Source organism: Nesterenkonia sp. K-15-9-6 (assembly GCF_052656005.1).
Genome location: NZ_JBQYEY010000026.1, coordinates 1 through 48,692, shown reverse-complemented (window position 1 = coordinate 48,692; position 48,692 = coordinate 1). Strand labels below are relative to the sequence as shown.

Annotated in this window: 35 protein-coding genes and 1 tRNA gene; 30 read left to right on the top strand and 6 right to left on the bottom strand. The window is 68.8% G+C overall.

Annotated elements, in window-relative coordinates:
- Positions 1–84: 84 nt before the first annotated feature.
- Positions 85–3,963 carry a multifunctional oxoglutarate decarboxylase/oxoglutarate dehydrogenase thiamine pyrophosphate-binding subunit/dihydrolipoyllysine-residue succinyltransferase subunit gene (locus SD455_RS13880; RefSeq protein WP_311023838.1) on the bottom strand — a complete coding sequence of 1,293 codons (3,879 nt, stop codon included), beginning with the start codon at positions 3,961–3,963 and terminating at the stop codon, positions 85–87.
- 311 nt (positions 3,964–4,274) lie between these two features.
- Between SD455_RS13880 and SD455_RS13875 the strand changes: the two genes are divergently transcribed.
- The 6 genes from SD455_RS13875 (at position 4,275) to SD455_RS13850 (ending at position 11,575) form a co-directional block, all read left to right on the top strand.
- Entirely contained in the window at positions 4,275–5,780 is a 1,506-nt protein-coding gene (locus SD455_RS13875; RefSeq protein WP_085437125.1) for a GMP reductase, read from the top strand.
- Between the two features lie 250 nt (positions 5,781–6,030).
- Entirely contained in the window at positions 6,031–7,437 is a 1,407-nt protein-coding gene (locus SD455_RS13870; RefSeq protein ID WP_070161739.1) for a hemolysin family protein, read from the top strand.
- A complete protein-coding gene (locus SD455_RS13865; protein ID WP_445508468.1) occupies positions 7,434–8,510 on the top strand; it encodes a hemolysin family protein in 1,077 nt (358 codons plus the stop codon). Before SD455_RS13870 ends, SD455_RS13865 begins: the two co-directional genes overlap by 4 nt.
- Positions 8,511–8,653: 143 nt before the next feature.
- Positions 8,654–9,658, top strand: a complete 1,005-nt coding sequence (locus SD455_RS13860) for a metal ABC transporter solute-binding protein, Zn/Mn family (protein WP_445508467.1) — start codon at positions 8,654–8,656, stop codon at positions 9,656–9,658.
- Positions 9,651–10,634 (top strand): metal ABC transporter ATP-binding protein, encoded by a 984-nt coding sequence (locus SD455_RS13855; protein WP_237089925.1) that lies wholly within the window; start codon positions 9,651–9,653, stop codon positions 10,632–10,634. Before SD455_RS13860 ends, SD455_RS13855 begins: the two co-directional genes overlap by 8 nt.
- A complete protein-coding gene (locus SD455_RS13850) occupies positions 10,631–11,575 on the top strand; it encodes a metal ABC transporter permease (protein ID WP_139827572.1) in 945 nt (314 codons plus the stop codon). The genes SD455_RS13855 and SD455_RS13850 overlap by 4 nt, the downstream gene beginning before the upstream one ends.
- A gap of 37 nt (positions 11,576–11,612) precedes the next feature.
- On the opposite strand, the gene SD455_RS13845 is transcribed toward SD455_RS13850, so the two are convergent.
- Entirely contained in the window at positions 11,613–12,056 is a 444-nt protein-coding gene (locus SD455_RS13845; RefSeq protein ID WP_070161734.1) for a Fur family transcriptional regulator, read from the bottom strand.
- Between the two features lie 184 nt (positions 12,057–12,240).
- Between SD455_RS13845 and SD455_RS13840 the strand changes: the two genes are divergently transcribed.
- The 15 genes from SD455_RS13840 (at position 12,241) to mmsB (ending at position 30,153) form a co-directional block, all read left to right on the top strand.
- Complete coding sequence (locus tag SD455_RS13840; protein ID WP_070161732.1) at positions 12,241–13,482, top strand: extracellular solute-binding protein; 1,242 nt, start codon at positions 12,241–12,243, stop codon at positions 13,480–13,482.
- Positions 13,479–14,432 (top strand): ABC transporter permease subunit, encoded by a 954-nt coding sequence (locus SD455_RS13835; protein WP_083277707.1) that lies wholly within the window; start codon positions 13,479–13,481, stop codon positions 14,430–14,432. Before SD455_RS13840 ends, SD455_RS13835 begins: the two co-directional genes overlap by 4 nt.
- Positions 14,425–15,396, top strand: a complete 972-nt coding sequence (locus tag SD455_RS13830; protein WP_445508466.1) for a carbohydrate ABC transporter permease — start codon at positions 14,425–14,427, stop codon at positions 15,394–15,396. Before SD455_RS13835 ends, SD455_RS13830 begins: the two co-directional genes overlap by 8 nt.
- Before the next feature lie 35 nt (positions 15,397–15,431).
- The gene (locus SD455_RS13825; RefSeq protein WP_070161730.1) at positions 15,432–15,965 is read left to right on the top strand and encodes a hypothetical protein; all 534 of its coding nucleotides are present in this window, start codon (positions 15,432–15,434) and stop codon (positions 15,963–15,965) included.
- A complete protein-coding gene (locus SD455_RS13820) occupies positions 15,962–17,554 on the top strand; it encodes an alpha-N-arabinofuranosidase (protein WP_445508465.1) in 1,593 nt (530 codons plus the stop codon). The genes SD455_RS13825 and SD455_RS13820 overlap by 4 nt, the downstream gene beginning before the upstream one ends.
- Before the next feature lie 239 nt (positions 17,555–17,793).
- Complete coding sequence (locus tag SD455_RS13815) at positions 17,794–19,116, top strand: ABC transporter substrate-binding protein (RefSeq protein WP_070161774.1); 1,323 nt, start codon at positions 17,794–17,796, stop codon at positions 19,114–19,116.
- A gap of 109 nt (positions 19,117–19,225) precedes the next feature.
- Positions 19,226–20,326, top strand: a complete 1,101-nt coding sequence (locus SD455_RS13810) for a LacI family DNA-binding transcriptional regulator (RefSeq protein WP_083277706.1) — start codon at positions 19,226–19,228, stop codon at positions 20,324–20,326.
- The gene (locus tag SD455_RS13805) at positions 20,323–20,751 is read left to right on the top strand and encodes an HIT family protein (RefSeq protein ID WP_070161728.1); all 429 of its coding nucleotides are present in this window, start codon (positions 20,323–20,325) and stop codon (positions 20,749–20,751) included. The genes SD455_RS13810 and SD455_RS13805 overlap by 4 nt, the downstream gene beginning before the upstream one ends.
- A gap of 11 nt (positions 20,752–20,762) precedes the next feature.
- A complete protein-coding gene (locus SD455_RS13800) occupies positions 20,763–21,854 on the top strand; it encodes a LacI family DNA-binding transcriptional regulator (RefSeq protein WP_445508464.1) in 1,092 nt (363 codons plus the stop codon).
- A 180-nt stretch (positions 21,855–22,034) separates the two neighbouring features.
- A complete protein-coding gene (gene araB, locus SD455_RS13795) occupies positions 22,035–23,759 on the top strand; it encodes a ribulokinase (protein WP_311023862.1) in 1,725 nt (574 codons plus the stop codon).
- On the top strand, positions 23,756–24,493 hold the full coding sequence (locus SD455_RS13790) for an L-ribulose-5-phosphate 4-epimerase (protein WP_070161726.1): 738 nt from the start codon (positions 23,756–23,758) through the stop codon (positions 24,491–24,493). The genes araB and SD455_RS13790 overlap by 4 nt, the downstream gene beginning before the upstream one ends.
- A gap of 61 nt (positions 24,494–24,554) precedes the next feature.
- Entirely contained in the window at positions 24,555–26,063 is a 1,509-nt protein-coding gene (gene araA, locus SD455_RS13785) for an L-arabinose isomerase (protein WP_070161724.1), read from the top strand.
- Positions 26,064–26,134: 71 nt separating this feature from the next.
- Positions 26,135–27,289: a multiple monosaccharide ABC transporter substrate-binding protein gene (gene chvE, locus SD455_RS13780; protein WP_085437120.1), complete on the top strand. Its 1,155-nt coding sequence runs from the start codon at positions 26,135–26,137 to the stop codon at positions 27,287–27,289.
- A gap of 126 nt (positions 27,290–27,415) precedes the next feature.
- Positions 27,416–28,975 (top strand): multiple monosaccharide ABC transporter ATP-binding protein, encoded by a 1,560-nt coding sequence (gene mmsA, locus SD455_RS13775; RefSeq protein WP_070161722.1) that lies wholly within the window; start codon positions 27,416–27,418, stop codon positions 28,973–28,975.
- Positions 28,972–30,153 carry a multiple monosaccharide ABC transporter permease gene (gene mmsB, locus SD455_RS13770; RefSeq protein WP_311023869.1) on the top strand — a complete coding sequence of 394 codons (1,182 nt, stop codon included), beginning with the start codon at positions 28,972–28,974 and terminating at the stop codon, positions 30,151–30,153. The genes mmsA and mmsB overlap by 4 nt, the downstream gene beginning before the upstream one ends.
- Before the next feature lie 43 nt (positions 30,154–30,196).
- On the opposite strand, the gene hrpA is transcribed toward mmsB, so the two are convergent.
- Positions 30,197–34,345 (bottom strand): ATP-dependent RNA helicase HrpA, encoded by a 4,149-nt coding sequence (gene hrpA, locus SD455_RS13765; RefSeq protein WP_445508463.1) that lies wholly within the window; start codon positions 34,343–34,345, stop codon positions 30,197–30,199.
- 280 nt (positions 34,346–34,625) lie between these two features.
- Between hrpA and SD455_RS13760 the strand changes: the two genes are divergently transcribed.
- The 3 genes from SD455_RS13760 (at position 34,626) to SD455_RS13750 (ending at position 37,575) form a co-directional block, all read left to right on the top strand.
- A complete protein-coding gene (locus tag SD455_RS13760; protein WP_445508462.1) occupies positions 34,626–35,603 on the top strand; it encodes an ABC transporter substrate-binding protein in 978 nt (325 codons plus the stop codon).
- Between the two features lie 225 nt (positions 35,604–35,828).
- Positions 35,829–35,912, top strand: a tRNA-Leu gene (locus tag SD455_RS13755).
- Positions 35,913–36,150: 238 nt separating this feature from the next.
- A complete protein-coding gene (locus tag SD455_RS13750; RefSeq protein WP_445508461.1) occupies positions 36,151–37,575 on the top strand; it encodes an endo-1,4-beta-xylanase in 1,425 nt (474 codons plus the stop codon).
- A gap of 158 nt (positions 37,576–37,733) precedes the next feature.
- On the opposite strand, the gene SD455_RS13745 is transcribed toward SD455_RS13750, so the two are convergent.
- The gene (locus SD455_RS13745) at positions 37,734–38,423 is read right to left on the bottom strand and encodes a lysophospholipid acyltransferase family protein (protein WP_070161718.1); all 690 of its coding nucleotides are present in this window, start codon (positions 38,421–38,423) and stop codon (positions 37,734–37,736) included.
- Positions 38,424–38,545: 122 nt separating this feature from the next.
- Here SD455_RS13745 and SD455_RS13740 point away from each other — a divergent pair, with 122 nt between their 5' ends.
- The 4 genes from SD455_RS13740 (at position 38,546) to SD455_RS13725 (ending at position 43,226) form a co-directional block, all read left to right on the top strand.
- Positions 38,546–39,337: an alpha/beta hydrolase gene (locus tag SD455_RS13740; RefSeq protein ID WP_085437117.1), complete on the top strand. Its 792-nt coding sequence runs from the start codon at positions 38,546–38,548 to the stop codon at positions 39,335–39,337.
- Positions 39,334–39,699 carry a hypothetical protein gene (locus tag SD455_RS13735; protein ID WP_070161713.1) on the top strand — a complete coding sequence of 122 codons (366 nt, stop codon included), beginning with the start codon at positions 39,334–39,336 and terminating at the stop codon, positions 39,697–39,699. Before SD455_RS13740 ends, SD455_RS13735 begins: the two co-directional genes overlap by 4 nt.
- Before the next feature lie 180 nt (positions 39,700–39,879).
- On the top strand, positions 39,880–41,703 hold the full coding sequence (locus SD455_RS13730; protein ID WP_445508460.1) for an AMP-dependent synthetase/ligase: 1,824 nt from the start codon (positions 39,880–39,882) through the stop codon (positions 41,701–41,703).
- Positions 41,704–41,834: 131 nt separating this feature from the next.
- Positions 41,835–43,226 carry a class II 3-deoxy-7-phosphoheptulonate synthase gene (locus SD455_RS13725; RefSeq protein ID WP_445508469.1) on the top strand — a complete coding sequence of 464 codons (1,392 nt, stop codon included), beginning with the start codon at positions 41,835–41,837 and terminating at the stop codon, positions 43,224–43,226.
- Positions 43,227–43,283: 57 nt separating this feature from the next.
- Here the strand turns inward: SD455_RS13725 and SD455_RS13720 are convergent, their stop codons facing one another.
- Complete coding sequence (locus SD455_RS13720) at positions 43,284–44,996, bottom strand: protein kinase domain-containing protein (RefSeq protein WP_445508459.1); 1,713 nt, start codon at positions 44,994–44,996, stop codon at positions 43,284–43,286.
- A 31-nt stretch (positions 44,997–45,027) separates the two neighbouring features.
- Entirely contained in the window at positions 45,028–46,131 is a 1,104-nt protein-coding gene (locus SD455_RS13715; RefSeq protein WP_139827571.1) for a polyprenyl synthetase family protein, read from the bottom strand.
- Positions 46,132–46,346: 215 nt separating this feature from the next.
- On the opposite strand from SD455_RS13715, the gene dinB reads away from it, so the two are divergent.
- Positions 46,347–47,603, top strand: a complete 1,257-nt coding sequence (gene dinB, locus SD455_RS13710; RefSeq protein WP_445508458.1) for a DNA polymerase IV — start codon at positions 46,347–46,349, stop codon at positions 47,601–47,603.
- A 307-nt stretch (positions 47,604–47,910) separates the two neighbouring features.
- Complete coding sequence (locus SD455_RS13705; RefSeq protein WP_085437113.1) at positions 47,911–48,318, top strand: DUF3040 domain-containing protein; 408 nt, start codon at positions 47,911–47,913, stop codon at positions 48,316–48,318.
- Positions 48,319–48,692: the final 374 nt, after the last annotated feature.

Genomic DNA, 48,692 nt, shown 5'->3' with positions numbered 1-48,692 from the left:
CCATCTTGAGTCGGCCGGTCGGGGTCAGTGTGGAGTTCGGGTGCACCGCGGTAGCGTGGGTCGTCGTTCAGCGGCGATCGTCGTTCACAGGTCCAGGTGCGGGAAGGCCTGGGCGAGCAGCGTCTCCAGCTCCTTGGCGTGACGCCGGGCCTGACCGACGGACGTGGCCGCGGACTCCCCGCGGGAGACCAGCTGAAGCTCCTGGTCGAGCAGCGGCACCAGGCTGAGCCCCAGGAAGGGCCAGGGACCCTGGTTGACGGGCTCGTCCTGCGCGTAGATGAACTCGGCGTCGGCGGGGTAGGAGTCCAGCTCCTCGCGCAGCTGGTCCACCGGCAGGGGGTAGAGCTGCTCGAGCCGCACGATCGCCGTCGTCTGGTCGTCGTGCTTGGCCCGCGTGGCCACGAGGTCGTAGTACAGCCTCCCCGAGGTGATCAGCACGCGCTTGACCTGGGACTTGTCGACGCCGTCGTCTCCGATGACCTCACGGAAGGTGCCGGTGGTGAAGTCCTCGACGGAGTTCGCGGCGGCCTTGAGACGCAGCAGCTGCTTGGGGGAGAACACCACCAGCGGCCGGCGGGGCCGTGCCACCGCCTGACGGCGCAGCAGGTGGAAGTAGTTCGCACCGGTGGAGGGCATGACCACGGTCATGTTGTCCTCCGCGCACAGCTGCAGGAAGCGCTCCGGCCGACCGGAGGAGTGGTCCGGGCCCTGGCCCTCATAGCCGTGCGGCAGCAGCATCACGACCGAGGAGCGCTGGCCCCACTTCTGCTCGGCGGTGGCGATGAACTCGTCGATCACCGTCTGCGCGCCGTTGACGAAGTCGCCGAACTGGGCCTCCCACAGCACCAGGGCCTGGGGGTTCTCCACCGAGTAGCCGTACTCGAAGCCCAGGGCCGCATACTCGGAGAGCAGCGAGTCGTAGATGAAGAACCGCGCCTGGTCCTCGGTCAGGTTCTTCAGCGGGTACCACTCGTCGCCGTTGACCCGGTCGTGGAACACCGCGTGCCGCTGGACGAAGGTCCCGCGCCGTGAGTCCTGACCGGCCATGCGGACCTCGATGCCCTCCATCAGCAGCGAGCCGAAGGCCGCGATCTCGGCGAAGCCCCAGTCGATGCCGCCTTCGCGGGCCATCTTCGCCCGCTTCTCCAGCAGGGACTTCAGCTTCGGGTGGGCGGTGAAGCCGTCCGGGATGTTGGTGTGCACCTCGCCGATGTGTGCCAGCGACTCCTCGGAGACCGCGGTGTCGTCCGCAGCCCGGATCGGGGTGTCCTCCTCCAGCTCCGAGGCCGTCGGGGCGACGATGTCGCCGCCGCCGCTGGGCACGCTGACGGTCGAGACCGGCTGGGTCTGAGCCGCGTGGGTCTCGGTGAAGACACGCTCCAGGCGCTGGCGGAAGTCCTGCAGAGCCTGGTCCGCCTCGTCCTGGGTGATGTCGCCACGACCGACCAGATTCTCCGTGTAGAGCCGACGGGTCGACCGCTTGGCCTCGATGAGGTTGTACATCTTCGGCTGGGTCATCGCCGGGTCGTCGCCCTCGTTGTGGCCACGGCGGCGGTAGCAGACGAGGTCGATCACGACGTCCTTGTTGAACCGCTGCCGGTACTGGAAGGCCAGCGAGGCCACACGCGCGACCGACTCCGGGTCATCCCCGTTGACATGGAAGATCGGGGCCTGGATGGCCTTGGCCATGTCCGTGCAGTAGGTCATCGAACGGCCCGACTGCGGCGCGGTGGTGAAGCCGACCTGGTTGTTGACCACCACGTGGACGGTGCCGCCGGTGCGGTAGCCGCGCAGCTGGGACAGGTTCAGCGTCTCGGCGACCACGCCCTGCCCGGCGAACGCGGCGTCGCCGTGCACCAGCAGCGGCAGCACCGAGAAGGAGCTCAGGCCATCGGGCCCTCTGTCCAGGCGGTCCTGCTGGGCACGCACGATGCCTTCGAGCACCGGGTTGACCGCCTCCAGGTGGGAGGGGTTCGCAGCCAGGTAGACGCTGGTCGAATTGCCACGGTCAGAGGTGAACGAGCCGCGCGTGCCGAGGTGGTATTTCACGTCGCCCGAACCGATGCCCGCCTCGCGGCCCTCGAACTCGCGGAAGATCTGCGCGTACGTCTTGCCCGCGATGTTGGCGAGGACGTTGAGACGACCTCGGTGCGCCATGCCGATGGCCACCTCGTCGAGTCCCTCGTCGGCGGCTTCGGAGAGGATCACGTCCATCAGCGGGATCAGCGACTCGCCGCCCTCCAGGGAGAAACGCTTCTGCCCGACGAACTTCGTCTGCAGGAAGGTCTCGAAGGCCTCGGCGGCGTTGAGGCGTCCCAGGATGCGGAACTGCTCGTCACGCGACGGCTTCGAGTAGGGGTGCTCGATCTCGTCCTGGAACCACTGGCGTTCCTCCGGAGACTGGATGTGCATGTACTCGATGCCCGTGTTGCGGCAGTAGGTGTCCCGCAGCACGCCGAGGATGTTGCGCAGCGGCAGCATCTGCTTGCCGCCGAACCCTCCTGTGGGCCAGTCGCGGTCCAGGTCCCACAGGGTCAGGCCGTGAGACTCGATCTCGAGGTCCGGGTGCTCCCGCATCCGGTACTCCAGCGGGTCCACCGAGGCCATGAGGTGGCCGCGCACCCGGTAGGCGTGGATCAGCTGCTGGATCCGGGCGACCTTGTTGATCTGGTCCTCAGGGTTGACCTGGATGTCAGCCGACCAGCGGACGGGACGGTACGGGATGCGCAGCGCCTCGAAGATCTCGTCGTAGAAGCCGTCCTCGCCCAGGAGCAGCTGGTGGATGGTCTTCAGGAACTCGCCGGAGCCGGCGCCCTGGATCACCCGGTGGTCATACGTGGAGGTCAGCGTGATGACCTTGGAGACGGCGAGCTTGTTCAGCGTCTTCTCAGAGGCGCCCTGAAACTCGGCCGGGTACTCGAGGGCACCGACGCCGACGATGCAGGCCTGCCCCTGGGAGAGCCGGGGCACGGAGTGCACGGTGCCGATGCCGCCGGGGTTGGTCAGGGAGACCGTGGTGCCGGCGTAGTCGTCGGGCGTGAGCTTGTTGTCCCGGGCGCGCTTGACGACGTCGTCGTAGGCCGCCCAGAAGTCGGTGAAGCTCATGTCCTCGGCGCCCTTGATGTTGGGCACCACCAGGGCGCGCGTGCCGTCGGGCCGGGGCATGTCGATCGCGAGCCCGAAGTTCACATGCGCGGGCTGCACGGCGGCGGGCTTGCCGTCCTTGACGGTGTAGGTGACGTTCATCGACGGGTGGGCGCGCAGCGCCTTGACCATGGCGTAGCCGATGATGTGGGTGAAGGAGACCTTGCCGCCCCGGGTGCGCTTGAGGTGGTTGTTGATGACCACGCGGTTGTCGATCAGCAACTTCGCGGGCACGGCCCGCACCGTGGTCGCCGTCGGCACGGACAGGGAGGCGTCCATGTTGGCGGCGATGGCCTTGGACATCCCCTTCAGGACGGTGACCTCGTCCTGCTTCGTCTCCTTCGGCGCCTCGTCGCCCCGCGAGTCGGAGGGCTCGGAGGGGATGGGAGTGGTGCCGGAGTCCTTGGACTTCTTGGTGGTGGGCTGCTTGGGCGCCACGGGGCGGGTGCCGGTGGGGGACTTCTCCGTGGCGGGCTTCTGCTGGTGCTCCGGCTCGGCGGGCGTGGCCGTCATCGGGGTGCTCTCCTGCCGGGAGTCCTGCTGGTTCGTCGCAGCGGCCCGACGTTCGGCTGCGGTGCCGTTGCCGGAGCCGCCGGCCGGGGTCGACGAGGCGGAGGAGGCGGGGGCGGAGCTTCCGGAGGCGCCGTTGCCTGCCTGAGCGTCTTCGGCGGGGGACTCGCCCTCGAGTCGACGGAAGATGTCAGCCCACTTGCGGTCCACGGAGTCCGGGTCCGCCTTGTACTTGTCGTATATGTCGGCGACCAACCATTCGTTTCCGGGGAACTCCTCCGCGAGACGGCTGGACGTTAGCTCTGGCACTGTGGATACGCCTCTTCCATATGTGTTGTGTCGGTTCGCCGCACCGTGCGCGTGCATGTCCGGCCGAGATGCTCGGCAGGCGGTGCGATATTCCCACCAGGAGGGTCACGACGACGGCGTCCTCGCCGTCCGCCGGGCTCTCGCCCCGGCTGGCCGGAGACCCTCTCGGTCACCTCGTCCCAGCATAGTGACTTTCCTGACGGAGCCGCCACCGTGCGCGGTATCGTGTCTGATGCCGTGCGACACGTCCTCAGAGGGGCGGTGTCCCCGCGGCGCGAGCGCGAGACCCCGAAGGGCGGACGACCACCCCCATGAAGTTCCTCAACGAGCCCACCACCGACCTGACGTACGCCGACGTCTTCCTCGTCCCCTCCCGGTCCGAGGCGATGTCGCGGATGGAGGTGGACATCTCTGCCGACGACGGCACCGGATCGACCATTCCGCTGGTCGCGGCGAACATGACGGCGGTGACCGGCCGGCGCATGGTCGAGACGATGGCGCGCCGCGGCGGACTCGGAGTGCTGCCTCAGGACATCCCGCTGGAGGTGATCCGGCAGGTCACCGAATGGGTGAAGTCCTGCCACCCGGTCTTCGAGACGCCGCTGAAGGTCGGCCCCCAGGACACGATCCTCGACGTGCTGCACCTGTTGGACAAGCGGAACCATCGTTCGGTCTGCGTGGTGGACGAGGACCTGCGCCTGGCGGGGATCGTCACCGCCGAGGACGGCGAGGGACGTGACCGCTTCTCCTCCGTCGGTTCGGTGATGCGCATGCCGCAGGTGCGGTTCACCACGGCCGAGCTGGGGCTTCAGGATCAGGCCGGCGCCCAGGACGCCGAGGCTCTGGACGCCGGGCTCCGGCAGGCCTTCCTGGCCATGGACGAGCTCGGCTGCGACTACGCGCCGGTGACCACCTCCGACGGCACCCTGGCCGGCGTGCTGACGCCGCGCGGTGCGCTGCGCTCCACCCTCTTCGCCCCCAACCTGGACTCGGCGGGACGGCTGAAGGTCGCCGCCGCCGTCGGGATCAACGGGGATGTCGCGGGGCGGGCGGAGTCGCTGCTCGACGCCGGTGTGGACGTGCTGGTGGTCGACACCGCCCACGGCCACCAGCGCAAGATGTTCGAGGCGCTGCGGGCCGTCCGCGCCGTGGTGGACTCCCACGCCGAGGGCGGTCTTACGGTCCCCGTGGTCGCGGGCAATGTGGTGACCCCTGAGGGGGTGCGCGACCTGGTCGCCGCCGGCGCGGACATCGTCAAGGTCGGGGTGGGGCCCGGGGCGATGTGCACCACCCGCATGATGACGGCCGTGGGGCGGCCGCAGTTCTCCGCGGTGCTCGAATGTGCGGCCGCGGCCCGCGAGCTGGGACGGCACATCTGGGCGGACGGCGGTGTGCGGCACCCGCGGGACATCGCACTGGCGCTGGCCGCCGGTGCCTCGCAGGTCATGGTCGGCTCCTGGTTCGCCGGGACGTTCGAGAGCCCCGGTGATCTCATCGCCGAAGCCGACGGGCGCCGGTACAAGGAGAGCTACGGCATGGCCTCCGCCCGGGCCGTCCAGCATCGCACCGCCGGTGAGGACGCCTTCTCCCGTGCTCGGAAGAGTCTCTTCGAGGAGGGGATCTCCACCTCGAAGATGTACCTGGACCCGCAGCGGCCGGGTGTGGAGGACCTGCTGGACTCGATCACCGCCGGGGTGCGTTCGTCGATGACCTATGCGGGCGCCCGGGATCTGCCGCGCTTCCGCGAGCAGGCGGTCGCAGGTGTGCAGTCGGCGGCAGGCTACGAGGAGGGCAAGCCGGTCCCCACGACGTGGTGATCCGGGCGGCGGAGGCGCAGCGCCGGGGGACGCAGTGGTGCGGCCCCGGCGTCCCGCGCTACACTGCGAAGTCTTATGGAGTGTCGACAACCGGGCTCGCGCCTGATTCTCACTGTTCCTGCTCGCCTTCCGGTCCCGTCCACCGGTTGCAGGGCCTCGGCCCGCAGCCGTTCCGGACCACCCCGCTTCCCCGACCGTGCTCCGGCGTCCGTATGCCGGTCCGCGGAGTCGCGGAGGTGCAGCTGACCCCGTGGAATGGATTCTCCTGGGCGTCGGACTCCTGCTCATCCTGGGCACCGGATTCTTCGTCGCCGTCGAATTCTCCCTCGTAGCCCTCGACCAGCCGACGGTCCAGCGCGCCATCGACGACGGCGATCGCCGGGCGGTGCCGCTGATGCGCTGCCTGAAGTCGCTGTCCACCCAGCTGTCGAGCTGTCAGCTGGGCATCACGCTCACCACGCTGCTGACCGGGTATGTGGCCGAACCTGCCCTCGGGGTGCTCCTCGCCGGTCCGTTGGACATGCTGGGCGTGCCCGACCAGGCGGTCGGCGCCGTCTCGCTGACGATCGCCATGGCGATCGCGACGCTGGTGACCATGCTCCTGGGCGAGCTGGTCCCGAAGAACCTCGCCATCGCCGAGGCCTTCGCGATCGGGCGTGCGCTGGCCCGCCCGCAGCTGGTCTTCACCGCGATCTTCCGCCCGCTGATCGTGGTGCTCAACGGATTCTCCAACCAGGTCCTCCACCGCTTCGGCCTGGAGGTCAAGGAGGAGCTCTCGGGCGCCCGCACCCCGGAGGAGCTGTCCTCGATGGTGCGCCGCTCCGCCATGCTGGGCACCCTCGACGAGGGCACCGCGGCCTATCTGGACCGGACCCTGCGGTTCTCGGAGCGCACAGCCGCGGACGTGATGTCGCCGCGGCCGCGTATGGTGACCGTGGACGCAGAGGCCCCGCTGACCGAGCTCATCGATGTCGCCCGGCGCACCGGCTACTCCCGGTTCCCCGTGCTGGGGGAGTCCGTGGACGACGTCCGTGGCATCGCCCATCTGAAGAAGGCCGTGGCCGTGCCGCGTGACAAGCGCGCCGGGTTGGTGGCCGCGACCGTGATGACCGAGATCACGCGGATCCCTGAGACCATCCATCTGGACTCGCTGCTCTCGGTGCTCCGGGAGGCTCCGCTGCAGGTCGCCGTCGTCGTCGACGAGTACGGGGGCACGGCAGGCGTCGTCACCCTGGAGGACCTGATCGAGGAGATCGTCGGTGAGGTCGCCGACGAGCATGACCGGCTCACGCCCGGAGTGCTCCAGGCCGCTGACGGAGACTGGTACTTCCCGGGGCTGCTCCGCCCCGATGAGATCAACCCCCAGATCCTCGAGCTGGACATCCCTGAGGACCCGGCCTACGAGACCGCTGCGGGTTTCATGCTCGACCGCCTGGGCCGCGTGGCGGGCGTGGGTGACGAGACCGAGGTCGAAGGCGGCAGGCTCGTCGTCGCGGGGGTCGACGGGCGCCGGATCGACAGGATCCGTTTCGTCCCCGATCCCGAGGCCCGTCGGATAGCCGCCGAGGCCGCCGCTGAGCGTGCCCGGCGGGCAGCGGCGGAGCGTGCGGAGCACATGCGCGCCGCCGCCGACCGGAACGGAGGTGACCCGCGATGATCTCCGACGTGATGGGGATCGTCTGGCTGGTCCTCCTGCTTGCGGGCAATGCCTTCTTCGTCGCCGGCGAGTTTGCGGTGATGAGCGCTCGACGCAGCCAGATCGAACCGAAGGCGGGGGGCGGTTCCACGGCCGCGCGGACCGCTCTCTATGCCATGGAGCACGTCTCGCAGATGTTGGCGATCGCTCAGCTGGGCATCACGGTCTGCTCGCTGCTGATCCTGCAGGTCTCCGAGCCCGCCATCCATCATCTGCTGACCGAGCCGCTGATGTGGCTGGGCCTGAACCCGACGGCGGCCTCCGTGGCGGCCTTCCTGGTGGCGCTGGTGATCGTCTCCTTCCTCCATGTGACGCTGGGGGAGATGGTGCCGAAGAACTTCGCCGTCTCCGTGGCGGACCGCGCGGTGCTCATGCTGGCGCCTCCGATGGTCGTCCTCTATCGGATGCTCAAGCCGGTGATCGTCCTGCTCAACGTCTCGGCGAATCTCGTGCTGCGTCTGTTCGGTGTAACCCCCCGTGACGAGGTCGTCTCGACGTTCACGCTGGAGGAGATGCAGTCGATAGTGGCCGAGTCGACCCGCGGGGGGACGGTCCATGACGACGCCGGCGTCATCGCCGGTGCCCTGGTCTTCGGCGACTACACGGCGGAGTCTGTGATGGTTCCTGTCGAGGATGTGGTCACCGTGCCGGCCGACGTCACACCGAAGCAGGTGGAGAAGGCGGTGGGACGCACGGGCTTCTCGCGCTTCGTCGTCGTCGACGGGGGCGGTGAGATGACCGGGTACGTCCACCTCAAGGACGTGATGAGCCTGCCCGAGTCCCAGGTGGGGGAGCCCATGCCGGTGACGGCGGTCCGATCGCTGGGCAACATGGCCCCGGCGGACGAGATCGAGGACTGTCTGGCCCAGATGCAGCGCACGGGCTCACACCTGGCCCGTGTCATCGACGCCGGCGGCGAGACGCGGGGTGTGCTCTTCCTGGAGGACGTCCTGGAGGTGCTGGTGGGGGAGATCCACGACGCCACCCAGTCTCGGGATTCACGCCGCCGGCACCGGGTCGGCGAGGACGGCTGAGGGCGTGCGGGCGGACCACAGAGGACGGCACTCACTGCGCAGATGAGATTTGTTCTCAACATCGAGCAGGCGTACGCTGTAGTGCGCCGCGGGCATGCAGCTGTCCGCCGGTCGACCCACCCTCCGAGATAGAGAGTCCGACCATGACCCTGAGCCGTTCTGCAGACTCCGCGCCCGCCGTGACCGTCGCTGGCCGAGCGTCCGGACTGACGCGCGTCGGCACCCTGCGTGCCGCCGGGCTGCTGACGGCGGTGACCCTGACCCTGACTGCTTGTGGGGGCGGCGGCGAGACTGCCGACGACGTCAGCTCCAGCGACGGTGAGGACACGGGCCTGGTCATCATCGCCTCCACCGACGTCTACTCGGATCTGGCGGAGAAGGTCGTCGGCGACACGGCCGAGGTGGACGCCATGGTGGACAACCCGGCGATGGATCCGCACTCCTATGAGGCCACTCCGCAGGACCGCCTGAGCATCGAGAAGGCCGATGTGATCATCGCCAACGGCGGAGGCTACGACCCCTTCATCACCCGGCTGGCCTCCTCAGCGGGCAAGGACGACCTCGTCTACCAGGTCATCGACGGGGAGAACCATCACGCCCACGAGTGGACGGGCAGCTATGAGAACGAGCACGTCTGGTACGACCTGTCCCTGATGGCCGAGGTCGTCCGCGACTTCGGCGAACACATGAGCGACCTCGCCCCGGAGAACGCCGACCTCTACGGGGAGAATGCTGAGTCGACCGCGCAGCAGCTCGAGGAGCTGGATGAGCGCAACCGCGCCCTCGGCGCCGACGGGCTCGGCTTTCTGGCCACAGAGCCCGTCTCGCAGTTCCTGCTGCTCGACGCCGGCTTCGACGATCTCACCGAGGAGCAGTTCCTGGCGGCGGTGGAGCACGGCGACGACGTCGCACCGCGCATCTATCAGGACGCGCTCGACACGGCCACCGGTGATGACATCGACATGCTCGCCTACAACGAGCAGACGGAGACCAACCAGTCTCTGCAGATCCGCCAGGCCGCTGAGGATGCCGGGGTCCCGGTGGTCGAGTTCTCCGAGACCCTCCCTGACGACATCGACGACTACCTCGAGTGGATGGAGCACAACATCGACCAGGTCGAGGAGATCGTGGAGGCAGCCGGTGAGTGATCGCGCCGGTGCCTCGGCGGCGCTGTCCCTCGACGGCGCCGGCATCGCCTTCCATGGCCGCACGCTGTGGGAGGGGCTCGACCTGGACCTGTCCCCGGGGGAGTTCCTCGCCGTGCTCGGTCCCAACGGGGCCGGCAAGTCCACGCTGTTGAAGGTCCTCCTGGGCCTCCAGCGGCTCAGCGCCGGCGACGTCCGTGTGGCCGGCCGTGCCGTGCGCCGCGGCAGCAGCGACGTCGGCTACATCCCTCAGCAGCACGCTCTGCCGGCGGAGACGCCGTTGCGCGCTCGCGACCTCGTCGCACTCGGGCTGGACGGGCACCGTTTCGGCTTCCGGATGCGCCCCCGCGCCCAACGCCGCCGGGTCGACGGGCTTCTCGAGGAGGTCGGCGCCACCGAGTATGCCGACATGCCGGTCGGGCTCCTCTCCGGGGGCGAGCAGCAGCGCCTGCGCGCCGCCCAGGCCCTGGCCTCCGATCCCGCTGTGCTGCTGTGCGACGAGCCCCTGCACTCCCTGGACCTCCATCATCAGCAGGCCATCACCGACCTCATCCAACGTCAGGCCACGGAGCGTGGCGCCGCCGTCGTCTTCGTCACCCATGAGATCAATCCGGTCGTCGAGCATGTGGACCGGGTGCTCTACATCGCTCGCGGCAGACATCGGATCGGCCCGACCCGTGATGTGATGCGCTCCGAGGTGCTCAGCGAGCTCTACGACGCACCCATCGACGTGATCGAGCATCGAGGGCGTCTGGTGGTGATGTCCCATCATCTCGAAGGCCACCACTGCGCGCCCGGTCACAGTGCCGACCCGAGCGCCGCTCACGGCGGGGAGCCCGGCGGCCTGGCGCCGGAGGACCCGCGGGTCGGCGTCGGGCCCCACATCCACGACGACGACCACGAGACCCATCAGCATGCCGCCCCGCATGACGTCGCCGAGCGTGCGACGCCCGGCCGCAGGACAGGAGCCGCCCGATGATCGAGCAGATCTCCTCCTCGTTCAGCACCGACGGCTATTGGGAGCTGTTCGGCCTGGTCCGCAACTCCGTCATCACCGCTGCGGTCCTCGGCCTGATGGGCGGGGTCATCGGCGTGCTGATCATGCTGCGTCGCACAGCCCTGGTGGTGCATGGGATCGCGGAGATCTCCTTCGCGGGCGCGGCGCTGTTCCTGCTCATGGGCCTGGACGTCGTGCTCGGCTCGGCCATCGGCGCGGTGGGCGTTGCGCTGCTGATCGGCGTGCTGAGCCTCAAGGACAAGGACACCAGTGCGGTGACCGGTGTGCTGATGCCCTTCGGCCTGGGGCTGGGCATCCTGTTCCTGTCGCTGTATCAGGGTCGTTCCGCCAACCGCTTCGGCCTGCTCACGGGGCAGATCGTCGGCGTGGACGATATGCAGACCCGCACGCTGGTGATCGGTGCCCTGGTGATCACCGCGGTGGTCGCCCTCCTCTGGCGGCCTCTGCTCTTCTCCTCGATCGACCCTCAGCTCGCCCAGGCGCGGGGGGTGCCCGTCAATGCCCTGTCGCTCGTGTTCATGGTGCTGCTGGGCGGGGCAGTGGCGATGTCCGTCCAGGTCGTGGGCGCCCTGCTGGTGCTCTCCCTGCTGGTGGTCCCTGCCGCGGCGGCCCTGAAGGTCACCGCACGCCCGGGGATGGCGGTGGCGCTGTCGATGGTCTTCGCCCTGATCTCCGCCGTCGGAGGCATCATGCTGGCCCTGACCGGCCAGATTCCGATCAGCCCCTACATCACCACGATCTCATTCATGATCTACCTGGTGTGTCTGTTCATCGGTCGGGGGCGACGTCTGCGCCGGCAGGAGCAGGCGGCCCGGGTCATGGCTGGGCCTGGGGGTGGCGGACCGGCCGGAGTCGGTGTCGCAGGCGAGGAGCCTTCGCCGACGGTTCCCGCACGCGCCTGACGGAGGCCGGGCCGGCGCAGGCCCGGCCGGGGCCGCCTCAGGCGTTCTCGCCCTGCTCTGCCTGCCTGGCCGCGCAGGCCTCACAGAGGCCGAAGATCTCCAGGGTGTGCCGCACGTCGGTGAACCGGTGCTGCCTCGCCAGCGTCTCCGTCCATTCCTCGATGTCGGGCGCCTCGAACTCCACTGCCAGCCCGCAGCCGCGGCAGACCAGATGATGGTGGTGCTCGTCGCGGGCGCAGAGCCGATACACCGCTTCGGTGTCGTCCGGGCGCAGGACGTCCACCAGGCCCTCCTCCTGATGGGCCTGCAGGATCCGATAGACGGTGGCCAGAGAGACCTTCTCGCCGCGGTCCTCGAGGATGCGGTGCAGGTCCTGCGCGCTGACGAAGTCCTCGAGCGAGTTCAGTGCGGCCCAGACGGCCCGCTTCTGGCGGGTGGAGCGCCCCCGCACAGGGGGCGTCGTCGCGTTCTCAGCAGTCACAGGTCTCGTCCTCGCTCGGGTGAGGTGGGCTCCGGCATCCCTCCAGCGTAACAGCGGCTCACGGGGCGTCCGGGTGGCGCCGGGCCGACGAGCTGACTCCCTCGCACCCTTGACTCCGGCATGTGACCTCCACTACTTTATCGATAAATCATTGTGGTCTGCACAACACGTCGGAGGGAAGCTCATGAGACGACGATCCCGCCTGGCCGGACTCGCCGCCGCAGCCCTGGTGCTGCCGCTGGCGGCCTGCGGCGAGGGAGAAGGCGAGGAGCCGCTCCAGTTCTGGAACCTGCTCAGCGGGGACGACGGTCGCTTCATGCAGCAGATCGTCGCCGACTACAACGCCACGGACCCGGAGATTCCGGTCTCCTTCCAACCCGCGCCGCGGGACGACATGTACATGCGGATGTACTCGGTGGCCCGGGCTGGTGCTGACATCCCCGATGTCGTGCTCGTCCACAATCTGGCCATTGCGGAGCTGGCGAGCAACGAGATCCTCACGCCGATCGAGCCGCTCCTGGAGATGGAGTCCGGGCTCACCGCGGAGAACTACCTGGAGCCGGCCTGGCAGGCGGGGGAGTATGACGGGGCGCAATGGGCGGTGCCGTTGGACCTCCATGGCCTGGTCACGTATTACAACGATGAACTCCTGGAGGACCTGGATCTCGAGCACATCCTCGATGACGATCTCGTCACGGTCGAGGAGATCATGGATCTCGAGGGCCAGCTCCCTGAAGGGGTGTACGCGACGACGACCTTCTTCGCCCCCCTGCTGGTCTACAACTGGCAGTACAACATCGGCGAGGGCGTCGGGGACGGCGCCGAGGACATCGACTTCTCTGCGGAGCCCTATGTGCAGGCCCTCGAAGCCATCCAGGGCATGCAGGAGGCCGGGCTGATGGCCCCGGAGGACGCCGACTCCGCCCAGGTATTCCGCAGCGGACGTGCGCTCTTCCACCCCTCCGGGACCTGGGAGATCAGCGGCCACGACGACGTCGAGGGCTTCAGCTGGGACCTGACGCACAGCATGCAGATCGATCCGGAGAACGCCGTGAACCACTTCGAGTCCCATGCCTTCGTCCAGATGGCCGACGACGACCGCGATCCCGAGCGGGATCGAGCAGTCGCGGACTTCCTGGAGTTCGTCCGCACCCATTCGCTGGGCTGGGCCGAGGCGGGGCAGATCGTGGCCAGTCGGGACACGTTCGACAGCGAGGCCTACCAGGATCACCCCCAGTCCTTCTTCACCCGTCCGGAGAACGAGGAGCTGCTGGTCACGGACAACTTCGAGTACGCCCCCTACGTCGGGGAGGCGATCTGGGACGAGACGCCGAACGTGGCCTTCGGACGGCACAGCATCGAGCAGGCCGTCGAGCGGATGAACGAGACCACCCGGGCCCGCATCGAGATGGTGGAGGCACCATGACCACGACCACGACTGCACGAGCGCAGCGCGGCGGCGACCGCCGCGCGACCCGGCCGCCGAGCCGTCTCCCGCAGGGCCTGCGGGCCTGGTTCCGCGCGATTCCCTTCATGGGGCCTCACCTGGTCCTCTTCGCCGTCTTCGGGCTGTTCCCGGCCTGCTTCGGCATCTACGTGGCCTTCACGCAGTGGAACCTCATCGGGGATCCGCAGTGGGTCGGCCTGGACAACTTCCGGGTGCTCTTCGACACCGACCACGCCTTCCACCGCATCTTCATGAACGGCCTGTGGAACACGATCCTCTTCGTGGTCGTGGGCGTTCCGCTGCTGATCGCTGTGCCCCTGGTGCTGGCTGTCATGCTGTCCCGCAAGGACCTGCGGGGAGCCAATGTCTTCCAGGGCATCTTCTTCGTGCCCGGCCTGATCGCGGTCTCCGCCGCGGCGATCGCCTGGAACCTGGTGTTCAACCGCGAGTTCGGGCCGATCAACCACTATCTGGGCACGGACATCAGCTTCACGACGACTCAGCCCTGGGCCTGGACGACGATCTTCGTGCTCACCGTCTGGGCCGGCATCGGGGGCAACCTCATCATCTATCGCTCGGCGATCTCCGCCGTGCCCCAGGAGCTCTATGAAGTGGCCTCCATCGACGGCGCCGGGGCGGTGCGCTCCTTCTTCAACGTCACGCTGCCCTCGATCCGGCTGCCGCTGCTCTACACCACGGTGATGACCACCACCGTCTCCTTCAACGTCTTCGCCCAGCCGCTGATGCTCACAAACGGCGGTCCCGCCGACAGCACCACGGTGCTGATGATGGAGGTCCGCGACCTGGCCTTCGGCGGCGGTCCCTCGATCGCGGGCGTCGCCTCCGCCATGGCCGTGCTCCTCGGGCTGGTGCTCATGGCGATCTCCGCGATCCAGTTCTTCATCATGTACAGGAGGACCGATGTCTGACACGGCCGTCATCCAGACCGACCAGCGGGCGCCCGGACGTGGCGGCGCCGATGGCGTGCCCGGGCAGCCGCACCCGGTGACGGGGCGTCCTCGGCCGGGGAAGGGCTCGACCCTCGGCAGCCCCATGCGCTCCAAGCTGGCCCTGACCATCACCTACGTGGTGCTGCTGGCGCTGGCCCTCATCTGGCTCCTGCCGGTGGTCTTCGCCCTGTCCACCTCCTTCAAATCGCCCACCGAGTTCGCCTTCGAGTCCTTCCGGCTGCTGCCGGCCCAATGGGTGGCCGACAACTACGTCTCGCTGCTCAACGATGTGGCCGGGTACCCGGTGCTGCGGTGGTTCTGGAACTCCATGTTCATCTCCACCATGCATGCGCTGCTGACCGTCGTGGTGGTGTCCATCGCCGGCTACGGATACTCCCGTCTGGACTTCCCGGGCAAGGACGTCCTGTTCTTCACGCTGCTGGCCATCTCGCTGTTCCCGGTCATCGCGAACCTCATTCCCCTCTACGAGATCGTGTCCCGACTGGGATGGGTGAACTCTCCGTGGGCGATGATCGTCCCCGGCCTGGCGGGAGTGGCGAACATCTTCCTGGTGCGGGCCTTCCTCGCCGGGATCCCCAAGGAGATGGACGACGCCGCGCGCATCGACGGTGCCGGCGACTTCCAGATCTTCTTCCGGATCGTGCTGCCCATGATCCGGCCGATCCTCATCGTCATCTTCCTGTTCGCCTTCACCGGCTCCTGGAACGACTTCCTCTGGCCGTTGATCGTGTTCAACGACGTGGACCAGATGCCCATCACGGCCGGGCTCCAGCTGCTGCAGAACATGCTGGCCGAGTACGACCGAACAGGGCAGCTCATGGCCTCGGCGGTGATGGCGATGATTCCGACCCTGATCCTCTTCCTGGTGGCCCAGAGGTACTTCGTCAGCTCGCTGAGCATGTCCTCCGGGATCAAGGGGTGAGCGCCATGGGCCTGCTCCGCCGCTCTAGGCCTCCGGTGACGGACGCAGCGGGTGCGCCGTGCGATCCCTCGGACGGGCCCGCGGCGCATGAGGCACCTGTCCGTGGTGAACGTCCGCCGCGCCGCCGCGCAGAGCGGGCGCTGCTGGCCGTCGCCGCCGGATGGAACGGGCTGTTGGCCGTGCTGACGCTGTTTCCGTATCAGTATTGGTTCGCCTCCAGCGGCTACCAGGGGCTGGAGGACGCCGAGGCCCTCGGCTCGGCCTCCATGGTCACCGAGGTGGCCGCCGTCGTGCGCACCTACGGCATCGCCGTGCTCCTCGGGGCGCTGCTGACCGCCGTCGTCGCCTGGCGGTTGAAGCTCCAGCACAGCCGCGCGGTCACCTGGTGGCTGATCGCCTGTGTGGTCGGGACATTCCTGACCCGGGATGTGGTCAGCGTGCTGCTGTTCAGCGTCTGCCTGGCCGTCTACCTCTCGAGGTCCCGGGCGCTGCGACTCCACGCCCAGGCTCAGCGGCAGGCGGACGTGACCGCCTCCCACCCACTCACCCCCGACCAAGGAGACCGATGACCTCCCCCGTGACCTCTCCCGCGACCACTGCGGCGGGACCTGCCGACGTATCCGCACCCGACCCTGTGCCGGCCCCCGCCCTGACGGCTGTTGTCGACGTCGACGTCCCAGGCCCCACCATCAGCCGCCATGTCTACGGGCACTTCGCCGAACATCTGGGCAGGTGCATCTACGACGGGTTCTGGGTGGGGGAGGACTCGGAGATCGAGAACATCGGCGGCATCCGCGCCGATGTGGTGGAGGCGCTGCGCGCCATCGCGATCCCGAATCTGCGGTGGCCCGGTGGATGCTTCGCCGACGAATACCACTGGACCGATGGGATCGGCCCCCGTCGTGAGCGCCCGCGGATGGTCAACACTCACTGGGGTGACGTGGAGGAGAACAACCACTTCGGCACTCATGAGTTCATGGCGCTGTGTGAACTCCTCGGCACCGAGCCCTACATCTCCGGCAACGTCGGCTCGGGGACCGTGAAGGAGACCAGCGACTGGGTCGAGTACCTGACCCGCGCCGGGGACTCGCCGATGGCCCGACTCCGGGGTGAGAACGGGCGTCAGGAGCCCTGGAACGTGACCTTCTTCGGCATCGGCAACGAGCCCTGGGGCTGCGGAGGAAACCTCACCGCGGACCAGTTCAGCACCCTGGCCCGGCAGCATGCCACCTATGCCCGGGACCACGGGAAGGACCGTCTGTATCGGGTGGCCGCCGGGGGCAACGAGGCTGACTATGCCTGGACCGAGGTGCTCATGAAGCAGCTCGCGAGCGGGCTGGGAGACCCCGCACCGCGGGACCTGTACCAAGCGATCTCCTTCCACTACTACACGATGTCCGGCTCCTGGATGGACAAGGGCTCGGCCACGGAGTTCACAGACCGGGAGTATTGGGCGACGATGGCCCGCGCCCACCGGGTGGGGGAGCTGATCGCCGGCCATGCCGCTGTGATGGACGCCTATGACCCGACGAAGAAGGTCGGGCTCGCCCTGGACGAGTGGGGGACGTGGTGGAACGTCGAGCCCGGCACGAATCCCGGCTTCCTGCACCAGCAGAACACGCTGCGCGACGCGCTCGTGGCGGCAGTCCACTTCGAGGCCTTCCACTCTCACGCCGATCGTCTGCGGTTGGCCAACATCGCCCAGACGGTCAACGTGCTGCAGTCGATGGTGCTCACCGACGGGCACCGGCTGGTGCTCACCCCGACCTATCACGCCTTCGCGATGGACGTGGGTCATCATGACGCCGCCCATCTGCCCGTGCGTCCGGTCGGGGACGTCGCGCAGCGAGAAGCGGACGGGCGGGTCGTGCCCACGGTCACCGCCACGGCTTCCACGAAGGCAGGAGCCGTGACGGTGACCGCTGCGAACCTTGATCCTGATGCCGGTGCGACGGTGGAGCTGCGGCTCCGGGGCCATGGGCCGCTGGAGCTCAGCCAGGCGTCGGTCCTGACCGCAGGAGACCCTCGGGAGCACAACACGGCCGAGGAGCCGGAGCGGGTGGCGCCCGTGCCCTTCGAGGGGGCGACCTGGTCGGGAAGCACGCTGCGTCTGGAGCTTCCTCCCACCTCCTATGTGAGTCTTCGTCTGGTCGGCTGAGGCCCGGGTCCGATGAGCCGAGGCGGCGGATCTCTGGATCGAGGGATCCGCGTCGACCCCTTGACGCGGTGAAACGATTCAAATACTGTCACGATAAACCTGTGATGCACACCACAGGAGCTCGGGCCCTCCTGGCGGGGAAGGCCGCTGCAGGAGGCCCGGGCCGAGACCAGACGCACCGCATGAGCGGTCCGCGCCGTCCGCACGGTCGGCGTCGGGACATCGAAGGGGAGAAGCACATGACCACCAGGAACTCTGCCATCGACACCGGCCCATCGGCGCCTCGGCCCCGCTGGACGCGCCTCGCCGCCGTCGGCTGCGCCGGCGTCATCGCCCTCACCGCCTGCGGGGGCGACGGTGGGGCAGCCTCGGGGGAGGGCGGCGACGTCACGCTGCGGTTCGCCTGGTGGGGCGCAGAGCACCGCAACGCCCTCACCGAGGAGATCGTCGCACTCTACGAGGAGCAGAACCCGCATGTGACGATCTCCACCGAGTACTCGGACTGGGAGGGGTACTGGGATCAGCTGGCCACGCAGACTGCCGGAGGAGGCGCGCCCGACGTCATCCAGATGGACGACACCTACCTGCGTGAATATGCCGACCGCGGTGCGCTGCTGCCGATGGACGACCTCGACACCTCCGGGTTCGAGCAGGACGTGGTCGACAACGGCACCACCGAGGACGGCCTGATGGGCATCACCACCGGGATCAACACGATGGCAGTCCTGGCCAACCCGGACCTCTTCGAGGATGCGGGGCTGGAGATCCCCGACGACACGACGTGGACCTGGGAGGACTACGCCGACCTCACCTCCGAGCTCAATGAGACGCTCGGTGACGGCTACTGGGGTGATGGTGGCGTCCCGCAGACGGTGGACCTGCAGATCTGGCTGAGGCAGCAGGGCAAGAACCTGACCACCGACGACGGAGAGCTCGGCTTCACCGTCGAAGACGCAGAGGAGTACCTCGAGTTCCAGCAGGAGCTCGTGGAACGGGGATCTTACCCGCCGGCCTCGATCATGCAGGAGGAGTCCAATGCTGCCCCGGGGGAGTCGATCTTCGAGCAGAGCGAGCAGGCCGTCGGTCGGTGGTGGAGCAACATGGTCCCGGGACTCTCGGATCTCGCCGGCGTCGACTTCGAGCTGCTGCGCTACCCCTCGGCCACCGGAAGCAGTGAGGACAACGGCCTGTGGTTCAAGGCCACGATGATGTTCTCGGTGACGTCCCAGACGGAGCACCCGGAGGAGGCGCAGGCCTTCGTGGACTTCCTGGTGAACTCCGAGGAGGCCGCGGAGATCACGGGCATGGATCGTGGTCTGCCGGCCAATGAGGTCAGTCGGGAGGTGGTGCTCGACCAGCTGGAGGGCCAGGAGCTGGCCGTGGCAGAGTTCATCGAGGAGGTCGAGGATGAGATCGGCGAGGCTGAGCCCGTGCCGGCCCTGGGCTTCTCGGGTCTGCAGGACATCGCCTACCGCTACTGCGACGAGGTCTTCTTCGACCGGCTGAGCCCGGCGGAGGCGGCGGAGCGGATGCACGCAGAGATGCAGGACGCGATCAGCTGACCGCAGGGCCTCGGAGGGGGCGGCGCGGGAGATTGCTAGCATGCCAAGTGCGCGCGGCTCCGGCCCAGGAGCGTGATCGGCGGCAGGACGGCGAACAGGAGGCACTGCGGTGGCCACGGTGAGGATGAGCGACGTCGCGCGGGCCGCCGGGGTCTCCACCATGACGGTGTCCAACGTCGTCAACGGCCGGCCCGGGGTCAGCGAGGAGGTTCGGCGGCGGGTGCTGCGGCAGCTCGCCGAGACCGGCTATCGGATGAACGTCTCGGCACGGAATCTGCGGTCCGGGCACAGCGGCGTCATCGGGCTGGCCGTCCCCGGCCATGATGTGCCCTACTTCGCCGCGCTGGCGACCCACGTCGCCCAGGAGGCCGAGCGGCGCGGATATCGGGTGGCCGTCGAACAGACCGGGGCCAAGGAGGCGGGCGAGGTCGCCGCCATCCGCTTCTCGCAGGCGATGGACTATGACGGACTCATCCTCAGCACCGTCGGCATGGACCTGGAGAAGCTCGACGTCGGCCAGGCGTTCCCGATCGTCCTGCTGGGGGAGCGGGAGAATCCCACCGCGGCAGACCATGTCAGCATGGCCAACCATGCCGGCTCACGGGCGGCGGTCGAGCATCTGGCAGCTCAGGGTGCGGGCCGCATCGCCTTCATCGGAGGGCCGGAGACGGCCGAGCAGACGATCCACAGCCTGCGTCTGGGAGGCTGGAGGGAAGGGCTTCAGGATGCGGGCCTCGCCTGCAGTCCTGAGCTGATCTTCGAGGCCCCCGAGGTCACGATGGAGGCCGGACGACGCGCAGGCCGGAGGGTCGCCGAGAGGATCCTCGCCGATCGTGCCGCGGGCCGGGACCCGATCGAGGCGGCGTTCGCGATCACCGACTCGGTGGCTCTCGGTGCGGTCCGTGGCCTGGCCGACGGAGGGCTCCGCGTGCCGGAGGATCTGCTGCTGGTCGGCTTCGACGACATCCCTGAGGCCGCGATGGCGGTGCCGTCGCTGAGCTCCGTGGCCCCTGACATGTCGTGGACTGCGCGGCGCGCTGTGGAGCTGCTGCTGGAGCGCCTCGGAGGTCAGGACGGTCCGACGGCAGGCTCCCCGCCGGCCGGGCGGGAGGAGACCATCCCGTGGATCCTCCAGGTGCGAGAGTCCTCCTCGCCGGTACGATCGAAGCAGGAGCGTCAGCTGACCGACCCGACAGGAGCCGCATCATGAGCACCGTGTTCACCAAGATCATCCAGGGAGAGCTGCCCGGTCGCTTCGTCTGGCAGGACGAGGTCTGCGTGGCGTTCCTGAGCATCGCTCCACTGGCCTACGGGCATACGTTGGTGGTCCCGCGTCAGGAGATCGACCGGTGGACCGATGCCGACGCCTCGTTGGTGGCCCATCTGATGCATGTCGCCCACCGCATCGGCAAGGCCCAGGTGGAGACCTTCGGCTCGCAGAGGGCCGGTCTGACGATCGCCGGATTCGAGGTCGATCACCTTCACGTGCATGTCTGGCCCTCGAACTCGATGGCGGACCATGACTTCGACCGGGCGATCAGTGCACCCGACTCCGAGGCCATGGATGAGGCCGCAGAGAAGCTGCGTGTGGCCCTGCGCCTGATGGGCGATGCCGACTCCGTGCCCTCCGACTGAGCGCCACGCCCATGGCGAGCAGCTCCCGGCGCCCCTCCGGGCGGGCGCCGTCGATGATCGACGTGGCCCGGGCGGCCGGGGTCTCGCATCAGACGGTCTCTCGGGTGCTCAACACCCCGGACGCCGTCCGCGAGGACACCCGACGTCGGGTCGAGCAGGCGATGCGCGGCCTGGGGTATCGGCGCAACAGCACGGCACGGGCCCTGAAGACCCGCCGGACCGGACTCATCGGCGTCGTGAGTCCCGGCGACTCGACCTTCGGTCCCAGCCGTATGACGCTCGCGATCGAGGAGGCCGCCCGCGAGGCCGGCTATGCGACAGCGCTGAGCGTGGTCCGGGACCCGGATCCGACCTCCGTGGACGAGGCGCTCGAATTCTTCCTCGACCGCGGCATCGACGGAATCGTCGTCATCGCCCCGGTGGTGGCGATGGCCGAGGCGGCACGGCAGATCTCCCGGACCGTCCCGGTGGTCGTGCTGGCCTCCGCCGCCGAGCAGACCCCCGACATGCAGGTGCTCGGGATCGACCAGGTCGCCGGGGCGCGGATGGCCGTGCGGCACCTCCGGCAGGGCGGACGGGAGCGCATCGCCCATGTCTGCGGCCCGGAGGAGTACCACGACGCCCAGGGACGGATCATCGGATGGCGCGAGGAGCTGCGTGACGCCGGGCTGCCGCTGCTGCCGCTGGCTCGGGCCGGGGGATGGTCGGCCGCCGACGGTCATGCCGCCGCCCGCAGGGTGCTCGCCCGCAAGGGCGGCGATCAGGGGGGAGGCGAGGCCCCTGATGCGATCTTCGCGGCCAATGACCACCTCGCGCTCGGCGTCGTGCAGGCCGTGCGGGAGGCTGGGCTGAGCGTGCCCGAGGATGTCGCGGTCGTCGGCTTCGACGACGTCGACGGCGCCGACTTCTTCTCCCCTCCGCTGACCACGGTCCGCCAGCCCTTCGAAGAGGCCGGGGCCGCGGCCCTCGGGGCGCTCTTCGGAGCAGGCGCGGGGGGCCCCGACGGCGCCACCGTGCCCCGGGTGCGTCGAGGGGCGTCCTCCGGATCGAGCCGCGGGCCGTCTCTGATCCAGCCGCGCCTGGTGGTCCGCGCCTCGGGTTGAGGTCGACCGCCGGAGCAGGGCGGGGGTGGCGCAGGCCACATCACAATGTTAACGTTAACATCGTCGTGTCCGGCGTCACCCGCCTCGAGACGCCGTCTCGGGTGGCCGATGCGCCCTCCGCGGAGGGGCCGGACGTCCTGACCTCACCCGCCCACCTGATCCTGAAGGAGCGCACACTCGATGACCTCTCCCGACTCCGTGGTGATCGGCGTCGACTTCGGCACCCTCTCCGGCCGCGCCCTCGTGGTGCGCGTCGCCGATGGCGCTGAGCTCGGCACCGCCGTCCATGAGTACCGTCATGCGGTGATGGACTCCGCCCTGACCGCCCACCAGGGCGAGCCGCTGCCTCCGGACTGGGCGCTGCAGAACCCTGCCGACTACGTCGACGTGCTCAAGGACGCGGTGCCGGCCGCACTGCGCGCCGCCGGCGTGTCCGCTGAGCAGGTGATCGGGATCGGCACCGACTTCACGGCCTGCACCATGGTGCCCACCACGGCTGACGGTACGCCGCTGAATGAGGTCCCCGAGTTCGCGGGACGGCCCCACGCCTACGCGAAGCTGTGGAAGCACCACGCCGCACAGGGTCAGGCCGACCGCATCAACGACCTCGCCCATTCCCGTGGCGAATCGTGGATCAGCCGCTACGGAGGCTTCATCTCCTCCGAGTGGGAGTTCGCCAAGGGCCTGCAGATCCTCGAGGAGGATCCGGAGGTCTACGCCGCCGTCGACCGCTGGGTGGAGGCCGCCGACTGGATCGTCTGGCAGCTGACCGGACGCTACGTGCGCAACGCCTGCACCGCCGGCTACAAGGGCATCCGCCAGGACGGGCAGTATCCGTCGAAGGACTTCCTCGCCGCGCTCAATCCGGAGTTCGCCGACTTCGTGGAGACCAAGCTGGACCACCAGATCGGCCAGCTGGGTGACCGGGCGGGAGGCCTCAGCGCGCAGGCCGCCGCCTGGACCGGACTGCCGGAGGGCATCGCGGTGGCCGTGGGCAATGTGGACGCCCATGTCACGGCTCCTGCCGCCGACGCGGTCGAGTCCGGTCAGATGGTGGCCATCATGGGTACCTCCACCTGTCATGTGATGAACGCGGACGTCCTGGCTGAGGTGCCGGGCATGTGTGGAGTCGTCGACGGCGGCATCCTCGCCGGCGCCTGGGGATACGAGGCCGGCCAATCCGGCGTGGGAGACATCTTCGCCTGGTACGTGGCCAACCAGGTGCCCGGTGAGTACGCAGAGGAGGCCGAGTCCCGCGGACTGAGCCTGCACGAGCTGCTCACAGAGAAGGCCGAGGTCCAGCCCGTGGGGGCCCACGGGCTGGTGGCGCTGGACTGGCACTCCGGCAACCGATCGGTCCTGGTCGACCATGAGCTCTCCGGGATGGTGGTCGGTCTGACCCTGACTAGTCGGCCTGAGGACGTCTACCGCGCGCTGCTGGAGTCGACGGCCTTCGGCACCCGCACCATCATCGAAGCCTTCGACGCCTCCGGGGTGCCGGTGCGGGAGCTCGTCGTCGCCGGAGGGCTGCTGAAGAACCGCTTCCTCATGCAGCTCTACTCGGACATCACCCGTCTGCCGATCTCCACGATCACCTCGGAGCAGGGGCCGGCCCTCGGATCGGCCATCCATGCCGCGGTGGCGGCGGGCGCCTATGCGGACGTGCGGGCGGCGGCTCCCATCATGGGAGGGCGCATCAAGGAGGCCTACACACCGGACCCGGCGGCCGCGGCCGCCTACGACGCCCTGTTCGCGGAGTACAAGGCCCTGCATGACCACTTCGGACGCGGCGGCGATGACATCATGCGACGCCTGAAGCGCATCCGCCGTGAGGCCCATGCGGGGGTCCGTGCCGAGCCCGCGCCGGGGGACCAGCAGACGACGACCCAGGAGGTGTCGGCATGATCCGGCTCGCCGAGCAGAGCGTCCGAGTCCAGGAGGCCGTGGCGCGTGCGCGGGAGCGGGTCGCCGCGCTGCACGCGGAGCTGCCCCGCAACGAGCTGGTGGTCTGGACCGCCGGCAATGTCTCAGAGCGCGTCGTGCTGCCTGACGCGGCGGAAGGCGCGCCCGAACTGTTCGTCATCAAGCCCTCGGGGGTCTCCTACGATGACCTCTCCGCCGACACCATGGTCGTCTGCACCCTGGACGGGGAGAAGATCGACGACGGCACCGCCGACGCGCTGCGCCCCTCGTCCGACACGGCCGCCCACGCCTACGTGTACCGGCACATGCCGGAGGTCGGAGGGGTCGTCCACACGCACTCCACCTTCGCCACCGCCTGGGCGGCGCGCTCCGAACCGATCCCGTGCGTGCTCACCATGATGGCCGACGAGTTCGGCGGGGACATCCCGGTGGGTCCGTTCGCGCTCATCGGCGACGACTCTATCGGCCGGGGCATCGTCGAGACGCTGCGCGAGTCCCGCTCGCCGGCGGTGCTGATGGCCCAGCACGGACCCTTCACGGTGGGGCGGAACGCCCGCGCCGCGGTGAAGGCCGCCGTGATGTGCGAGGAGGTGGCCCGCACGGTCCACTTCGCCCGGGCCCACGGGGAGCCGCCCCGCATCGACCAGGCGCAGATCGACTCCCTCTACGACCGCTACCAGAACGTCTACGGGCAGGCCTCAGGGTCCTCCCGCTGAGTCGGCAGGACCCGTACCCGCCGCCTGACCACGCCTTCACACCATCAGGAGAACCCCACCCATGACCTCACCCTTCACCGGCAAGACGATCTGGTTCCTCACCGGATCCCAGGACCTCTATGGGGACGAGACGCTGCGCCAGGTCGCTGAGCAGTCCCAGCGCGTGGCCTCCACCCTCGACGCCGCCGACGACATCCCCGTCACCATCGAGTGGAAGCCGGTCCTCAAGGAACGCGACGCCATCCGCCGGGCGGCACTGGAGGCGAACTCTGACCCGGACTGTCTGGGGGTGATCGTCTGGATGCACACCTTCTCGCCCGCGAAGATGTGGATCCAGGGCCTCGACGCTCTGGACGTGCCGCTGCTGCACCTCCACACGCAGGCCGACGCCGCGCTGCCCTGGTCCGAGATCGACATGGACTTCATGAACCTCAACCAGGCGGCCCACGGGGACCGCGAGTTCGCCTACATCGCCAGCCGCATGGGCACGGCGCGCAAGACGGTGGTCGGCCACGCCTCGGGCACCCGCGTGGCCCGGCGCATCGGCACCTGGGCACGCGCCGCCGCCGGATGGGACGCCCTGCGGAATCTGCGACTGGCCCGCTTCGGGGACAACATGCGCAACGTCGCCGTGACTGAGGGGGACAAGACGGAGGCCGAGATCAGGCTGGGCGTCTCGGTGAACACCTGGGCCGTCAACGACCTCGTCGAGAGGGTGGAGTCGGTCTCCCCGGCTGAGGTGGACGCGCTGCTGGCGGAGTACGACGAGCGCTACGACGTCGCTGCGGAGCTCCGTGCCTCCGGTGAGCGCCGCGAGTCGCTGGCCTACGCCGCGCGACAGGAGATCGGTATGCGCTCCTTCCTCGAGGAAGGCGGCTTCGGCGCCTTCACCACGAACTTCGAGGACCTCGGGGGTCTGCGACAGCTGCCGGGCCTGGCCGTCCAGCGGCTGATGGCCTCCGGCTACGGATTCGGCGCCGAAGGCGACTGGAAGACAGCGCTGCTGGTGCGCGCCGCCAAGGTCATGGGCCACGGCCTGCCCGGAGGAGCCTCCCTCATGGAGGACTACACCTATGAGATGACGCCGGGGAAGGAGAAGATCCTCGGGGCCCACATGCTGGAGATCTGCCCGAGCCTGACCTCCGCGACACCTCGGGTGGAGGTCCATCCGCTGGGCATCGGTGACCGCGAGGATCCGGTGCGGATGGTCTTCGACACCGACCCTGGACAGGGCGTGGTGGTGGCCATGGCGGATCTGCGCGAACGATTCCGGCTCACCGCCAACGTGGTGGACGTCGTCGAGCCGGACGAGGAGCTGCCGAACCTGCCGGTGGCGCGCGCGGTCTGGGAGCCCCGCCCGGACTTCGCCACCTCGGCGGAGTGCTGGCTCACCGCCGGTGCGGCCCACCATACGGTGCTCTCCACGGCTCTGGGTCTGGAGGCCTTCGAGGACCTGGCGGAGATCGCGCAGATGGAGCTGGCCGTCATCGATGAGAGCGTGACCACCCGCGGATTCGCGCAGGAGCTGCGGTGGAACGCGGCATACCACCGGCTGGCTCAGGGACTGTGATAGACAACACCTAGGACGATCCAGGTCCGACACTCACACCGGCTCCCATCAGGGCCACGAATGGAGGAGACATGCGTTCCACTGCGACGACCATCCTGGGGGCGGGAGCTGCACTCGCCCTGCTGCTCACCGCCTGTGAGGGCGAGGGCGCCGGAGGCGGCGGAGGCGGGGGAGATGCCGACGCCGCACCGGAGGACATGACGGTGGGTGTGGCGATGCCCACCCAGACCTATGAGCGGTGGCTGCAGGACGGGGGCAACATCGAAGAGGGGCTGGAGGACCTCGGCTACACCGTCGACCTCCAGTACGCCGACGACGACATCCCCACGCAGTCCCAGCAGATCGATCAGATGATCACCCAGGAGGTCGACGCCCTGATCGTCGCCTCGATCGACGGCTCCGCACTGACCAGTCAGCTCGACGCCGCCGCGGCGGCAGGAATCCCCGTGATCGCCTATGACCGGCTGCTGACCAACTCCGAGGACGTGGACTTCTACGTCACGTTCGACAACTACGAGGTCGGCGTCAACCAGGCCCGGTCCCTTCTCTACGGGCTCGGCATCCTGGATGAGAACTTCGACGAGGCCGATGATGCGCCCGAGGGCCCGTTGAACATCGAGCTGTTCGCCGGCTCGCTGGACGACAGCAACTCCCACCACTTCTGGCAGGGCGCGATCGACACGCTCGAGCCCTATCTGGAGGACGGCACGCTGGAGATCCCCTCCGGTCAGGACACGATCCAGCAGGCCGCCACGCAGCGGTGGGAGCAGGAGACGGCCCAGGAGCGCATGGAGAACCTGCTGACCACCCACTACAGCGGAGACACCGAGCTGGACGGCGTGCTCGCCCCGGCCGACCCGCTCTCCCGGGGGATCATCACGGCGCTGCGCAATGACGGCCAGGGTCCCACCATCGAGGAGGGCATGCCCATCGTGACGGGCCAGGACGCCGAGATCGCCTCGATCTCCCTGATCGAACAGGGCATCCAGCACTCCACGATCTTCAAGGACACCCGCCTGCTGGCCGAGGAGGCCGTCCGAGCCGCCGAGGCCTACCTCCAGGGGGAGGAGCCGGAGCCCAACGACACCGAGACCTACGACAACGGCGAGATCGTCGTGCCCTCGTACCTCCTCGACGTCGAGATGGTGCTCCAGGACAACTACGAGGAGATCCTGGTGGACTCCGGCTACTACACCGAGGAGCAGGTCGAGTCCGGCCAGCTCTGATCCGGTGAGGTCCCGGCCAGGAGTCTGGGTCCTGGTCGGGACGTCGTCGTCGCAGGGCACCGTCCGGGGCTGCGTCCCCGGACGGACCTGCCGGGGACGATTCCGATGGGGCAGAGAGGGAGACCAATGACAGTACGGACCCATGTGGAGGATCCCATCCTCCAGATGCGCTCGATCACGAAGCGATTCCCCGGAGTCGTGGCGCTCTCGGATGTGTCGCTGACCGTCCAGCGCGGGGAGATCCACGCCATCTGCGGGGAGAACGGCGCGGGGAAGTCCACCCTCATGAAGGTGCTCTCCGGGGTGTACCCGGCGGGGAGCTATGACGGCGAGATCCTCCTGGAGGGGGAGCCGGTCTCCTTCAGCGGGATCAATGATTCTGAGGCTCGGGGCATCGTGATCATCCACCAGGAGCTGGCCCTCGTGCCGCATCTCTCGGTGGCGGAGAACATCTTCCTCGGCAATGAGCAGTCCACCGCCGGGGTGATCAACTGGCACGAGACCAACGTGAAGGCTGTGGAGCTCATGGAGCGGGTCGGCCTCAGGGAGAACCCGGTGACACCGGTGGGAACCCTCGGGGTCGGCAAGCAGCAGCTCATCGAGATCGCCAAGGCGTTGTCGAAGAACGTGCGACTGCTGATCCTCGACGAGCCGACCGCCGCGCTGAACGATGACGACTCCGAGCACCTGCTGGGGCTCATCCGGGACCTCCGCGAGGAAGGGGTCACCTGCATCATCATCTCTCACAAGCTCGGCGAGATCGCCGCCGTCGCGGACTCCACCACGGTGATCCGGGACGGCAGCACCATCGAGACCCTCGACATGCACGACGGCTCCACTCCTGAGCAGACCACCGCGCGGATCATCCGCGGCATGGTCGGCCGGGACATGGAACACATGTACCCGGAGCGGGAGGTGGAGATCGGCGAGGAGATCTTCCGGATCGAGGACTGGCACGTCACCCACCCCACCCAGCCGGATCGCGTCGTCGTCGACGGCGCGTCCCTCTATGTCCGGGCCGGAGAGGTCGTGGGCATCGCCGGGCTGATGGGAGCCGGGCGGACGGAGCTCGCGATGAGCGTCTTCGGACGGTCCTGGGGCCGGGAGATCACCGGCACCGTGTCCATGCACGGGAAGCCGGTGCAGATCCGTGACGTCTCCGACGCGATCGAGCACGGCATCGCCTACGTCAGCGAGGACCGCAAACAGTATGGTCTCAACCTGATCGAGGACGTCCGGCGCAATGTCACCGCCGCGGGCCTGAAGAAGCTGGCTCCGGCCGGCTGGGTGAACGCCAACGAGGAGATCGCCGTCGCCGAGCGGTATCGCAGCTCGTTGAACATCAAGTCCCCCTCCGTGCTCTCCGTCGTGGAGAAGCTCTCCGGGGGCAATCAGCAGAAGGTGGTGCTCAGCAAATGGCTCTACACCGAGCCGGAGCTGCTCATCCTCGATGAGCCCACCCGAGGCATCGACGTCGGCGCGAAGTTCGAGATCTACTCGATCATCAACGAGCTCGCCGCGGCAGGCAAGGCGATCCTGGTGATCTCCTCCGAGCTGCCCGAGGTCCTCGGACTCTGCGACCGCATCTACACGCTCTCCGTGGGACGCATCACCGGCGAGGTGGATGCCGCGGAGGCCACCCAGGAAGGGCTGATGGAACTCATGACCAAGGAGACCGACCGATGACGGGCACGTCGAACCTGCGGGAGCTGCTGACCCGCAACATGCGCCAGAGCGGCATCTACATCGCCTTCGTGTTCATCGTGCTGCTGTTCACGGTCCTCACCGGAGGCACTCTGCTGAGCCCAGGCAATCTGACCAACCTGGTGCTGCAGTACTCCTACATCCTGATCCTGGCGATCGGCATGGTGATGATCATCGTCGCCGGCCACATCGACCTCTCCGTAGGGTCGGTGGTCGCGTTCACCGGCGCGGTCTCGGCGGTGGTCGTGATCCGAGAAGGCATGCCCTGGTGGGTGGGCGTCCTCGCCGCCCTGATCACCGGGGCGCTCGTGGGCGTCTGGCAGGGCTTCTGGGTGGCGGTGGTCGGGATTCCGGCGTTCATCGTCACGCTGGCCGGCATGCTGATCTTCCGCGGCCTGACCATGCAGACGCTGGACAACGTCTCGCTGTCCCCGTTCCCCTCGGAGTATCAGTACATCGCCGGCGGGTTCCTCAACGGGCTGCTCGGCGGCCCCGGCTATGACGTCTTCACCCTGGTCATCGGTGCTCTGGCGGCGGTGGGCTTCGCCTGGTCCCAGTGGCGGAATCGGATGCGCAAGCTGGAGTACCGGCAGCCCGTGGAGGCCCTGTGGCTCTTCGCTGTGCGGGTGCTGCTGGTGGCGGCCATCATCATGGCCTTCGCCTGGCGCCTTGCGAACGCCCGGGGGACGCCGGTCGTGCTGATCCTGCTCGCCGCGCTGGTGCTGCTCTACGGGTTCGTCACCCAGCGCACCGTCTTCGGCCGGCACATCTATGCGATGGGCGGCAACCTGCAGGCCGCCAAGCTCTCCGGTGTGAAGACCCGCCGGGTGAACTTCCTGCTGTTCATCAACATGGGTCTGCTGGCTGCGGTGGCCGGGATCGTCTACTCCGCTCGCTCCAACAGCGCCCAACCCGGTGCCGGCTTCATGTTCGAGCTCGACGCGATCGCTGCAGCCTTCATCGGCGGCGCCGCCGTCACAGGAGGCGTCGGCAAGGTGCAGGGCGCCATCATCGGTGGTCTGATCATGGCGGTGATGTCCAACGGCATGCAGATCATGGGCATCGATCAGTCCACGCAGAACGTGGTGCGTGGTGTGGTGCTGGTGCTCGCGGTGGCCTTCGACGTCTGGAACAAGAAGCGGGCCACTGCCGACCGCTGAGCACCGCCGTCGCGCTGAGGAATGCCGCGCAGGGCGGCATTCCTCAGCGCGCCCCCCGAGCGATGGCCCGGCGGATGCGTTTGGCGGAGACGGTCTGGGCCGTGCCCAGCTGCTGGGCGAAGAGGTTCACACGCAGCTCTTCCAGCATCCACTTCACCGCGGCCAGGTCGGCGGGCACCGGAAGCTGCGAGGGCACGGCCTCCACGGCGGCGTCGTATTCGTCCTCCAGCTGCTGGACTGTGGCCATGTCCTGGGCGTCCCGGGTGATCGCCTGACCGGCTTCGAGCCGATCCAAGCGCAGTGCCATGGCACGCAGGTAGCGGGGCAGGTGCCGCAGCTGGGCGGCCCCGGTGCCGGTGACGAATCCGGGGTGCACCAGCACCTCCACCTGTGCCTGCATGTCGCTCACAGCGGGCTTCAGGGCCGGAGAGGTCGCTGCGTCCAGGCGGGCCTGCAGCTCGGCGGCGGCACCGAGCACCTGGGCGATGACGTCGGTGAGCTCCAGCACCGTCTCGATCAGCTCGGCCCGGGCGTGACGAGAGATCCGGTCGAAGGCCTCTGCGGTGAACGGCAGCTCCTCGGGGACCAGATGGTCCAGGGCCGCCGTCGTGCAGTCGGCCACCAGGGACTCCACGGTCCCGTGGGGCGAGCGGCCGAAGGCCAGCCGTTCCCGATTGCTCAGGTGCTCGACGACGTAGCGCTGGGGAGAGGGCAGCACCTCCTGCAGCAGGGCGACCACGCCGTGTCGGTGGATGCGCAGCTGATCGGCGGCAGAGTCCTGAATCGTGCAGCGGACCCCCCGGCGACCGGGCTCCTCAGCGGTCAGGGCGGGATAGCCGGTGACCTCGCGCCCTGCCACCTGTCGGGTGATCTCACGAGGGAGGTCGCCGAAGGTCCAGGTGGTCTGCTCGCGCTGCGTGGGCACCGGGGAGGCAGACTGCCTCGTGTCGGCCCGCCCACGGGGTCGAGGGCCTCCCGAGGGCGTGTTCTTCGGCCCGTGGCCTCTGTGGCCTCCGTGTCCAGCGGGGGAGCCGTCGGACGGGTGGGGAGCTTGAGCCCCTGCCGCCGTCGACGCCGTGGCGTCACCTGCTGCCAATGAACGAGCGATGGCCTCGCGGTTCTGCTCGGCGAAGCGCAGCTGCAGCTCTCCCAGGTCCTGCGAGGTGTCCAGCACTCTGCCGCGCTCGCTGACCACGGCGTAGGTGAAGCGAAGATGGGCGGGAAGCTGGTCGAGCCCGAGGTCCGAGGCCTCGACCCGGACCCCGCGGAGGCGCTGGAGCACTGCGGCCAGCGACGGCGCCAGCGGATCCTCGCCGGCGCTGAACTCCTCCTCGAGCCGCTGCCGGGCCTGGGCGGCGACGTCGGGTGCGGGTACGAAGTTCTTCCGCAGCTGTTTGGGCATGGAGCGGATCAGCTGGGTGATCAGCTCCGTCCGGAGGCCCGGGATCAGCCAGTCGAACTGCTCGGGCCGCAGCTGGTTGAGGAAGAGGACCGGCACCTTCACGGTGATGCCGTCGGCCGTGGTGCCGCGTGCGTCGTCGGTGAAGGTGGCGGGGTTGAACTCGTAGCGCAGCTCGAGGGGAAGGCCGTCGAGCTCCAGGTGCTCCGGGAACTCGTCGACGTCGACCTGCTCCGCGGTCTCGGCCAGGAGCCGGTCCTGGGGGAGGTCGAGGAGCTCGGGCGTCTCGTGGCGCTGGGTCTTCCACCAGGAGTCGAAGTGCCTCTGCGAGACCACGTCCTGCGGCAGGCGTTCGTCGAAGAAGGCGAAGAGCTCGTCGTCGGAGGCTCTGAGATCGCGCCGCCGGGTGCGGTTCTCCAGCTCCTCGATCTCCTGGAACCGCTGACGATTCCGCCGGTCGAAGTGGTGGCGGGTGGTCCAGTCGCCCTCGATGAGCGCATGCCGGATGAAGAGCTCGCGGCTGAGCTCCCGGTCGATGCGGCCGTAGAGCACCTGCCGGTCCGCGACCACGGGCACCCCGAACAGCGTGACCTTCTCGGTGGCGACGGCGGCGCCCTTCCTCGCCGACCAGCGCGGCTCTGAATGGCTGCGCGTGACCAGGTGCGGAGCCTGCTGCTCGATCCAGGCAGGATCGATGCGTGCGACCGTGCGGGCCCACAGCCGGGAGGTCTCCACCAGTTCGGCGGCCATCACCCAGTCGTGGTTCTTCTTGAACAGTCCCGACCCGGGGAAGACGGCGAAGCGGGTGCCCCGGGCGCCCTGGTAGTCACGGGTGCGCGGGTTGTACAGTCCGATGTGGCTCAGCAGACCGGACAGCAGGCTGCGGTGGACGATGTCGTGTCGGGCGGCGGGATCCACGGGCATCTGGCTGCGTCGACGGGGTCGGGCGATCGGGCCCAGGTCGGCCTGTCGGGCGAGATCGGCGAGCTGGACCACCAGGTCCTGCCATTCGCGCACGCGCAGGTAGTTGAGGTGCTCGCGGCGGCACATCTTCCGGAACTGATTGCCGGAGAGCTCCTGCTGCTGCTCGAGGAGGTGCCGCCACAGGTTCAGCAGGGCGGAGAAGTCCGAGGTGTCGTCCGCGAAGCGGCGATGCATCTCGTCGGCCTGCTGGCGGGTCTCCGCGGGCCGTTCGCGAGGGTCCTGGATCGACAGGGCGGCCACGAGCACAGTGACCTCCTCGAGGCAGCCGTGGCGCCCCGCCTCGACCATCATGCGTCCGAGCCGAGGGTCCACCGGCAGCTGGGCCAGGGCGCGTCCGACGTCGGTGATCGTGCCGCGGCGCGGCCCTCGCGAGGACCCGCCCGTGCCGGCGGCGTGGAGTGCTCCCAGCTCGGTCAGGAGGCGGACGGCGTCGTTGACGGCCTTCGCGTCGGGCTGCTCGACGAACGGGAAGTCCAGCAGCTCGTCCGGGGTGCGCGTGATCCCCATGGCGGACATCTGCAGCAGCACCGATGCGAGCGAGGTGCGCAGGATCTCGGGGTCGGTGAACTCCGGGCGGGATTCGAAGTCGTGCTGCGAATAGAGGCGGATGCAGATGCCGTCGCTGGTGCGGCCGCAGCGTCCTGCGCGCTGGTTCGCGCTGGCCTGCGAGATGGCTTCAATGGGCAGACGCTGCACCTTGGTGCGCGTGGAGTACCGGGAGATCCGCGCCGTGCCCGTGTCGACGACGTACTTGATGCCCGGCACCGTGAGCGAGGTCTCGGCGACGTTGGTGGCCAGGACGATGCGTCGTCGGCCTCCGGGGGTGAACACGCGTTTCTGCTCTGCCAGGGAGAGCCTGCCGAACAGCGGGAGGATCTCGGCGCCCGCCAGGCGACGGTCGCGGCGGACGACGTCGGCCAGCGCGTCGGCGGCGTCGCGGATCTCCCGTTCGCCGGGGAAGAAGATCAGGATGTCGCCGTCCGGCTCCTCGGCGAGCTCCTGCACGGCGTCCCCGACGGCGTCGATCATGTCGCGTTCCTCGGAGGAGCCTGCTCCGGCGGACGCATCGTCGAACTCGTCCTCGGACTCCGGGTCCTCGTCGTCGCGCAGGGGCCGGTATCGGACCTCCACCGGATAGGTGCGTCCGGAGACCTCGATGATGGGGACTGTCGGATGCTCCGGATCCGAGCTGAAGTGCGTGGCGAACCGTTCCGGGTCGATCGTCGCGGAGGTGATGATCACCTTCAGGTCCGGCCGCTTCGGCAGGATGGACTTCAGGTAGCCGAGGATGACGTCGATGGTGAGGCTGCGCTCGTGGGCCTCGTCGATGATGAGCGCAGAGTAGCGGCGCAGCAGCGGGTCGCGACGCAGCTCGGCGAGCAGGATGCCGTCCGTCATGAGCTTCACCGCGCTGGTCTCGGAGACCTCTGAGGTGAAGCGCACCTGGTAGCCGATGTCGGCGCCGATGCTGGTGTCCAGCTCGTCAGCGAGCCGTTCCGCCACGGTGCGAGCCGCGAGTCGGCGGGGCTGGGTGTGCCCGATGACTCCGCGGTGCTGCAGCCCCAGCTCCAGGCACATCTTGGGCAGCTGGGTGGTCTTCCCGGATCCGGTCTCACCGGCGACGACGATCACCTGATGTTCTCGCAACGCCTCCAGAAGCGTCTCCCGTTCCCCGGTGACGGGCAGGGCGGCGGGATAGTTGAGCTCCTCGACCGAGAACTGTCGGCGCTCGACGGCGGGACGGGGGCCCCTGCCCCGTGCGGAGGATCGCGAGGGGCGTCGTGAGGAGGTGCGCGTGGATTCAGGCATGACGACTCGAGTCTATCGAGTCTGATCGACCCGGACCGTCAGCGGTCGGCGCCTGCACAGGTCGGCGATCCTGCCATCCGTGGGAGCATATGTGCTGATCACTGGGTCGGTCTCGTGAGGGTCAGGGAGCGCAGGCTCGTTCCAGACTCTGGACGATCGACCTCCGTCGGAGCAGAGGAGGACCAGGATGCGCGGAACCGGGCGCAGAAACCGAGCACGCAGGAACGGCAGGGTCGGCGGATCGACGGGCCCTCGGGCGGCGGGATCGACGGGCCTGACTGTGCTCGCCCTGCTGATGGGCGCCTGCGGGGCGACCAACGCCGGTGACGCAGGAGGCGCCGGTGACGCAGACGGCTCGGCGGAGGAGAGCTTCTCGATCGGTATCGCCCAGCCGGTCGCGCATCCCTCCCTGGACGCCACGCGCGAGGGCTTCAAGGAGGCGTTCGAGGAGGCCGGAGTGGAGGTGGACTGGGAGGAGCAGAATGCTCAGGGGGACGCGTCCACCGAGGCGACGATCGCCGCGCAGCTGGCGGGCGGGGGCCATGACCTCATCGCCACCATCGCCACCTCGCAGTCGCAGCAGGTGGCGACAGCCACTCAGGGCGGCGACACCCCGGTCCTGTTCATGGTGATCACGGATCCCGAGGCGGCGGGTCTGGTCGACTCCTGGGAGGAGCCTGGGGGACACATGACAGGGACCTCTGACCTGAACCCCGTGGATGATCAGCTCGAGCTGATCACCCGGGTCGACCCATCGGTGGAGACCGTGGGAATCCTCTACGCCTCGGGCGAGACGAATTCGCAGGTGCAGGTCGACCTGGCCGAGGAGGCCGCAGAGGAGCAGGGGCTCGACCTCCGGACGGCCACGGTGACGAATTCGGCGGAGGTCCAGCAGGGTGTCGAGTCGCTCGACGGGGTCGACGCGCTGTGGATCCCCACGGACAACGTGGTGGTCTCCGCCCTGGAGTCGGTGGTCCAGTTCAGCCAGCAGCGGCAGATCCCGCTGTTCTCCGCCGACGCCGATTCGGTGGAGCGGGGAGCGGTGGCCACCTATGGGGTCGATCACCACGCGATCGGACGGCAGTCCGGCCAGATGGCGCTGCGCATCCTGCTCGACGGCGAGGACCCGGCTGTGATGCCGGTGGAGACCGCAGAGGACCACGAGCTCCACGTCAATCCGGAGGCTGCTGAGTCGATGGGGCTGGAGATCCCGGCCGAGATCCTGGAGTCCGCGGACGTCGTCGTGGGGGAGGGCTGACGCCCTGGTCAGCGCGATGAGGCCCCTTCGTCCTCAGCTGCTGAGGAGGTCTCGGCAGGCCCGCTGACAGGTGGGTCGACGGCGTGTCAGGCGTCACATCATCTCGATTAGGCGATGGGCCACGCTTGTGGTTAGGATGGATATCGCTGTTCGACGGAGTGAACGGAACGAGGCCCGCCGGTGACGGTGGGATAACGGGCCGAGAAGCTTCCTGGATGGCAGCTCGCGCGAGTGGCGGAATTGGTAGACGCGCTGGCTTCAGGTGCCAGTGCCTTCACGGGCGTGGGGGTTCAAGTCCCCCCTCGCGCACGAGCCGAGAGAAGGGCCCCGGAGGAATCTCCTCCGGGGCCCTTCTGCGTCTGCGAGGCAGAGGGACGGAACTCTGTGATGGTTGACACAGGGGCTTGCCATAAATAGTCTCTTGGGAAGACAAAACATGGGGTGGATCACATCGCGCCGACGAGGCGGGCCCGGCTCAGGTCGCCGCTCAGTGAGAGCGCTCCACTCCTGGATGTCTGACCGAGCACTCGATCTCAGGAGGAAACTCATGCCATCGCAGACCACCACGCGGCGACTCGCCGCCGCCCTGTGCACCGGGCTGTTGACGGTGTCACTGGGCGCGGCTGCCGCGCAGCCGGCTGCGGCCTACAGTCCGGACGGTGCGCAGGAGCAGAGCGCCCCGGGCAACTCCGGCAACGCCGGGCGCCCCGACAGCCCGGGCAACTCCGGCAACGCCGGGCGCCCCGACAGCCCGGGCAACTCCGGCAATGCCGGGCGCCCCGAGAATCCCGGCAAGCCGGACAATCCTGGGCGGCCTGGCGGTGACGACGCCGGGGCCGCGGAGTGCGCCTTCGCTCCGGAGGGCGGACGCACCGACTACGACGCCGGCCGGGACTCGCTGCGCGCCCACAGCGACGACGGCATCCGCATCGGCAATGTGGCGGCCGGCGGTGGCCACTTCGACGATGAGGGGAGCACCGACCCGTTCTTCGGGGAGGACGGCTACCAGGAGCATCTGGCTGCGGAGTACTCCTCGATCACTCATGAGAACTACCTCAAGTGGGAGTTCGTCCACCCCGAGGAGGGGGTCTACGACTTCGAGGCCGCCGACGCCGTCGTGGAGTTCGCCCAGGCTCATGACATGGACGTCCGAGGTCATGCGCTGTCCTGGCATTCGCAGAACCCCGACTGGCTGGAGGAGGGAGACCACAGCCCCGAAGAGCTCCGCGGGATCCTGGAGGACCACGTGCGGACTGTGGTCTCCCGCTATGCCGGCTGCATCCAGCAGTGGGATGTCGCCAACGAGATCTTCGGAGACGACGCCGACGCCACGATCCGTGACGAGGAGAACATCTGGATCCGCGAGCTCGGCGTCGAGGTCCTCGACGACGTCTTCCGCTGGGCCCACGAGGAGGATCCTGACGCGCTGCTGTTCTACAACGACTACAACGTCGACGGCGTCAACGCGAAGTCTGACGCCTACTACGACCTCGTCCAAGGTCAGCTGGAGCGCGGCGTCCCGGTCCACGGCTTCGGTGCCCAGACTCACCTGAGCATGAACTATGGCTTCGACGAGACCTACCAGGAGAACCTCGAGCGTTTCGACGCCCTGGGACTGCATACGGCCGTCACCGAGATCGACGTCCGCGGAGACGTCGGCGAGGACGACAGGATGAACGATGAGGACCGCGCCGGCGCTGCCGAACGGTTCGAGACCGTCCTGCAGGCCTGCCTGGAGGTGGATAACTGCAACTCGTTCACCATCTGGGGCACCATGGACGCCCACAGCTGGGTGCCGGGGACCTTCCCGGGTGAGGGCGACGCGACCCTGCACGAGGGGGACTACGAGCGCAAGCCGACCTACTGCGTCATCCAGCGCACGCTGGTGGAGCATCAGGAGGGTGGAGACTCCTGGGCCGAGGACGCGGCCTTCGAGGAGTGCCGCGGCATCCTCGAGGAGGCCGGCGTCTGACGGACGCCGTGATCATCGGCCGACCCGAGGGCGTCTGGCCCGAGGATGACCGGCCGCCGAGCGCCGCTCGTGCGACGACGCCGGGGAGCCCCAACGGGGCTCCCCGGCGTCGTCGTGTCGGCGTCGTCCAGACCGCGGACCGGTGCGGGGCCCTGGTGTCAGCCTTCCCCAGACTCCATGCGCCGCTTCACATCGGCCGCATACTTGTCCACGTACTCCTGCCCGGAGAGGCGCATGATCTGATACATGATCTCGTCGGTCACCGCCCGTTGGGCGAAGCGGTCCTCGGCGTTGTCGTGATAGGCCTCGAAGGTCAGCGGCTCCCCGATGATCACGCCCACCCGGCGGATCGACGGGAGCTTCTTGCCGATGGGCTGGACCTTGTCCGTCCCGATCATCGCCACCGGGATGACCGGGACCTGGGTCCGCAGGGCGAGACGGGCGACGCCGAGCTTGCCCCGGTACAGGCGTCCGTCCGGGCTGCGCGTACCTTCCGGATAGATGCCCAGCAGGGCGCCCTCGCGCAGGGCGCGCTCTCCGGCGTTGAGCGAGTCCTGGCTGGCTCGCCCTCCGGAGCGGTCCATGGGAATCTGCCCCGTGATGTCGAAGAACTTCCTGGTCACCCAGCCGGTGGGCCCCTGCTTGACGAAGTAGTCCTTCTTGGCGAGGAAGCGCACCGGTCGGGGGACCTTCACCGGCAGGAAGACGGAGTCCGAGAAGGACAGGTGGTTCGAGGCGAGGATCGCCGCACCCTCCTCCGGAATGTTGTCCAGCCCCTTGACCCAGGGGCGGAAGACGGCGTTGACCGCCGGGCCGACGGCGAAGGTCTTCGCGACGTAGTAGAACACGGGCCGAGGAGTCCTTCCTGGGCGGACAGGGGCAGTGACGACCGGAGAGGGCGGACCGCGCAGGGGCCACGTCCTCATCCGAGCTCCACTGTAGTGCGTGGACCAGCGGCTACTGTGGTGCCATGCCTCACACGCGTGATGATCCCGAGCGGCCCGAGCCGGGCGCACCCGGAGTCCTCCTGCTCCACGGCTTCACCTCCACGCCCGCCTCGATGGAGCCGGTGGCCCAGGTGCTCCGAGAGGCGGGATACGCCGTCGAGGTGCCCCTTCTGCCGGGGCACGGCACGCGATGGGAGGACCTGAATGCTACGTCTGCGGGGGAGATTCTGCGCGCTGCCCTCGCGGGCTGGGACCGCCTGGCGGCGCGACGGTCGCACGTCGCCGTCGTCGGACTCTCCATGGGTGGTGCGCTGGCGATGCATGTGGCCGCCCGGCGCGCGCCCTTCGCGGCCGTCACCATCAATCCCTGCCTGCGGCTCAAGCCCCTGCAGCTCGGGTTCGCTCGACTGGCCGGGGGAGTCCTGCCCTCAGTGGCGCCCGTGGCGGGCGACATCGCCAAACCTGGGGTGGTGGAGGAGGCCTATGACCGCACCCCCGTACGCGGCGTCGCCGTTCTCGGGCGGATCGTCGCCCACGTTCGTCGGGAGCTCGACCTCGTCCGCGCACCGGTGCTGCTGCTGAGATCGGCGACGGACAATGTCCTTCCTCGGGCCTCAGCCGATACTCTGGTGCACAGGATGGATCCGGGGAACCTGACCCAGGTGGTGCTGGAGCGCTCGCTCCACGTCGCCACCCTGGACCATGACGCCGACGCCGTCGGTCGGCTGACGCTCGAGTTCCTCGCCGCCGCGCGACGGGGCGAGGCGGAGGCGGGCCAGCCTATGACGCCGACACTCTCAGGGGAGGACGCATGACCCGACACCGTGATGACGAGCCCAGTGCCATCTTCAGCCGTGGAGGAGGTTCCCGGCCCGTGGGCCGAGCAGGCCAGGGGCCGCGCGACTGGTCCGTGGACCACGAAGCGCTCGAGGAGATCGACGACTTCCGGCCGCCCAATCCACGCAATCCGCTGGCCGGCGCCAAACCGGGGGTCGTACTCGGCGCCGTGCTGGCCGTCGGAGGACTCGTGGCTCTCCTGGTGCTGACCTGGCTGCCGGCGACGATGCCGTCCTGGACGGCCCCCGTGCTGATCGGTGTCATTCTGGCCGGCCTGGTCACCCTGTTCCTGCAGATGCCGCGCCACCGCAGCGGATCCGGCGACGGCGCGCAGGTGTAGTCGGACGCCTGAGGCCCGGACGCGCAGCGGGTCCGGAGCCCACGTGGACAGGACCCCGGTCGACTCATTAGTGTGAGTCGCACCACAAGGTCGTTACTACCTAGTAGAAATACCGGTCGGGGGCAGGCAACGAGCTCCCGGCCCGCCCCGGTCCGTCGACAGAGACAGAGGAGTCCCGTCGTGAAGGAAAACGTCGTTCCCCCGGCCATCGAGGTCCCTGCGGAGCTGAACACCACTGACCTGCTGGAGCGCCAGGTCGAGCAGGACCCGACCAACGTGCTCTTCGGGCGACAGCTGTCCCCGGGGGAATGGACCGACGTGACGGCCCGGGAGTTCCGCGACGACGTCGTGGCCCTGGCCAAGGGTCTTGTCGCTCGGGGCATCGATGAGGGCGGGCGGGTCGCGATCATGGCCCCGACCCGCTACGAGTGGACTCTGCTCGACTTCGCGATCTGGTACGCCGGCTGCATCACTGTGCCGATCTACGAGACGTCCTCGCCGGCGCAGGTGGCCTGGATCGTCGAGGACTCCGAGGTCAGCCTCGTCGTCGTGGATTCGGCCTCCCATGAGAAGGTCGTCGATCGCGCGGTCTCGCAGGAGAAGCTGCAGATCCCGGCCGGCGTGCTCCGTCTGGACAACGACGACCTGGATCAGCTGCGGGCGGCCGGGGCCGAGGTGGAGGACGCGGCGATCGAGCGACGGCGCTCGCGGGCGGGCCTGTCCGATCTCGCCACGATCATCTACACCTCCGGGACCACCGGCCGTCCGAAGGGCTGCGAACTCACCCACGGGAACTTCACCGAGCTGTCTCTGCAGACCACGCACTCGTTGGGGCACGTGGTCAACAAGGACTCCTCCACGGTGCTGTTCATCCCGCTGGCCCACGTCTTCGCCCGGTTCATCTCGGTGCTGTCCGTGGCGGCAGGCACCAGAGTCGGCCATACGGCCGACATCAAGGAGCTGGTGGACGACCTCGGCACCTTCCGGCCCACGTTCCTGCTGGCCGTGCCGCGCGTGTTCGAGAAGATCTACAACGCCGCGATGATGAAGGCCGAGTCCGAGGGCAAGGGCGGAATCTTCACCAAGGCGGCGCAGACGGCGATCGACTGGTCGAAGGCTCAGCAGGCCGGCAAGGTCCCCTTCGGGCTGAACTTGAAGCACAAGCTGTTCTCCAAGCTGGTCTACTCCAAGCTGCATGCCCGGATGGGAGGGCGGGTGACGCATGCTGTCTCGGGCGGAAGTCCGCTCGGGGCGCGGCTGGGGCACTTCTTCCACGGCATCGGGGTGATGATCATGGAAGGCTACGGTCTCACCGAGACCACCGCCCCGATCACGGTCAACACGCCGGAGAACTACAGGATCGGCACCGTCGGAGTTCCCCTGCCGGGCTGTGCCGTCCGGATCGCCGACGACGGCGAGGTGCTGGGCAAGGGCGTCTGCGTCTTCAGCGGCTACCGCAATCGCCCTGAGCTCAAGGACGAGGCCTTCACCGAGGACGGCTGGTTCCGCACCGGCGACCTGGGGTTGCTGGACGATGACGGCTTCCTGACCATCACCGGGCGGAAGAAGGAGATCCTGGTGACGGCGGCGGGCAAGAACGTCGCCCCGGCCCAGCTGGAGGACCAGATCCGTGCGGACGCGATCGTCTCCCAGGTGGTCGTCGTCGGCGACGGGCGACCGTTCGTCGCCGCTCTGGTGACCTTGGACGGAGAGACGCTGCCGCAGTGGCTCGAGCGGCACGGGATCGACCCGGAGACGCCCATGGGAGAGCTCATCCGGCGGGAGGAGATCGTTGCGCACGTCCAGTCGGTGGTGGATCGGGCCAACGAGTCGGTCTCCCGCGCGGAGTCGATCCGCACGTTCCGGCTCCTGGAGGAGGACTTCACGATCGAGTCCGGCCATCTGACGCCGTCGATGAAGATCAAGCGTCCGATCGTCATGAAGGACTACGCGGAGGTCGTCGACGACCTGTATGCCCAGGCGGCCGCCGACCGGAAGGACTGACCCGGGAATCGGCGGGCGCGGCGGCCGGCCCAGGGCTGTGGCGCGTCAGTCCAGAATCTGGACTGCCCATGGTCGCATTGGGCCGGCCGCCGACGCCGGGCTAGGCTGGTGACGTGACTACTACGCCAGAGATGACCCCCGTCCAGACCCCGTTGACCGCGCCCGGAGAGATCCTCCACACCGGTGCCGCCGACTATCCGGGTCTCGACGAGTGGCGCCGACTGCCGATCAGACAGCAGCCGGACTGGCGTGACCACCCGGACTTCGACGCCGCCGTCGGTGAACTCTCCTCGAACCCTCCGCTGGTCTTCGCCGGTGAGGTGGACAAGCTGAAGCGACGGCTGGCCAAGGTGGCTCAGGGCGAGGCCTTCCTCCTGCAGGGCGGTGACTGCGCCGAGACCTTCGCGGGTGCGACCGCCGACAAGATCAGCGCTCGGGTGAAGACTCTGCTGCAGATGGCCGTGGTGCTGACGTACGGCGCTTCATTGCCCGTGGTGAAGATGGGCCGCATGGCCGGCCAGTTCGCCAAGCCCCGTTCCTCGGACATCGAGACCCGGGGGGAGGTGACCCTGCCGAGCTTCCGTGGGGAGATCATCAACGGGTTCGACTTCACCGAGGAGAGCAGGCACCCGGACCCCAAGCGGATGGTGCAGGCCTACCACACCTCTGCGGCCACGCTGAACCTGGTGCGGGCCTTCACCGAGGGCGGATTCGCCGACCTGCGGGCCGTCCAGCAGTGGAACAAAGGCTTCATGGAGAACCCTGCCCACGCGCGCTATGAGTCCATCGCCGGCGAGATCGACCGCGCCGTGAGGTTCATGGAGGCCTGCGGGGCCGACTTCGACGGTCTGAAGCGCACCGAGTTCTACGCCGCCCATGAGGCGCTGCTGCTCGACTATGAGCGCGCACTGACCCGTATCGACTCCCGCACCGGCGAGCCGTATGTGACCTCCGGGCACTTCGTGTGGATCGGAGAGCGCACCCGCGAGCTTGACGGCGCACACGTGGACTACCTCTCCCGAGTGCACAACCCTCTGGGCGTGAAGCTGGGCCCGGGCACCACCCCGGAGGACGCCCTCGCACTGATCGACAAGCTCGACCCGCAGCGCGAGCCGGGTCGACTGACCTTCATCACGCGGATGGGGGCCAAGAACATCCGGGAGAAGCTTCCGCCGCTGGTCGAGGCCGTCCGGGACTCGGGGGCGAAGGTCGTCTGGGTCACCGACCCGATGCACGGCAACACCATCACCGCCAAGAACGGCTACAAGACGCGGCAGTTCGACGATGTCATGGACGAGGTCCGCGGCTTCTTCGAGGTGCATCGTTCCCTGGGCACCTACCCCGGTGGCCTGCACGTGGAGATGACCGGTGACGACGTCGCCGAGTGTCTCGGCGGTTCGGACATCATCGACGAGTCGGCCTTCGACTCTCGCTACGAGTCGCTGTGCGACCCCCGACTGAACCACAAGCAGTCCCTTGAGATGGCCTTCCTGGTGGCGGAGGCGCTCACCCAGGTGAAGTGATCTGATCCCTGCCGTCGCCACCTCGCCCGGCCTGCCCGTGTGGGCGGGCCGGGCGTCTCAGTCGCCCCGGAGCAGCTCGGCCAGCAGCGCCGAGGGCTCGGGGGCGTCGCCGTCTCCGAGGCTGGGGATCAGGTCCGGACTGAGCCCCAGATACCAGGCGAAGAGCACCAGCAGAGCACCGCAGATCATGATCACGGCGATCGTCAGCCAGGTGCGTGTGGGCGTCGGCCGGTCCAGGTCCACCAGCGGTCGCTGGCGTCTGCGCCGATCATCGCCGGACGACTCCGTGCGTCGACGCAGCCAGGTGGCCGGTCCACGCGCGAAGGTCCCGTCCTCGTGATCGGCGTCCCCCGCCTCCGGGTCTCGAACGGGCCGTGGAGCGCCGACCGCGGAGAACTCCGACGTCGGCTCGGCCGGCCCGTGGCCGGAGGAGGTGGGCCGTACCGGCGACATCACCGACGTCGCCTCGTCCTGCGGGCCGGAGGCGAGGGCCTGCTCACCGTCCTGGCCGGCGCCCGAGAGGTCCTCAGTGCCTACGTCGCCCTCGCCGGTGGCCTCCGGCAGGCGGAAGGCCTCGGTGGGAACCTCGGCCACGGTCTGTCGTTCGTCCTCATCGAGGGTGGCACCGGAGCGGGCATGCAGCAGGGCTGCGGCCACGTCGTCGTCCCAAGCGTCCGATTCCACGCGGGTGGGGAACTCCTCCTGGGCGCTGAGCGCGACGGTGGCGTCAGGATCCTGGGGAGTGGGGCCTGCGCCGGCGTCCGTCGGTGAAGCGTCCGATCCCGTCCGAGTCTCGGCCCCCTCGCCCGGTGCGGAGGGGAGCGCAGATCCCTCGGCCCCGGGGATGACCGCCGTGCCGGCGGGATCGGCCCCCGGGCGCAGCTCTTCGGCGGGGTGGTCTGCGCCGACCGGCTGATGGTCCAGCTCCTCGTTGGTCAGTCCTTCGCGGCACCTGACCACCAGTGCGAGCAGCTCGTCGGCATGCTTGGGCCGTTCCTCGACGACGGGGCGTGTGGCCGCCCGGACGATCTCGTCCAGCGCGGAGGAGAGCCCGGGCACCGTGGATGAGGGCGCAGGGACGGTGGAGTTCACGTGCTGGAAGGCCACCCGGACCGGGGAGTCCCCGGTGTAGGGCTGCACGCCGGTGAGCATCTCATAGAGCAGGATCCCCACGGCGTAGATGTCCGCCCGTTCGTCGGCGCCCTCCCCGGAGAGGAGCTCGGGGGAGATGTAGGCGACTGTGCCCATGAGCGTGCTGGTGCCCGAGTGGTGGGTGGCGGCCCGGGCGAGCCCGAAGTCGGCGAGTTTGATCCGTCCGTCGCGGGAGACGAGCACGTTCTCCGGTTTGATGTCGCGGTGCACCAGCCCCGCCCGGTGGGCGGCGCCGAGGCCCTGCAGGATGGCTTCCGCGTAGGTCAGTGCCAGCCGAGGAGTCATGGGGCCGCGTTTGAGCAGCGTCCGCAGCGTCGCTCCGGGGACGTGCTCCATGACCAGGTAGGCGGTCTCTCGGGTCTGGCCCTGGTCCAGGACCTGGACGACGTTCGGATGCGAGATCAGGGCAGCGTTGCGAGCCTCCTGTTCGAAGCGCTCGACGACCTTGCGGTCCTCCGCCATGTGCGGGAAGAGCACCTTGAGGGCGACGTGACGGCCCAGGCGGGCGTCGCGCGCCAGATAGACCGTGGACATGCCGCCGCGGGCCACCCGGTCTTCGATCTCGTAACGTCCGTCGACGGTGGTGCCGATCCACGGATCCGACTGTTCGGTGCTCACTGGGTCCAGCCTAGCGAAGTCCCGGCGGTGCTCATCGGTTGCGCCGCACCAGTCGGTCGCTGACCTCCTGGAAGTCGTCGAGCACGTCCTCGGCGACGCCGGCACCTCGCAGCCTGGCGACCTCTGCGGCGCTGGTCTCCAGCAGGCCGTCGATGGTGCGCTCCACCTCGGCGACGGCGCCCGAGGCGGTGAGGATCTCCCGTGCCCTGGCCACGGCGTCCGCGGAGAGCTCAGGGTCACCGAGCATGGTCTCCAGCTCGGCCGCGTCGTCCGCGGAGGAGCGGAAGAGGCCGTAGGCGATGAGCTCGGTCCGTTTGCCCTCACGGAGATCGTCTCCCACGGGCTTTCCGGTGGTCTCGGGATCGCCGAAGACGCCGAGCAGGTCGTCGCGCAGCTGGAACGCCTCGCCCACGGGCAGCGCGGCGGCGGCCAGACCGCTGCGCAGGGCCTCAGGCGCACCAGCCAGCGCCGAGCCCAGGACGACGGGGTGCTCGGTCGAGTACCGGGCCGCCTTGTAACGCACGACCCGGCGAGCTCGGTCGATCGCCTGGGCCTCATCGGGGGCGGGCCCGGCCACTTCGGCCAGGACATCGAGGTACTGGCCGGAGATCACCTGTGTGTGCATCTGCTGGAAGCTCCGGCGCGCCGCGTGCAGAGGTTCCTCGGCGCCGTGGAGCGTCGTGGCCTCGACGAGTGCCCCGGCGAAGGACTCACCTGCCCAGGACAGCGCCAGATCGCCGGTGAGGATGGCGGCCGCGGTGCCGAAGTGCCCCTCGTCCCCGGCCAGACGCTCGTCGCGGTGCAGGGTCTCGAACCGGCGATGCGTGCTGGGCAGTCCCCGGCGCGTGTCGGAGCGGTCGATGACGTCGTCATGGACGAGGGCGGCCGCCTGGAAGAGCTCCAAGGACACACAGAGGCTGTCCAGCGCCGGGTGGGAGGCCGCGTCACCGCCGGCGGCCCGCCATCCCAACCACGCCAGCACGGGGCGGAGTCGTTTGCCGCCGCGTGCCATCGCCTCCAGGGAGTCGGCCAGCGGGGCGGCCTCCGGAGCGATGGCGGCCACCTCGGACCTGTGGGAGCTCAGCTGGGCGGCGACGCAGGCGGTGACGTGGGCGATGAAGTCCGAAGTCCGCACGCGGGAGACCTCCTGGTGGTGGGGCGATGGGGCCGGGGACGCCGGGTGGCCGGCGCGGCGGATGCCAGCCTATCCGGTCCGCCGAGTTCTGCCAGGGTCTGTCGGGAGGCGGCCGGTGCGCTGTCGGGGACTCGGCTGGGGGCGGGAGCTGTGGGGCGGCGGAGCGGGTGAGGCGACGGGCGTCACGTGTCGGAGGACCTGAGTACTCTGGGAGCATGCAGGCACAGCGCACCCGGCAGCCGGAGCGGACGCCCCGGGTCCTGGCCCATGTCGACATGGACGCCTACTTCGTCGAGGTGGAGCTGCTGGATCGCCCTGAGCTGCGCGGCCGCAAGCTCATCGTGGCCCAGGACTCTGGACGCTCGGTCGTGCTCTCGGCCTCCTACGAGGCCCGCGCCGACGGTGTCCGCTCCGCAATGCCGCTGGCCCGAGCAAGGCAGCTCAGCCCGCAGGCGCTGGTGCTGGCCCCGCATCAGTCCCGTTACCGTGAGATCTCCCAGGAGATCATGACGTACTTCTCTACGGTGACGGACACGGTGGAGCAGCTCAGCGTCGACGAAGCCTTCCTGGACCTCACCGGCGCCCGACGGCGACTGGGGTCTCCGGCGGAGATCGGAGCCCGGATTCGGCGAGAGATCCGGGAGATCTTCGGGCTCCCTTGCACGGTCGGCATCGCGGACCGCAAGTTCATCGCCAAGATCGCCTCCACCAGGGCCAAGCCGGACGGAATGCTTGTGGTGCCGCCGGCGCGGCGCCTGGAGTTCCTGCACAGCCTGCCGGTGAGGGCGCTGTGGGGAGTGGGCGGACGCACGGCAGAAGTGTTGGAAGGCCTGGGGGTCACCACCGTACGACAGCTGGCGGAGACGCCTGAGGACCTGCTTCGTCGGCGGTTGGGGGTCGCCGGCGCACAGCTGAGACGCCTGGCCCGGGGAGACGACGAACGGGAGGTGGAGACTCAGCGCGAGGAGAAGAGCATCGGTGCGGAGGAGACGTTCGCTGAGGACGTGTCGTCGACGGAGACGCTGCACGAGGAGATTCTGCGGCTCAGCCATCGCATCGCGGCCCGGCTCCGCGCGGCAGGGCTGTCGGCGCAGGGCGTCAGCCTGAAGCTGCGGTATCGCGACTTCGAGACTCTGACTCGCAGCACCACACTGACCCACCCGACGCAGTCGGCGCTGACCATCCGTACCCGGGCTGCGGGCCTTCTGGATCGTCTGGGAGCCCGCCCCCAGCCGGTCCGGCTCATCGGTGTGCGGGCTGAGCGGCTCAGCCGCGAAGGGGGTGCGCTGCAGCTCAGCTTCGACCGCGCGGAGACCAACTGGATCGATGCGGAGAACGTCCTGGATGCGGTGGCGCGCCGGTTTCCGGGAGCCGCCGTGGGTCCTGCCTCGCTGCTGCGTCCCGAGGGGCACGGCAGCGAGGAGGGGACCAGCCAGGGCAGACCGAGCGGCCGTGACGCGGGCACGGAGTGATCCCTGCTGAGCCGGCCCGGCGGCGGTGTGACAGCCTCTCAGCGGCACCTCTGGGCCATGTGCGACGTGAAGGCCCTCGGCGCCGCGGTGCAGCAGCCGCTCAGGTTCGCACCCGCTCCGACCTGGGAGGGGAGCGAGTCTGAACGCCCGCTGGACGGACGGTCACAGCACGGTCACGGGGCGGATCACAGCTAGGTCTCGGGCGTGGCGAGACGGTAGAATGAGATTCCAGGCGAACCAGCTTGGACGCTGGGCGAAGAAGGACGTCCAGGGACAGCGACCGCCGGCGACTGCAAGGAGCCTCACGATGCCACTCTCGGAGCGAGAACAGCGCATGCTGAAGGAACTGGAGGAGCAGCTCCAGTCTGAGGATCCCAGCTTCGCGACCTCGATGCAGGAAGTCCCCACCGGGAAGGTGAACATCCGGAACCTGGTGCTGGGCCTTCTCGTGGCCGTGCTGGGTCTCGTCGTCCTGCTCTTCAGCATCTACAGCCAGTGGATTCCGGTCGGCGTCGTCGGATTCCTCGTCATGGGTGCGGGTGTCTACTTCGCGACCACCGGTGGGGCCAACAGTGGCGGGTCATCCCGCGGCGGTTCCGGCGGCGACGGCGGCGGGGGAGGCGGAGGCGGCCCCCGCGGCACGACTCCGAGCCCGTCGGGCTCGTTCATGAGCGGCCTCGAGCAGCGCTGGGAAGAGCGGCGTCGTCAGGAATGACGCCGCGTCACCGGTCGCGTGCCGTCGCCACGGCGTCGGCCGTGAGTGAGGCGTGAGCGACCGTCCCGCGGGACAGCGGCTGATCCGAGCGACTCCGCGACCTCCGCAGCTCACCGTGTGAAGGCACATGGCGCGCGGGACGGTGCCCCGTTCGGCGGCGTCGCGTGAGATGGCTGTGATATCGCAAGCCCTCCTGGGAACTCTCCCGGGAGGGCTTTCCTGTGCCTGCGGGCCACGCGGCGGGGTGGAAGACGCGCGAGGTGATCGGGGCCCTGGGTGAATGAGCCCGTGGGGGGCTATTGGCCAGAATGTGTGTATGGCCCGGGCGTGTCATCCCCTTCCGGCCCAGCCTTTGCGGGTCCAGAGGCCTTCCT

Excerpts from the sequence above, each read along its gene's own strand:
- SD455_RS13875 (WP_085437125.1), top strand. The coding sequence starts at position 4,275 with ATGAAGTTCCTCAACGAGCCCACCACCGACCTGACGTACGCCGACGTC.
- SD455_RS13865 (WP_445508468.1), top strand. The coding sequence starts at position 7,434 with ATGATCTCCGACGTGATGGGGATCGTCTGGCTGGTCCTCCTGCTTGCG.
- SD455_RS13860 (WP_445508467.1), top strand. The coding sequence starts at position 8,654 with ATGACCCTGAGCCGTTCTGCAGACTCCGCGCCCGCCGTGACCGTCGCT.
- SD455_RS13850 (WP_139827572.1), top strand. The coding sequence starts at position 10,631 with ATGATCGAGCAGATCTCCTCCTCGTTCAGCACCGACGGCTATTGGGAG.
- SD455_RS13840 (WP_070161732.1), top strand. The coding sequence starts at position 12,241 with ATGAGACGACGATCCCGCCTGGCCGGACTCGCCGCCGCAGCCCTGGTG.
- SD455_RS13835 (WP_083277707.1), top strand. The coding sequence starts at position 13,479 with ATGACCACGACCACGACTGCACGAGCGCAGCGCGGCGGCGACCGCCGC.
- SD455_RS13830 (WP_445508466.1), top strand. The coding sequence starts at position 14,425 with ATGTCTGACACGGCCGTCATCCAGACCGACCAGCGGGCGCCCGGACGT.
- SD455_RS13820 (WP_445508465.1), top strand. The coding sequence starts at position 15,962 with ATGACCTCCCCCGTGACCTCTCCCGCGACCACTGCGGCGGGACCTGCC.
- SD455_RS13815 (WP_070161774.1), top strand. The coding sequence starts at position 17,794 with ATGACCACCAGGAACTCTGCCATCGACACCGGCCCATCGGCGCCTCGG.
- SD455_RS13805 (WP_070161728.1), top strand. The coding sequence starts at position 20,323 with ATGAGCACCGTGTTCACCAAGATCATCCAGGGAGAGCTGCCCGGTCGC.
- SD455_RS13800 (WP_445508464.1), top strand. The coding sequence starts at position 20,763 with ATGGCGAGCAGCTCCCGGCGCCCCTCCGGGCGGGCGCCGTCGATGATC.
- araB (WP_311023862.1), top strand. The coding sequence starts at position 22,035 with ATGACCTCTCCCGACTCCGTGGTGATCGGCGTCGACTTCGGCACCCTC.
- SD455_RS13790 (WP_070161726.1), top strand. The coding sequence starts at position 23,756 with ATGATCCGGCTCGCCGAGCAGAGCGTCCGAGTCCAGGAGGCCGTGGCG.
- araA (WP_070161724.1), top strand. The coding sequence starts at position 24,555 with ATGACCTCACCCTTCACCGGCAAGACGATCTGGTTCCTCACCGGATCC.
- chvE (WP_085437120.1), top strand. The coding sequence starts at position 26,135 with ATGCGTTCCACTGCGACGACCATCCTGGGGGCGGGAGCTGCACTCGCC.
- mmsA (WP_070161722.1), top strand. The coding sequence starts at position 27,416 with ATGACAGTACGGACCCATGTGGAGGATCCCATCCTCCAGATGCGCTCG.
- mmsB (WP_311023869.1), top strand. The coding sequence starts at position 28,972 with ATGACGGGCACGTCGAACCTGCGGGAGCTGCTGACCCGCAACATGCGC.
- hrpA (WP_445508463.1), bottom strand. The coding sequence starts at position 34,345 with ATGCCTGAATCCACGCGCACCTCCTCACGACGCCCCTCGCGATCCTCC.
- SD455_RS13750 (WP_445508461.1), top strand. The coding sequence starts at position 36,151 with ATGCCATCGCAGACCACCACGCGGCGACTCGCCGCCGCCCTGTGCACC.
- SD455_RS13740 (WP_085437117.1), top strand. The coding sequence starts at position 38,546 with ATGCCTCACACGCGTGATGATCCCGAGCGGCCCGAGCCGGGCGCACCC.
- SD455_RS13735 (WP_070161713.1), top strand. The coding sequence starts at position 39,334 with ATGACCCGACACCGTGATGACGAGCCCAGTGCCATCTTCAGCCGTGGA.
- SD455_RS13725 (WP_445508469.1), top strand. The coding sequence starts at position 41,835 with ATGACCCCCGTCCAGACCCCGTTGACCGCGCCCGGAGAGATCCTCCAC.
- dinB (WP_445508458.1), top strand. The coding sequence starts at position 46,347 with ATGCAGGCACAGCGCACCCGGCAGCCGGAGCGGACGCCCCGGGTCCTG.
- SD455_RS13705 (WP_085437113.1), top strand. The coding sequence starts at position 47,911 with ATGCCACTCTCGGAGCGAGAACAGCGCATGCTGAAGGAACTGGAGGAG.